This window comes from Puia sp. P3 (assembly GCF_050632245.1).
Lineage (GTDB): Bacteria > Bacteroidota > Bacteroidia > Chitinophagales > Chitinophagaceae > Puia.
Genome location: NZ_CP192583.1, coordinates 6,458,179 through 6,511,319 on the forward strand (window position 1 = coordinate 6,458,179; position 53,141 = coordinate 6,511,319).

Genomic DNA, 53,141 nt, shown 5'->3' on the forward strand with positions numbered 1-53,141 from the left:
CGGGAGACCGGCAGAGAGACGCGGGTTGCGCGGAATTGCGGAGGGATCGGATTTTCGGCGGTCGGGCAGAGGGATGCGGAAGAAAACGATCAAATGCCCGATGCGGCCGGGGTTGACAACCGCGGCATAGTGGTCGGTGACACCCGCAGCCTCCAGCCGCCTCGGGCGTTCGTGTACGGGGGTAGGCGAGAGATTGACCTCTTTGGCCAGCTCCCTGACGGAAAGACGACCGTCTTTCCGGAGAAGATTGAGGATACGGATATCGGCCGCATCCAGATCGAAAGCGGGGGAAGGTGTTTGTTCTTTTTTCATTGCCCTGAGGTTCGTAAAACAGAACAAACGTACTACAAACCGGCAGCTGACGCCCCAAATGTCCCAAAATTATATTTGCACAAAGAACAAACGGCCTTTAACCTAGTTTGCTGGCATGAACCGACTATTCAGCCGCGGACAGGTGATCCTCCTTTGGTTGGCCTGCTCCGCCATATTTTTCGAAGCCTTCGATGTCTCCATCGTGAACCTCTCCCTGCCTCTGATCGCGTCCGACCTGCGGGTCTCGCTGGCTACGGCGCAGTGGGTCCAAACGACCTATCTTCTCAGTTTTGGGGGCTGTCTCCTGCTTGGCGGAAAGCTTTGCGACTTCGCGGGCAGCAAGAAAATCTTTTTGGTCGGCATGGCCCTGTTCGGGGTCGCCTCCCTGATGGCGGCTCTCAGCCACCAATTGCTATTGCTGCTGGGGGCAAGGGTCGGACAGGGTGTCGGCGCCGCGCTCGCGATGCCGGGCGGGATCTCTCTTTGTCGCGGCATTTCACCGGCGAACAGCAGCACAGGGCGGCCTTTGGAATATTCGGCGCTTTTGCCGCCATCGGATTTGCCGGCGGACTCTCGGTGGGTGGTATGGTCGCGGCCACATTCAACTGGCGCTGGATCTTCGGAATGAACCCTCCCATCATCGGGCTCGTTTTGATACCTGGCATAATTTCGATACCTGCCGATCCGCCCTCCGGCCGTCCGTCGCTGCCGGTTGGAACGGCTTGCTGGCTTACCCTAACCCTATTGTTGTTCTCCTTCGCCGTCCACGAATCGGCGGCCCTGGGCTGGATGGTGTTGCCCTGTCTTCTCGCGGCGATCGGCTCGGGGATCTGGCTGCTCCGTTTCGACAGACGACAGGAACAACCTTTCTTCCAGCGCGGGATCTATCCATCGCCGGTAGCGGTCAAAGGCCTGATCGCTTTTTCGTTGCTCGGATTTAGTTTTCTGTCGTTTATAGCTATCGCGACTCTGGCCCTGTATGAAGTAATGGCCTGGAAGGTCCAGTCCGCGGGGCTCCTGCTGTTTCCCTATAGCATCGGGTCGGCGCTGGTTTCGAGATGGGTCCTGCCGCGGCTGTTCAAAAAGATAGGAGTGACGGGCACGGGTCTGGTCGCACTTGTCTGCCTATTGGCGGGAACCGTGCTGCTTGGCGCGGGGATCTATACCCACCGCCTCCCCTGGTATCTGGTGGCACTGCTGCTCGTGAATAGCATCGCCATTGCGATCGGATATCCTGCGCTGACCGTACTGTCACTGACAGGAGTAGCACCCGACAAACAGGGGATAGCGGCGGGCCTGCAATCGTCTATCTACACCATTGGGTCCGGTATAGGACTGTCGGTGATGGGCCTCTGTCTTCAGGCATTCTCCCATCCCGTCGTGGATATTTCATTGTTGTGTGCGTGCGGAATAGTCGCACTGGGTAGCGGACTGGCAGTACAGCAGCTGCTGACTACCAGGCGTACCGGATAGCGAGGCCGAAGCGGGCTGCATTGAAATCCGAGCCGTGTGTGATAACAAAAGCCGGTCTCCAGTCAAATGTCAGATTGATGGGCACGTCCTGGATCTTATAGTCCAGACCCGCGAGCGGACGCAACAGGATGTCGGTTGTTCCATTACCGAAGGCGAAGCCGGGACCAAAACCGAGTACCCATTTAAGGCCTGCCGCGTTCTCGATATCCCCGTGGTACTGGAGCTCGGGTTCGAGCAACGTAAGGTGATCACCAAAAAGCAGCATCAGTTCGCCGGCGAGGTCGTCCGAGAAGAAATGCTTCCCCGAGAGACCCGCCCAGGTGCCATACTTGCTGCCGAATTCAACGCGCATGCCTACCGCGTTGTCATAGGCGGAACCTTTCTGGGCAGAAGCCTGCTGAACGAAAAGAAAACAGAGGGCAATGCATAAGAACAGTGAACATTTTTTCTTCATATCTGGGTGTTTTAAAAATGTGCCGGTGATTCGCCTTCGAGGGCTTCTTAAATTACAAGCAAAGTGAACCAATTTCAAAATGCACGCCAATACCATGAAACCATGAAAAAATTCCTAACGGTTTTCCGGTATTTTTCGTATCTGAAGAAAAAGCTTTCGTGAATACGAGCTCGGATGGGTCGATTAATTTAGTTTTATGAATGCCTTCTCCAAAACCGAGCCTGATCCTGCTGGTTACCGGCCTTCTCACGCTGACCGGTATGGACGCCGGCGCACAGCGTCCAATTGACGACGGCAAAAGGGCCGACAGTCTGGAAAATATTTTGAGGACCAGCGCGATCGATACGGTCCGTATCGACGCTATGCAGAGCCTCTCCAACTACTGGTTGTACAAGGATTCCGCCAAAGCCATGGAATACGCGCTGCGGTCCGGAGAGGCCAGCCGGAAAATCAGGGACAGTTTCCATATCGCCCTCTCCTACTTCTATACCGGCAATGTATACATGGAGCACTACAACCTCCCCAAAGCCGCCCACCAACTGATGACTGCGGAACAATTGCTCCGCAACGACAGCAGTTATCGCGGACTGAAATACAGGGCGCGGATCTGGCACAACTCACGGCGCTATCCGTCAGCGGATGGACGACAGCAAACAGTTCCTCGACATCATGCTGAACAAGGTCGCGCCGTTGCTGGAAAAGGCGGGCGATTCGGTAACGCTTGCCCTGACCTATAAGGATATCGGAATGGTGCTGATGAACTATGGACAATACGACAAAGCGCTCGGTTACTACAACAAGACCATCCGTCAGTTCGGGGAGAATATCCGCTTCGAGGACCTGGCGACCTGCTATTGCTATGCCGCGCAGACGCTGCTCTTCCAGGAAAAATATCCCGAATCGATACCCTATCTCGACAAGGCGCTCTCGATACTCTCACACGATCGCGAAAGTCAGGAGTGGATACTATACTATACGGTAAAAGGAATGTATTTCTATTATACGAAATCGTTTCCGCGGGCGCTGGAGAACTATGACAGGGGTCTGGCCGCGGCTTCCAGGTGGAAGCAGCTGTACCCTTCGCTAAATCTGCTGATGGGAAAATATAAGATCTATTCCGAAGAAAAGGATTATCCCCTCGCCAAGAAGATACTGTACGAGTTGGAGGATAAGACGGCCGGCTTTCCGATCACAGACAACCGCCTATCGATGCTGAAGAATCTGGCGGAAGCGGAAGAGAAAACGGGCAGCTGGCAAAAAGCCTATCACTGGCTGTCGGAATACGCCCGGATCGCGGACAGCCTCAGCGAAGAAAACAATAAGGTCAGGATCAGCGAGCTCGAAACAAAGTTCAGGACGGAAAGGAAAGAAAAGGAGATCATGGCCCTGCAGGGCAGGTCCCGGCAGCAGCAGCTGGTGCTCGAACAAGACCGGCTGGTCAGTGGCTGCTGGGCAGCGGGATGCTGATCCTGCTGCTTGTGGCGTTCTCTTTGCTGCTGCTCTACCGAAATAAGCGCCGGACGGCGCGGCAACAGGAAGAAACGCACCGGCAAAAACTGAAGGAGATCGAACAGGAGCAGCAGCTGACGGTATATAACGCCATGCTGACGGGGCAGGAGCAGGAGAGGAATCGCCTGGCCCGCGACCTCCACGACGGGCTTGGGGGATGCTCGCCGGTGTGAAGATGAAGTTGTCGGCGTTCGCCGATTCCGCTGCAGCTGTAGCGAATGGTGGCGCGGCGGCCGCTGTCCCTGTCACGGACGAACCAAAAAGATCCGATATGGACCTACACAAGATCATCAACCAGCTGGACCAATCCGTTCAGGAGCTGCGGCGCATCGCACGCGATATGATGCCGGAAAGTCTGCTGCAGTTCGGTCTGGAAGCCGCGCTGAAAGAACTATGTTCCGGGCTCCGGGCGCCGGGTCTGCAGGTTGAGTTTCAGAGCTACGGGATCAGCCAGTCGATCATCCCCGCGGAACAGGCGGCGGTCTACCGCATCGTGCAGGAATTGCTGAGCAACGCCATCCGGCATGCCGGCGCGGGCGTCGTCCTCGTACAGTGCAGCCAGAACGAAGATATCTTTTTCATCTCGGTGGAAGACGACGGCCGCGGTTTTCAGCCGGCGGACGTACACGGCAACGGCATCGGTCTGTCCAATGTTCGCAACAGGGTCGATTTTCTGAAAGGGAAAATGGAAATACATTCTACGCCCAACGAGGGCACAACCATAAATATCGAGGTCCATGTACACAAATAGCATGGTGTCTGTCATCATCATCGACGACCATCCGGTAGTGCTGGAGGGGTTCACTTCTTTGCTGCGTCATGTCGAAGGGATCAGTATCGAGGGTTGTTTCACCCACGCTGCGGAGGGGCTCGCCCATCTGGCAAAGCATCCGGTGGATATCCTGCTTCTCGACATCAACCTGCCCGATAGCAACGGGATCGAACTCTGCGGGCAGATCAGGAAGCTGTATCCCGCGACGCGGATCATTATTATCAGCAATCATAACGAACGTGGCATGATCACCCGGCTTCTTCAGGAAGGGGCGGCGGGCTATCTCCTGAAGAATGCCTCGTCGGCGGAGTTGTCGCAGTGTATCCGGGACGCGCTTGCCGGCAAGCTGGTGCTCAGCCAGGACGTGCAGACTATTCTGGCTCGTCTGCCCGACCGGGAGCCGGCGGAGGGAGTTCCCGTGCTGACCCGGAGGGAGAAGGAGATATTGAGGATGATAGCGGCCGGGAATACGACGGCAGGGATAGCGGCCCAGCTGTTTCTCAGCCCGTTTACGGTCGAGACGCACCGGAGGAATCTGATGCAGAAGTTTGGGGTGGGGAATGCTCCTGCCCTGATTCGGATGGCGACGGAGTTGCGGTTGATCTGAGGGACGGGCGGGGTTGGGGACCGAATGCGGGGTTGCCTGGGCCGCGGCGGGGGACCGGAGGCATCCGGATGCGGAGATTGGGGGGCCGCAAACCCGCGGGAACGGAAATCCCATAAATTTCTTACCTTTGCCCCCCGATTTAAAATAATATATCAATATGGCAACAGTAACGAGGGAGAATATTGGGCTCCTGACGGACAAGATAACCGTCAGCATTTCGAAAGGCGACTACCTGCCTTCTTTCGATAAGGCCCTGAAACAATATGGCAAACAGGCGAATATCCCCGGATTCCGGAAAGGAATGGTGCCCGCCGGCCTCATCAAAAAGATGTATGGCAATTCCGTATTCACCGACGAAGTGCTGAGGACCGTGGAAAAAGAGCTCACCTCTTATATGTCCACCGAAAAGCTGGAGATCTTCGCACAGCCGCTGCCCCTCCCTGAGAACGACGCAAAACAGATCGATATCAATAATCCCGCGGACTACTCCTTCGCTTTCGAGATCGGCCTGAAACCGGCCTTTAACCTGGCAGACCTGGGCTCAGCCCGCCTGACCCGGCTGAAAGTGGACGTGACGCCGGAAATGGTGGAAGAAGAAGTCGACCGCCAGCGGACCCGGAATGGCAAAATGACCGAACCCGAGACCGTCAGCAGCGACGAGAACGTGCTCAACCTCCAGTTCACCGAAACCGACGCAGCCGGTCAGCCCGTCGAAGGTGGTATTCAGAAAGACAATTCCCTGCTGGTAAAATATTTTAACGAGGCTACCCGCCCCAGCTGGATGGGTCTGAAAAAAGGCGATTTCGTCGTCGTTCAGCCTTCCCAGTGCCTTTGAAGAGAAGGAAAGGGAATGGGTCCTCAACGACCTCGGACTGGACAAGCACGACGCCGCAGGCGCCGACAAATACTTCAGGGCCGAGATCACCAAGGTTGGGTTCATCGAAAAAGCCGACCTCAACGAAGAGTTTTTCAAGACCGCCGCTCCCGGTAAGAACATCAGCACTGAAGCGGAATACCGCGACAGCGTGAAAGCCGATATCCAGGCTTACTGGGACGGCCAGAGCCGCAACCAGCTGCAGCACTCCCTGTACCATGTCCTGCTCGACCAGACCAGGATAGAGTTCCCCGAAGACTTCCTGAAACGGTGGATGCAGACCGGCGGCGAAAAGCCCAAGTCCCAGGCCGAAGTTGAACAGGAGTTTCCCTCCTTCGTCAACCAGCTGAAATGGACGCTGATTGTCGACAAGGTCAGCAATGAGAACGCTCTGGAAGTAACGCAGGACGATATCCGCGATTTTGCCAAACAGCAGCTGTTCGGCTATATGGGCATGCCCGCAGGAGCCGAAGAACAGCCCTGGGTAGCCGAGTATATCCAGCGCATGATGCAGGACCGCAAATTCGTAGAGGACACCGTACACCGGATCCAGACCGACAAGGTATTCGGCTGGGCCGAAACGAAGATCAACCCGACGGAGAAACCCGTCAGTGTAGCGGAATTCCAGCACGAGATCGAGGCACACCAGCACCATCATCACTAGTCGGGGGTCGGGTAACCACCCGATGATCCGACGTCAGATATTTCCCGGTTCAGGGGCAGGCCACAAGGTCTGCCTCTTTTTTGCCCTTAAGGGGCAGACAAGCTGTCAGTTTTTTGGCAATTTGAAAGTTTGGACGGAGATTTGAAAGGAAGTTTTCTGTTCAGAGAATAGAATCGGCATTAAATCATTTGAAAAATAAAATTATGAATCCAAACGAATTCGAGAAATATGCTGTGAAACATCGTGGCATTTCCAGTAATACGCTCAACGATTACAACAAATACGTCGTTAAGAACATTACTCCCAATGTCATCACGGGTATCAATACCGCGGGTGCGGTGACCAACCTTACCCCGAATATCATCGAAGAAAGGCCTATGAACGTCGCCGTGATGGACGTCTACAGCCGGCTGATGATGGACCGTATCATCTTCCTCGGCTACCCCATCAACGAAGAGGTCGCCAATATCGTGACAGCCCAGCTGCTGTTCCTGGACAGCACCGACCGCCATCGCGACATCCAGATGTATATCAACTGCCCTGGCGGCAGCGTATACTCCGGTCTCGGCGTCTACGACACGATGCAGTATGTAACACCGGACGTCTCCACGATCTGTATCGGTATGGCGGCCTCCATGGGACAGGTTCTGATGTGCGCCGGCACCAAGGGCAAACGCACAGCCCTGAAGCATAGCCGGGTCATGATGCACCAGCCCAGCGGCGCGATCGGCGGACAAACTTCCGATATCGAGATTACCGTCAACGAGATCAAAAAGCTGCGGAAAGAACTCTATGAGATCACCGCCTTCCACACCGGCAAGACGGCCAAGCAGGTAGAAAAGGACAGCGACCGCGACTACTGGCTGACAGCCCAGGAAGCAAAAGACTACGGTCTGGTCGACGAAGTCCTGCTCCTGAACCCCAGAAAAGAAGGGAAAGAGTAGTAGTTTAATGACCCAACAGCCCGGGATCAAAATCACCGAATATTCAATACTAAATACAAAAGAATGAGTTACTCAAAATATTTGCTGAAGCCAACATATATGGACGACGAGCCGGAAGAAAAGCCAAAGGAAGACGACAAGCAGGGTCCGGAATACGGGATGCTCGCCAAAAAGATGGAGAAATACTTCTTCGAGAACCGTAGCGTAGAACTCTGGGGCCCCGTCGACGACAAGTCTGCCAAAGACGTGGTGACCAAGCTGAGACTGCTCGACGCCGACAAGCCCGGTGAAGAGATCAAATTCTTCATCAACAGCCCCGGCGGGGTCGTAACCTCGGGTTTCATCATCTATGACACGATGAAGCTTCTCAAGAGCCCGGTCAGCACCATTTGTATGGGTCTGGCAGCCTCCATGGGTTCCATCCTTCTCAGCGGAGGGACAAAGGGCCGCAGGTTCGTCTATCCCCTTTCCGAGATCATGATCCACCAGCCCAGCCTTGGCGGATATATGCAGGGAGTGAGCATCGACCTCGAGATCACCGCAAGGCAGACGCGCCGGGTAAAGGATATCAGCGCCCGGATCCTCGCCGAGAACTGCGGTAAGAAGTTCGACCAGGTCATGAAAGACTTCGACAGGGACTACTGGATGGACGCCAAAGAGGCCATCGAGTACGGCATCGTGGACGCCATGTACGAGAAGCAATAACGCCCGTACGGGAAATAATCGCGCCGGTACGGGAAATAATGGCCCCGAAAGCCATCAAAATTTGTACAGGTTTTGACGTAAGTTATTAAAAAATAATAACTTATATAATTTTAAATTTTAGCAACAGTCCCGAAAAATCCGGGACTGTTTTTTCCAACATACTGGGAGAATCCAATAAGTTGGGTAACTTTGTGGTTCAACCCTGGATAATTAGCTATAATGGCAAAAAATACATTGCATTGTTCTTTCTGCGGGCGTAATCGGGACGAGGTGAAGATCCTGATCGCCGGCCAGGAGGGGCATATTTGTGAGAACTGCGTTGAGCACGCACAGGAGATCATTCAGCAGGAGCTGATGATCCGCGAGGACAATACGGGTACCAGCAGCTTTAAGCTGACGGTGAAGAAGCCGATCGAGATCAAACGGATCCTGGACGAGTACGTCATCGGACAGGACGACGCGAAGAAAGTCCTCTCCGTAGCCGTCTACAACCACTACAAACGCCTTCAGCAAAAGGTAGTGGAGAACGAAGTGGAGATAGAAAAAAGCAATATCATCATGGTCGGTGAGACCGGTACGGGTAAGACCCTGCTGGCCAAAACGATCGCGCGGCTGCTGAATGTTCCGTTCGCCATCGTGGACGCTACCGTGTTCACCGAGGCTGGTTATGTAGGGGAAGACGTGGAAAGTATTCTTACGCGCCTCCTCCAGGTATGCAACTACGACGTCACGGCGGCTGAAAGAGGTATCGTCTATATCGACGAGATCGACAAGATCGCCCGCAAAGGAGACAATCCTTCCATCACCCGCGACGTCAGCGGTGAGGGTGTTCAGCAGGGCCTGCTCAAATTGCTGGAAGGCACGGATGTGCTCGTTCCACCACAGGGCGGCAGAAAACACCCCGAGCAAAAGCTGATCAAGATCAACACCCAGAATATCCTGTTCATCTGCGGTGGCGCCTTTGACGGCGTAGACAAGATCATCGCCCGCCGGATCAACACGAACGCCATCGGATTCAACGTGAATAAAGAGCAGCAGGAAGCCGCCAAGAAGAACCTCCTGCAGTACGTCAACGCACCCGACCTCAAGTCGTTCGGTCTGATACCCGAACTGCTGGGCCGTCTGCCTGTGGTCACGCATCTCGACCCGCTGGACAAGACGACGCTCCGGTCGATCCTGACGGAACCCAAGAACTCGCTGATCCGCCAGTACAAGAAACTGTTCGAACTGGAAGGCATACAGCTGAGCTTCGACAACGAAGTGCTGGATTTCATGGTCGATAAGGCCGTCGAGTACAAGCTGGGCGCCCGCGGACTCAGAAGCATCTGCGAAAGCATTCTGACGGATGCGATGTTCGAGCTGCCCTCCGCCAAAGAGACCAAGTTCCATCTCGACCTCGAGTATGCGCAGAAGAAATTCGACAAGAGTAAGATGAATCTTTTGAAAGTCGCTTAAATACTGAATCCCGCCTATCGGCGGGGATTTCAATTTAGATACCTAACCATGCAGGAACTTATAGACAGGCTCAAAGCCGAAGGACTCACCGAAGAACAGGCCTTTAAAGCCATCGAGGTTATCAAAAACTTTACGAAAGAAAAGTTCCCCCTCTTTTCCGGAGCTATCGACAAGTTGTTCGATAAATACGGTCCAAAGGGGGACGATGATTTCATGCCTTAGTAATAAAGCCCTTTCTTTTTCAGATACTGCATCAGCAGGGCCGGGTAGTTGGTCTGGACGATATTCGCACCGTTTTTCAGGTCCTCGTCGTAGGCGTCCAGGTCCCCTGTCGCCACTTTCTTGTCGGCGTCATCCAGCGCGTTGATAAAAACGCGGGCGCCGTGTCCCTTGATCTTCGTGGTTACAGCAACAGTATTGTGGTGGTTGTCGATATGGACCGCCTCGGTGCCGGTGACGGTGAACAGTGTATCGACGGCCGACTCGCTCGTAGTGCGTATCAGGGTGCGGAAGCCGGGGCTTTGCTCCTTGATCATCTTGCCGTAGATCGGACGGTATACCAGCGCAAAGACCGTATTCTTTGTCTGCGTCCGGTTGACAACCGCCAGGATCTCGGGGAATTTGGCGACCTTGATATCGAGGTCGACGAGGATCTTTCCCTTCGCCAGCGTCAGCGCCTCTTCCAGGGTGGGCACTTTTTCGTCGGTGGGCTTCCCGTCGAATTTCAAATGCAGTTTTCTTATCTCTTCGAACGTAAGGCTGGCCACTTCGCCGTGTCCGTCCGTCGTACGGTCGACCGTCCTGTCGTGCATGATCACCAGCGAATCGTCCTTTGTAGCGCGGATATCCAGTTCGAAGATATCGATCCCCAGCCCGATCGCCTTCCGGAAAGAAGCGAGGGAATTTTCCGGGAACTCGTTGTGCGCGCCCCTGTGCGCGCAGATCATAACGATTCTTGATTTGGGGTCGAGGAATGCCTTGTTGATCTCCTTAAAACGCGCGGTCTCCTGCGCCTGCGCGGCCAGTGCCGCTGCGGCCGTTACTGCCGCCAAAAAACTCCTTTTAACATGATGCTCTTTTTAATGATGATTGATATTAGTAGTATCCCGGATTTTGAACGTCGGCAACGGGCTGCTGCGGGCTCAGCCGGTCGATAAAGGTTTGGGGTATCGGGCGCAGCGTATGATAGTCCCTGATATTCTGCGCGCCGGGGTTGTATTTCTTCACCCTTTCGACCAGCTTTTCGCAGCGGTCGAGGTCTTCCCAGCGATTGAGTTCGCCGAGCATCTCCCGGCCCCGCTCTTCGAGAATGTAGTTGACAAAATCGCCGCTGATATCGGCGGAGGTGACGGTCATCTGGGCTGCCGTGCTCTTCGACCTGTCGTTGAAATCCCCGCCCTCGAATGTCCACCACTGTGTCGTCTTCGCTTCGCCGTCCTTGTAGGCAGCGCGCTGTCTGATCTGATTGATATAGGATGCCGCTTTGTCGAAGTTGCCCTTGCGGCCGTATGCCTCTGCCAGGAACAGCAGGGTCTCGCCATAGCGCATGACCATCCAGTCGCGCGTGCCATTGGTCTCGTTGGTCGTGGGACGGCTGGGGTCCAGGTATTTCTTCAGACCCGGGAAGAGAAAGTTGTAGGAATAGGGCTGGTAGGTGTTCAGCGGAAGGAAGTACGGATACTGTTTGTTTGCCTGCATCGCGGCGTTGAGGTCGGCCGTCGAATTATAGTAGACCGGAGAGAAATACAGTGCGGTGTCTCCCACCTTTACGTCGACGGAATTGCCGGCGAGGGTCTTGATGCCCGTCGCGGCCAGGTTCGCAAGGTAGCCCCAGACAAAGGACTTGGCAAAGCGGGAATCGTATTTGCGCGTGGCGCCAAACAGTCCGTTATAGACGTAGGGTGTGGGACGGACGCGGCGATAGGGTCGTCCATAGTCGAGGGAGCGCTGCAGGATCTTTGTATTGACGGCGTCGTACTGCGGTACGTGGTACAGGTGCATATTGTTGCCGCCTCCGTTGCTGATGACGTTGGTAGAGAACTGCACGGCGAAGATGACTTCGCTGTTGGTCTGGTTCTTCGGGTCCCACAGCTGGGCGTAGTCGGACACCAGCGAAAATTTCCCCAGTTGCCCGCCTTCGATCTGCGAAGCATAGTAGATCACGCTGTCGATATCGGAAGCCTGTGTGCCGCGGGCGGCCTGCTGCGTTGCCGAAGCTGGCGCTACCCCGCGCGAGATATACTTTCGCCAGCAACTGTGCGGCGGCCGCCCGTGTCGCGCGCCCCTGCTGTGCTGGAGTGACGGGCAACTGGTCGAAGGCCTTTTTGAGGTCGGAAAGGATGCTGGCGTATACGTCCTTCACTGCCGCGCGTTTGTAGTCGGTTGTGACCTTGCTCGTGGAAGCCAGTACCAGCGGGACCTTCCCGTAGTGCTGGACCAGGTCGAAATAGTACCAGCCCCTGAGGAAGCGGGTCTCGGCTTCGATCACTTTTTTGCGGCTGTCGTCCATACCCGTCACTTTCGGCAGGTAGTCGAGGGTCACGTTGCATTGCCCGATGCCCGAGTAGTGATAGTCCCAGAAGCTCGCCGCCCTCGGGTCGAGGGATGAGAGTGTAGCCAAATACTGGTTCCAGGTGGTGCTGCCGTCGCTGCCGTTGGTGAACAGGTCGGTTCCTGCGTCGCTGAAGGTCAGCAGGTTTTCGCCCTCCACGTCCTGTCGCAGGGTATTGTAGGCGGACACCAGCGCTCCTTCGATACCGGCGGGCGTCTCGTACAGCTGATAGCTGACACCTGCTACGACGGTCTCGTTCAGGTATTTTTTGCAGGAGGTGACGGAGGTCATCGCAACAGCCGCCATTATCCAGACGAAGATCTTGTTCATGTTCGGTGGTTTGTAAAAATTTAAAAGATAATATTGGCGCCGATCAGATAGGTCGTGATACTCGGCTCGTTAAATCCGGTGGCGCCTTCGGGGTCAGTACCGGGGAATTTGGTGACGACGAACGGATTCTGCACGCTCGCATAGATCCTGAACCGCTGCAGGCTCGTCTTCTTCAGCATCAGCGGCGGCAGGGAATAGCCGACGGAGATATTCTTCATCCGCATGAACGACCCGCTGTAGTAGTTGAGTTCGCTGATAAAGTTGAGACCGGCCGTACCCAGCAGGGGACGGGGATATTTCTTAGCGGGATTGTTGGGCGTCCAGTAGTCCAGTTTGGGCTGGTTGTAGCGCCCGTCAAAGCGCATATCCAGGTCGTGATAGACCGTCTGACCGACCATGGCATACAGCAGGAAGGACGCGTCAAAGCTCTTATACCGGAAATTGTTGCCCAGACTGGCCGTCCATTTGGGGTCCTGCTGGCCGATGATATACCGGTCCGATGCGTCGATCTTGTAGTCGTGATTCCGGTCGAACGGACGGATATCTCCGGGTTTGAACGTCGACCCGTTGGCATTATATTTGGCGATCTCTCCCTTGTCCGCGTCGGTGTTCTGCCAGATCCCGGCGTTGGTAACGTCGTAGAAGACATTGACCGGTTTGCCGATGAACCATTTGGCGCCAACGTCGTCCACTTTTCCGTTGTACAGCTCGACGATCTTCTGCCTGTTGGTTGCGAAGATCCAGTCCGTGCGCCACTCAAAATTCCTGGTGGTCGTGTTTACCGTGGTGATCGCGGCTTCGATACCTTCGTTGCTCGTCCTGCCTACGTTGCTGAGGATGGATGAGAAACCGCTGACTGTAGGCAGGTTGCGGCTCAGCAGGAGATTGTACGTATTCTGTTGGTAGACGTCCATCGTACCGCTGATGCGACCGTTGAACAGGCCGAAGTCAATACCGGCGTTGAACTGCCCTGTCGTCTCCCATGTTAGTGAAGGGTTGATCATCTCGAGTGGAGAGAAACCCAGCGCTGGGGCGTCTCCGTATACGTACTGGATGATCGAAAGCGCGCCTTCCGTCTTATAGGGCGCAATGGCCGAGTTACCGGTCCTGCCCCACCCGCCCCGAAGTTTGAGGTCGCTGAGTACGCCGACGTTCTTCAGGAAGTCCTCGCTTTTCATTCGCCAGGCCAGCGCTACGGATGGGAACATCACCCATTTGTGGCCTTCCGCGAGGCGCGACGAGCCGTCATAGCGGGCGGAAACGGTGGCCGGTATTTGTCCCTGAATGCATAGTTCACGCGCCCCATAAAGGAGGCCAGGGACCAGTGTGAGTAGTTGCTCCGGATGCCGTTGATCGTAAGCGCGCTTCCCACGTTATAGTATAGCTGCTGGTCATAGGGCAGATTGGAGACATAGATGATGCTGGTGTCTTCCGTCTCGCCCTGTATGGACTGGAGCAGTGTGGCATAAAAACTGTGGTCGTGGTTGAACGTCTTCCTGTAGCTGAGTATGTTCTCGAGCGTATACATCGACCGGTGCAGTCCGGAATTGACCGCGTCCGATGGCGCCTGGCCGCCGGCCGATGCGGTATTGGCGGCGTCGAAATTCAGATTCTGCTGCGACCGGTAGTCGATACCGAGGCTGGTGCGGAAATTAAATCCGTTCAGGAAGGAGACGTCGGCAAAATAGTTGCCTAGGAAGCGATCCTGTTTCACGACACGTTGAGTATGACCGAAGTTCGTGACGGGGTTGGGTGTACGCGTGTTGTTGGTGGGGAAGAGGGCGAGTGTTCCGTCGTCGTTGTAGGGAGACGCGATGGGATTGAAGCTCTTCAGGCCGTATCCGTCAAATACGTCCGACCAGCCTGCGTCCTGCAGCGAGTGGCTATATACGGCGTCGGTGCCCACCCTGAGGAATTTTCCGATGGAGGTCTCCGCGTTCATGCGCACGTTATAGCGGGTATAGTCCTGATCCCGCACCACGCCGACGTTGTTGTAGTAGTCGCCTGACAGCAGGAACCGGGTCTTTTCGCCGCCTGCCCTTACGGTCAGCTGGTGGTCCCTGACGTTGCCGGTGCGGAGGCCAAAACTGAGCCAGTCCGTGCTTTTCAGTTTCGAAGGATCATATGTGCCGCTGGCCCAGGCATTCGTCATGTTCTGGTACATATAGGGTGTGGCGACGAGCTGGTCGTTTTTGAAGTCGTTGTCCTTGTTGGGTTTGGGGTCATAGGTGCCGCCCAGAGAATTGCGCTGCGCCTCGCGGGAATATTCCACGAACTCCGCGGCGTTCATCAGGCGGGGAAGCGGTCTGTTCTTCAGGACGCCTTCATAGCCTGCGTATTCCAGCGTGGTTCTTCCCTGAATGCCTTTCCTGGTGGTGATGATGATCACGCCGTTGGCGCCTCTGTTGCCGTAGATGGCGGTGGCGGACGCGTCCTTGAGGACCTCGACGGATTCGATATCGTTGGGGTTGAGCTGGTCGATGGCGTCTACGGTAGGGATCCCGTCGAGTACGTACAGCGGTTCGTTGCTGGCAGTTATGGACCTGTTCCCGCGAATCCTTACCTGCGAGGTAAAGCCCGGTTTCCAGGACTGGGTCTGGACCACTACGCCCGAGATACGGCCCTGCAGGGCCTGCGTGACGTCGGTGACGGCGATCTCGGCGATCTTATCCGATTTCAGCGAGGCGATGGATCCCGTGACGTCTTTCTTCAGCACGCTGCCGTATCCGATGACGACCACTTCGTTGAGGCCCGCAGCGGTCTGTTTCATGCGGATGATGACGGAGTTGTTGACGCCGGACTTCATCTCGAAATTCTTTAATAAATAAATCTCGTATCCTACGCTGCTGAACGTGAGTTCGTATCTCTCGCCGGTCTTCAGACCAGCGGCGGTGAAGAGTCCCTTTTCGTTGGTTGAGAAGTTCCGCGCTTCTTTTGTGCTGGCGGCGACCATCGAGATCGAGACGTTGCTGAGCGCCTCTCCTTTTTCGGATGTGACGATGCCCGTCAGCTGTGTTTTATCCTGCGCCATTGCCGGAAGTGCTATGGACAATACGATCCCATACAACCACCGGTAGGCGGTTCTAAGCCTGAAGAATGACATAATCCTTTTTTTATTTTGACAATTAGGGGCGTGACCTGGCAACTACAATCGTGTCGTCCGCTTCCGTGAAGGACAGCCTGTTGATGCTTCCCAGCATGGAAAGGACGGATGGTAAAGGATCGGAGGGCATGAACTTGCCGGTCACCAGCATGTTGCTGAAGCCGTGGCCATCCAGCCTGAACGTTACCCTATATTTTTGGCCAATGATGGCCAGAACACGGGGCAGCGGTTCCTGATTGAATTCAAGGATAGAGGTTGCGGAGACGACTCCGGCGGGAGATATTTTTTCTTAGGAATAGCAACGGTTGAGTTGTCCCTGTATTGGGAGACTGCGTACTGGCGCTGCTGGCGGTCGAGCGTGAACTGTTGTCCGGGTTCCAGATAAATCTCGCGGAACACGAAACGTTTGTCCGAAGACCAGACCATTACCTTTCCCTGCAGCAGGCGGACCTGTGTCCTTTCCGGTGCGAGCGTGTTGACGACAAATCTGGTCCCGAGCACCGTCGTGTTGATGTCCCCTGTATACACCGTGAAGGGACGGGCTGGGTCGGACGTTACGTCGAACAAGGCCTTACCGGTAAGGAAAATATTTCTGCGCTGCCCCTCGAAGGAAGGATAATACCGGATGGTGCTTCCGGGAGAGAGCACTACAGACGAACCGTCGGACAATAGGAGACTGGAGTCCTTTTCACTTTCGTTGGTTCGAATGGTCTCGGCCAGGGGTGCGCTCGCCCCGGGCGTTTCGGCCTTCTTGCCAACGGGATAGAATTTTCCTATCAGGAGGATGACGACTGCGGCGGCGGCGGTCCATGCGAGCCAGGTGTTCCTCAGGGTGATGACACGGGTTTTTCTTTCGGCCCGTTCGCCGATCCTGTCGTGGATTTCTGTGAGCAGCCGCGCCGAAGTTGCTTCCGGCAAAAGTTCTTTGCCTGATGCTACTGTTCTTTCGAATTCTTCCTTTAGTCTTTGTCTTTCGGTCTTCGTCCTCATGGTTTGCCATAAATACCCCTGTTGTGAAAAAAGGGGATGCCGATTGATATTACGGAATTGTTAAGTAGATGACGAGCAGCGGGGCCAGGGCAAGGGAAGCCTCGGCGTAGTTGGAGAAGATATAGTCTTTGATGAAGCGGTTGGCCTGTTTAAGATAGTCGCTGACGGAGGAGGGAGAGATATTCATGATGTGTGCAACCTCGTCGAGGGATTTGCCTTCGTAGCGGCAGAGGCGGAAGACCTGTCGCTTTCTTTCGGGGAGGTGGTTGACGGCGTCCTCGATCATAGAGATCCTTAGTTGGTGCCGCAGTTCGCTGACCTGTTCTTCGGGCTGGATCGTGTTGTAGACCGGGCTGTCTTCTGAAAGTGGCACGGCGTTCTCGCGCGACTTTTTTTGAGGTATTTGACGGATTTGTTATAGCTGGTGACGAAGAGCCAGCCTGCGACCTTTGCAGGCTCCAGCCGGCGGCGGTTCTCCCACAGCGCAATAAATACCTCCTGCAGAATATCTTCGGCTACGGCCTCCTGGCGTACGAGCTTGTAAATATTGCTGTACACGGCGTTGTGATACTGGTGGTAGATCTCGTCGAAGGCAGTAAGGTCGAAGGTGCCGACGGCAGGATGGAGGGCATAAGCAGTTGCCATTCAATTGTAGTTTACTGCGGGCAAAACTAGCAATGCACGGAAAAATGGAAGTATTATAAAATTGTTACGACCGGGTTGCCGGGGCCCTACCCCTTCAGTACCTCTCTGGCAATCACGATCTTTTGTATCTCGGAGGTTCCTTCTCCTATCGTACAAAGTTTGCTGTCCCGATAGAATTTCTCGACGGGAAAATCTTTGGTATATCCGTATCCGCCGAAGATCTGGACGGCGTCGTTGGCGGTCCGGACGGCCACCTCGCTGGCGAAGTATTTGGCCATGGCGGCCTGGCGGGTCATGGGCAGGTGTCGGCTTTTCAGGTCTGCAGCCTGGAAGGTCAGCAGTTCGGCCGCGGCGATCTCGGTGGCCATATCGGCCAGTTTGAAAGAGATGCCCTGGAAATTGCTGATCGGCTGGTCGAACTGGTGGCGTTCTTTCGAATACTGAATGGCTGCCTCCATGGCGCCTCTGGCGATGCCGATGGAAAGGGCGGCGATAGAGATACGTCCGCCGTCGAGCACTGCGAGCGCCTGACGAAAGCCGTCGCCGACTTCGCCGAGGCGATTCTCGTCGGGGATGCGGCACTGGTCAAAGATCATTTCCGCGGTTTCGCTGGCGCGCATTCCGAGTTTGTTCTCTTTCTTGCCGCCGCTGAATCCTGGTGTGCCTCTCTCGACGACGAAGGCGGTGGCGTTGTTCCGGGTGCGCGGCTCGCCTGTCCTGGCGACGACTACGGCGATATTGCCGCTGATGCCGTGCGTAATCCAGTTTTTGGTGCCGTTGACGACCCATTCGTTGCCTTCTTTGACGGCGGTGCAGCGCATATTTCCGGCGTCGCTGCCGGTATTGGCTTCGGTGAGGCCCCAGGCGCCGATGGCCTCGCCGGTCGCGAGACGGGGAGGAATTTTTTCTTTTGGGCTTCATTGCCAAAGGCAAGAATATGTCCGGTGCAGAGGGAGTTGTGGGCGGCGAGGCTAAGGCCGATGCTGCCGCAGACCTTGGCAATCTCCTGAATAACAGTGACATATTCGATGTAAGACAGGCCGGAGCCGCCGTATTCTTCGGGGACGACGACGCCCATGAGGCCGAGGCGTCCGAGTCCTTCGAAAACTTCTTTGGGGAAATGCTGGGACTCGTCCCATTCCATGACAAAGGGCTTGATGTATTGGTTGGCAAAATCGCGGGCTGTTTGCCCCACTTGTCTGGTCAGTTCTTCTGTTGCGAATTCCATGTGGAGATAGATTAAAAAGTATTTATCAAATCCGATCTTGCGGCCCTGTTGGCCCCGGCCTTAAAAAACCAGGCAACAACCGGTGAGGCTATTGCCTGGAAACACTGGCAAACAATCGTTATAAATATATCGAATTGCGGGTATACCACAAGTCCTTTATGACCCAAAGTAACAGATTTTTTATAAAACTAACAAACGTTAGTTTGTAAAATCATTGGACACCTGCCCGTTGCAGCGGGTAACTGTCGGCGCGGGGGCGCGCCAGCCGTGCGGGCGCGGGGGCGAGGGGGCCGCGGTGGCCGGGGGTTGAGTGACCCGGGGTGAGGGCCGCGGTGGCCGGGGGAATAAAAAACCCCGCCGACGGCGGGGTGTATATGTAAGGGGTATGGATCAACCCATTTAGTTAGTAATAATATCTGCGGTAGCGGGGGCCGGGGCGGCGGGACTGGTGGTAGCCCGGTTCGGGCAGGATCTGGCCCAGGCCGATGATCAATCCTGCGTTGAGGCTGAACTGGTACATCGAGGAATAGGTGCTGATGCCGCCGCCGGAGCCGTAGTTGCTGAAGAACAGGCTTCCGCCGGCCGCGTCTACGGGAGACAGCATCTGTGCCTTTAGCTGGAGGCCGACGCGGGGAGAGACATAGATGTTGGTACCCAGCTGAAAACCGGCGGCAAATTTGGTGAAGGTGTTGTCGCCTTCGGGGTCCATGATCGCGGCGCCAAGCATCGCCCCGATGAAGGGACGGACTGTGGAGCCGGGGATGGTAAAGGATTCGACGGGTCCGATCATGATATAGTTGATGCCGAGATTGCCGTAGGAATAGGCGCTATGGTCGTCGTAGTAGTATAGACCGGAAGTCGTACTGATATGATTATAAAGTACTTCGATACCGAGATTGCGGTTGACGTTGAATTTCAGCGCGCCGCCGAGGCTCCAGGCGCCGTCGACGTGACCGTACAGATCGGGGAAATCGGTATTGCTTCCAAAGGTATAGCCGCCCTGCGGAATGAATTCTACGGCTGTCTGGCCAAACGAGGTGACTGCAACCAGGAGAAGGGCGGGTAAGGACAGGACTATTTTTCTCATACTCTGCTTTTATGTCTGGATAGACCCTAAAAGGGAGAGAAGGTTTAACAGGAGAAATACACTCACAAATCATTAACAATCCGGGGGGAATGGGGGACGGGAGGGATGATGGCGGGAAATAGGAGGTAGTTAGGCCTCCACGACGAGGCCATCGTAGGCGAGGTGCATTCCTTTGGGGAGGTCGGGTTCGACTTCGGTGTGTTTGCCCAGCTGGTGGCTGACGTGGGTAAACCAGGCCTCCGGCACGCCGAGGGAACGGACTTCGTCGATGGCTTCGCCGAGGAGAAATGGGAAACGTGTTTCTCGTGGCGCAGGGCGTTGAGGACGATCTGTTTGCTGCCTCTTATCTTTTCGCGTTCTTTCTTCGTCGATGCGGTTGGCGTCGGTGATATAGGTAAAGTCGCCGAAGCGGAAACCCAGTACGGGCATTTTCATGTGCCAGACCTGGATCGGCTGAATGGTGATATCCCCGATGAGAAACGGGTCTTTGTCGATATCGTTGAGGCGCAGGTCGGGAATGCCGGGGTATTTCATGTCGGCGAAAGCGTAGGGGAACTCGCGCACGATCGTCTCCTGCGTCATTTCATTGGCGTAGAGGTTCATCGCTTTGCGCTGAAAGAAATTGAAGGCCCGAACGTCGTCGAGGCCGGCGAGATGGTCCTTGTGCGGATGCGTGAAAATGACGGCGTCCAGCTCGCGTATATTCTGCCGCAGCATCTGATAGCGGAAATCCGGCGTGGTATCGACAACGATAGTCGTGGCAGGCGACTGGACGAGTATGCTGCTGCGCAGCCGTTTGTCCCTATTGTCGGTGGATGCGCATACGGCGCAGGGGCAGGCTATCATCGGCACTCCCGTGCTGGTGCCGGTACCCAAAAAAGTGATCTTTAACGGGGGATTATTCATTTCCTTCACCCACCTGATGGGCCATTGCGACTACGTCGTCGTAAATCTTTTTTACTTCGGGACTCAGCATTTCGGGATTGATGCGCAGCTGGGGGACGATATCGATCAGTGTGCTGATGCGACCTTCCAGCTGGAGGAATTTATTCAGCACCACCACCTTTCTCTGCTCCAAAATACAATAGCCGCTCTGAAAATTGCCTCTTTCGTAGCGTACGATGTATTCGGCTTCATCCAATATTCGCTCGACCTTATCGAGAGTAGATTGTGTGAACTTCATCATGGTCTTCAAAATTAACACTTAATAAGGGGGAAGGGGAATCGGCCGGCCCTATTTTATCCACCAGGTGTGGAGAAAAACCACCTACGGAGGGGGTGTACCGGCGGGTGGTCCGGGGGGGCTGCCCGTGGAACGGAGCCGGATCAGGCATTTTTGCTTGCCATCCGGACAACCGGAATGATCATTTCCTCGAGGCTGACGCCGCCGTGCTGGAACGTATTGCGGTAGTAGTTGACGTAGTAGTTGTAGTTATTGGGGTAGCAAAGGAATCCGTCGCCGCGGGCAAAGATGAATGACGAATTGACGGTGGGGACGGGCAGGCCCGCCTCTTTGGGGTCGCGGAATGCCAGTACTTCCTTGGCCTCGTAGTTGAGGTTGCGGCCGTGTTTGTACCGGAGATTGGTAGTGGTCTGCTTGTCGCCGATGACCTTGTAAGGCGTTTTCACCCGCACGCTGCCGTGGTCGGTGGCCAGAATGATATTGATCTTCTTGTCGGCGATCTTCTTCAGTGCCTGGTGCAGGGGAGAATGCTCGAACCAGCTGGTCGTAATGCTGCGGTAGCTGATCTCGTCGCTGGCGAGCTCTTTCAGTACTTCCATCTCGGTGCGCGCGTGGCTGAGCATATCCACAAAATTATAGACGATGATGTTGAGGTCGTTGTTCAGCAGGTTGTGAATGTTATTTACCAGGTCCTGGCCGGCCTGGTAGTTGAGTACCTTTGTATACGAAGATCTAAGGTTGTCCTTCTTCAGCCTCTTCAGCAGGCCGCGGAAAAACTCCTCTTCGAAAAGGTTCTTCCCGCCTTCCTCGTCGTCGTTCTTCCACTGCGACGGATACTGTTTCTCGATATCCAGCGGCATCAGGCCGGAAAAAATCGCGTTGCGGCTGTACTGCGTAGCGGTCGGAAGGATGCTGTAAAAACTATCCTCTTCGAGTATGCGGAAACTTTCCGCGAAGATGGGCTGGATTGCCTTCCACTGGTCGATCCGAAGATTGTCGAGCAGGATAAAAAAGGTCGGCGTGCCCTTCTCCACGTGGGGCAATACCTTGAACTGGATGAGGTTGTGCGACATGATGGGACCCTCGGTCGAGCGGGGGTTCACCCAGCCGGCGTAGTTCTTACTTACGAATTTGAAGAACTCGGTATTCGCTTCCTGTTTTTGGGTCTGCAGGACCTCGCGCATTTCGGGGCTGTCGGATTTCTCCATCTCGAGCTCCCAGTACACGAGCTTTTTATAGATGTCCATCCACTCGTTGTAGTCGGGATTGCTGTTCAGTGCCATAAACAGATTCCTGAACTGCTGCTGATAGGCCGTGGTGGTCTTCTCCGCGACCAGTCTTTTATTGTCGATGATCTTTTTGAGGCTGAGCAGCACCTGATTTGGATTGACGGGTTTGATAAGGTAGTCCGTTATCTGGCTACCGATCGCGTCGTCCATCAGATTCTCCGTCTCGTTCTTGGTGATCAGCACTACCGGGGTATGCTGGTTGGCTTCCTTGATCTTGGCGAGGGTTTCCAGACCCGTAATACCGGGCATCGTCTCGTCCAGCAGAACTACGTCGATGGGATTTTCCTTTACAAAATCGATAGCATCAAAACCGTTGGTCAGGGCCGTAACTTCGTATCCTTTATTTTCCAGAAAGAGGATCTGGGAATGCAAGCTCTCAATTTCGTCGTCGACCCAGAGTATTTTCGCTAGTGCCATATCACACAAACTACAAACTCTCGGCCAATTTTAACTAGATTTGACAATTGTTTTAGCCCGTTTTAACAAAACACAAACAGGAATGGCCCAATTATCGCGCAAGATCATAAATGACCCCGTTTACGGCTTTATTACACTGGATCATCCCCTGCTGCTGAACATCGTGGCCCACCCTTATTACCAGCGACTGCGCCGGATAAATCAGATGGCATTTGCCCACCTGGTCTATCCCGGGGCCGTGCATACCCGTCTGCACCACTCGCTGGGGGCCTATCACCTTATGGGGAATGCGGTCACCGAACTGAGGCGTAAGGGGGTTGCTATCAGCGATGAGGAAGAGCTGGGGGTAAAGATCGCCATCCTGCTGCACGATATTGGCCATGGTCCTTTCTCGCACGCCCTCGAGAATGTGGTCATAAAAGGCGCCCATCACGAAACTCTGTCCCTGCAGATCATGCAGGTGCTGGACAAGGAATTCGGCGGACAGCTGGGCACTGCGATCCGTATTTTCACGAATGACCACCCCAAGCGCTTTCTGCACCAGCTGGTGTCCGGACAGCTGGACATGGACCGGATGGACTATCTGTCCCGCGACAGTTTCTTCACCGGGGTCAGCGAAGGCGTCATCGGCTATGACCGGATCCTGAAAATGCTGGCCGTCTGCGACGGCGAGCTGATGGTGGAGGAAAAAGCCATCTATTCGATAGAAAAATTCCTGCTCGCCCGGCGGCTGATGTACTGGCAGGTCTATCTGCACAAGACGGTGGTGAGCGCCGAAAAAATGCTGGTCAGGATACTGGAAAGGGCGCGCGAGCTGGTGGTCCGCGGAGAGGAAGTCAGCTGCTGTTCTCCGGCCCTGGATTTCTTTTTGCAGGATGCAACGACCCGCGCGTCCGTCGGGTCAAATCTGGACAAATTCTGCCTGCTCGACGACTACGACGTAATGGGGACCATCAAGAACTGGATGTTCCATCCCGACAAGGTGCTGTCCGGCCTTTCGAAGGGGCTGATCGACCGGAGGCTGCTAAAAGTAAGGCTTCAGGCAACTCCCTTCGAAGAGTCCTACGTAGCGGGATTAAAAGAGAACGTGAGCCGGATGCTGGACATTTCGATGGAAGAAGCCGGGTATTTCGTATTCACCGGAGAGGCCGTCAATACGACCTATAATCCCGCCGACGAAAAGATCTGTATCCTCTTCCGGGACGGATCGGTAAAGGATATTTCGAAGGTAGACAACGCGCTTATCCAGCAAACGCTGGCGAGCACGGTGAAAAAATTTTATATTTGCCACTTGAGTACAGGTGTGTAGAGAACTACATCCTGAAAAACCACAAAACTATGCAATTCACTGCTGCCCAGATAGCCATGTTGATCAACGGTAAGACGGAAGGAGACCCGAACGCCGCCGTAAGTAGCTTCGGAAAGATCGAAGAAGCCGTTGCCGGCCAGCTCGCCTTTCTCGCCAATCCCAAATACGAAGAATATCTCTATACCACCGGCGCTTCCGTCATCATCATCAATGAGACGCAGGAGGTGAAACAACCGACCAGCGGCACGCTGATCCGGGTCCCCGACGCTTACACGGCTTTTGCTACCCTACTGACCAAATATCAGGAGATAGAGGCGCAGCAGCTGACGGGCATCCAGGAGCCATCCTACCGGGCAAAAACTGCCAGGATCGGAGACAAGGTCTTTATCGGCGCCTTCGCCTATGTCGGAGAAAATGTCGTTGTTGGCAACAACGTCAAGATCCACCCGCAGGTGTTCCTGGGCAATAATGTGAGCATCGGCGATAACACGGTACTGCATCCGGGCGTGAAGATCTACCACAACTGCGTCGTCGGCGCCAATGTCACCATCCATGCGGGCTCGGTGATCGGCAGCGACGGATTTGGATTCGCTCCCCAGTCGGACGGCACTTTCAAAAAAGTTCCCCAGATCGGGAATGTGGTGATCGAAGACTATGTGGAAATAGGCGCCAATGTCGCCATCGACCGTGCTACCATGGGTTCCACGGTGATCCGCAACGGGGCCAAGCTCGACAACCTTATACAGATCGCCCACAACGTGGATATCGGACACCATACTGTCATCGCGGCGCAGGCGGGTATCAGCGGCAGCACCAAGATCGGCAGCGGCGTAATGATCGGCGGACAGGCTGGCATCGTCGGTCACCTGCAGATCGCCGACGGAGCCCGTATCAATGCGCAGAGCGGGGTTACAAAATCGATCAAGTCGCAGGGCGGCGCCGTAACGGGAACCCCTGCATACGACTATACGAGTGCATTGCGCAGTCAGGCCATCAGCCGCAACCTGCCCGATCTGGAAAAAAGGCTCAAAGAGCTGGAAGAGCAGATCCGCCAGCTGCTATCGGAAAAGGTCTAGACATGTCGTAAGTCCGGGACAGGTCGATACAGCCAGTGTTAAGCCCGGGAAAGGTCCGGGCAACCGGTCATCGACTGGTCATAATTATTTACATTTAGGACGGTTTAATAACATCTACCTATGTCCGCAACCGACAGCTTTCTCCAGTCCGTAAAGGACGGCTACACCTTCAAGGGCGAAACTATTCTGATGGGCGCAGGGATGCTCGACGGTCAGGTCGTGTCCGGCGCCAGCGTATATCTTCCGCTGAAGACCATGAACCGTCACGGCCTTATCGCCGGCGCCACCGGCACCGGGAAGACCAAGACGCTCCAGATGATCAGCGAGGCCCTCAGCGACGCCAGCGTGCCCGTGCTGCTGATGGACATCAAGGGCGACCTCGAGTGGCATTGCCGCAGCCGGGACCGCCAACGACAAGGTGAACGAACGATACAAGCAGATCGGCGCAACCTATACTCCGTCCGCCTACCCCGTGGAATTTCTCACCCTCAGCGGCGAGAAAGGCACCCGCATCCGTGCCACCGTCAGTGAATTCGGACCGGTGCTGCTAGCCAAGATCCTCGGCCTCAACGATACGCAGGAGGGACTGGTGGCCATGATCTTTAAATTCTGCGACGATAACCAACTGCCTCTTCTCGACCTGAAGGACTTTATAAAAGTGCTGCAGTATGTAGGCGCCGAAGGAAAAGCGGAGATCGAAAAGTCCTATGGCAAAGTTGCCACTACGTCCACGGGGACCATCCTGCGGAAGGTCATCGAACTCCAGCAACAGGGCGCGGACGTCTTCTTTGGCGAAAAGAGCTGGAGGTCGCCGATCTGATGCGCATATCCGACGACGGAAGAGGGATGATCAGCGTACTGCGCGTCACCGATCTCCAGAACAGACCAAAGCTATTTTCGACTTTTATGCTGCAGTTGCTGGCGGAACTCTATGCCACCTGCCCGGAAGAAGGCGATCTCGACAAACCCAAACTGGTGTTGTTCATCGACGAGGCGCACCTGGTCTTCCAGGAAGCCAGCGATGCTCTGCTGCAACAGATAGAGACCATCATCAAGCTGATCCGGAGCAAGGGCGTCGGCGTGTTCTTTTGTACGCAGAACCCGTCGGATATTCCCGCTGGAGTGCTTGCGCAGCTGGGTCTGAAAGTGCAGCATGCGCTGCGCGCTTTTACGGCCGCCGACCGGAAGGATATCAGGCAGGCGGCGGAGAACTATCCGACCAGCACTTATTATAAGACGGAGGACCTGCTTACGAAGCTGGGCATCGGCGAGGCCCTCATCACTTCGCTCAACGAAAAAGGAATTCCCACGCCTCTCGTTCACTGTCTGCTGTGCTCGCCGCGCAGCAGGATGGATATCCTCACGCCGGCAGAGCTGGACGGCGCCGTGGCGAAGAGCAGGCTGGCGGCGAAATACAATACGCCGGTCGATTCGGAGAGCGCTTATGAGATCCTTACGGCGAAGCTGGCGGAGGCCGCCGCTAAAAATGGGGATGCAGGCGGCGGTGGTGGACAGGCCGCGCCGAAAAACAGGAAAAGTCTACGCTCGAAAAAATTCTTGACAGCCCTGCCGCGCGGCAGGCAGAAAGAACGGCGGCGGGGATCATCACGCGCAGTCTGCTGGGAGCTCTGGGTCTCGGAGGAAAGAGTAAGAAGAGTTGGTTTTGAGTTATCTCCCCGGCGGCCGCGCAGGCGAGGCCGCCCTGGCCGCGGCCAGGCGGTTGTCGCAAATCCCGCAGTCTCCCGCGTCCTTGTCCCCGAAATAGTGCGCCAGGTAGCGGCTCCGGCATTCTCCCGAGCCAAGCCCGAGATAGCGGATCATCGCGCGGATCCGCGCCGCATATACTTCCTTTTTTCCCTGTAGCTGACCGGATCGATATACAATTCCTCTGTCGCCACGCGGTCGCGGAAGAAGTACAGCTGGGGTGACTCTTTCAGTGGCGTATAGTCGATGATGCGAAGGGCGTTCAGCTGTTCGAGCTGCGCCGCCGAGCTGGGCCGGTGAAATGCGCAGCTGCCAGGCCAGCTGCCGCTCGCGTATCGGGACCGACTGGTCGAAAATTCCTTCATAGCTGCGCAGCAAAGCGTGTATCAGCGGCTCGAATTCGGGATGGTCCCGTTCGAAATCGTAGAGCGTCTCCTTTCCGACGCAGAACTGCGTCCTGGCGGGCAGGAATACCTGCTGCTGCCAGCTGAAGAGCCCTTCCTGCTCCAGGACCTTCAGCACGTTCGTCACTGCGCCGATCTCGAGACCAAACCGGGAGGTAAAGCCCGTCAGGTCGAAATCGAAATAGTTGCCCTCGCCCGAACCCGCGGGCAGCTGGAGGTAGTTCATCAGGTGCTGGTAGACGGGACGGATCTTGTCTATGGAGGGGAAACGCGCGTCGGGCATGGACTCCAGCCGCGCGGACTCGAATTTGGTGGGGGTGGATCGCCTGGGCCACCTGCGAGTTCGGGGGCCTCCGCCAGCAGCACCGCATAGGCTTTCAGGCCGTCGCGGCCAGCGCGGCCGGACTCCTGGTAGTAGTTCTCGACGGACTCAGGGGTGTCGGCGTGGATCACGGCGCGGACGCCGGCTTTGTCAATGCCCATACCAAAGGCGTTGGTACTAACGATGACCCTTACCCGGTCTTTCAGCCAGTCTTCCTGTCGGGTGATCCGCTCGTCGCGCGTAAGTCCGGCGTGATAGGCGACCGCGGGAATGCCCTGGCGCATCAGCCCCTCGCTGATCTCACGCGTCGACCGGCGCGTCTTGCAATAGATGATGGCGCTGCCCGTGACTTTGGACAGGATCTCCGCTATTTTTTGCGGCTTGTTGGCGACGGCGAAAATGCTGTAAGACAGATTAGGCCGCGTAAACGGCAGGCGAAACACGGCCGGCGTCCGCATTTCCAGCCGCGCGGCGATATCTTCCAGGACTGTGGGAGTTGCGGATGCGGTCAGGCCCAGCATGGGCACTTCCGGCAGCGCTTCCCTCAGCGCGGCAATGCGCAGGTAGGGGGCCGGAAATCGTAGCCCCACTGGGAAACGCAGTGCGCCTCGTCGATGGCGATAAGGCTGATGTTCAGCGAATGCAGGTAGTCGGAAAAAAGGCCCGTCTCGAGTCGTTCGGGGGATACATAGAGGAATTTGCAGTTGCTGTTACCCGCCAGCCGGAGGGTCGCTATCACCTCTTTGCGGCTCATCCCGCTGTGGAGGGAAAAGGCGGTGATCCCTTTTTGCGGAGCCCGTCCGTCTGGTCTTTCATGAGCGCGACCAGGGGCTTACTACCAGACAGAGGCCCGGCAGCGCCATCGCCGGCACCTGGAAGCACAGGGACTTTCCTCCTCCTGTCGGCAGGAGGGCAAGGGTGTCCTTACCGGCCAGCACAGACCGGATGATCTCTTCCTGCCTCGGTCTGAAACCCTCATAGTGCCAGTACTGGCGCAGGAGTCCCAGCAGGTCGGGTGTATTGGGATTTGTCATTTTAGAACAGCTTCTTCACATAGAGGCGCAGCGAATTGGCAGCCAGGACCACGTCGCTGAAACCCATCGCTAAGGCCGCCAGCGCCGGCGTCAGCAGCCCTAGTGCGGCTACCGGAATTGCGACGACGTTGTAGGAAAAAGCCCAGAAAAGATTGCCTCTGATCGTCGAAAAGGTATGCCTGCCCAGTCCCAGGGCGGCTGGCAGCTGCTGCAGGCCGTTACCCATCAGCACGACGTCGGCCGTCTGTACGGCCAGCTGCGAGGCGTCGCTCATCGAGATGCCGATGGTGGCGCGGGCCAGTGCAGGTGCGTCGTTGATACCGTCGCCTACCATCGCGGTAGGCATCTCGCCTGTCAGGCGGGTCACCTAGTTCAGCTTGTCCTCCGGACTCTGTTCTGCCAGCACTTCCTGGATGCCCAGGGCCGAGGCGATGTCCCGGCAGGTCTGTTGTCTGTCCCCGCTGAGCAGGACGGTATGGATGCCCTTGCTATGCAGCCAGGAGACGATATTTGCGGCCTCCGGGCGCAGCTGGTCGCGGACGTCTATCCAACCCAGAAGTCGGTCGTTGCGGACGATATAAACGTTATGCGCATCGTCTGAGGTCAATCCCGCCGCGACCTTATACGAACCTGCCCAGTAAATATCCCCTTCTTTCGTAGCACCCCGCATGCCGAGGCCCTTCACCTCTTCGACCTTCTGCCAGCGGAAAACGCTGCCCGGCGAGGCCTTCCATTCGCGGGTGATGCTTCTGGCGATGGGGTGGCCGGAATATTTTTCGAGAGAGTACGCGATGGCCTTCAGCTGTTCGGGGAGATCCCTGCATCCGGGTGGACCTGCCACTGGCTGATGGCAAACTCGCCGGTCGTCAGGGTGCCCGTCTTGTCGAATACCACCTGACGGATACCCGAAAAAGCCTCCAGGTGACGGGCGTTGCGGAACAGGATGCCTTTCCGGGCGCCGCGGCCGAGCCCGACGGAAATGGCTGCGGGGTGGCCAGCCCCATGGCGCAGGGGCAGGCGATGACCAGCACGGCGATGCTGCGCATAAGGGCGGGCGCCACGGTATGGTCATACCAGTAGTTGCCGATAAATGTTATGACGGCCAGCAAGAGCACGGCGGGCACAAAAACGGCACTGATCCGGTCGGCCAGCTGCTGGATGGGCGGCTTCTCGCCCTGCGCCTGGCGGACCATTCTGACGATACCCGCCAGCACCGAATCGTTGGCCCCGGCGGTGACCTGGGCCTTTACTGTCCCCGACACGAGGAGACTGCCGCCGATAAGGCTGTCCTTCCCTTTTTTATCGACTGGCATGCTTTCGCCGGTAAGGACCGACTCGTCGACGCCGGCCTCTCCCCAGAGTATTCTGGCGTCCGCCGGTACTTCCTCCCCCGCGCGTATCAGGATGAGGTCGCCGCTTCTCAGCTGGTCGCCCTCGACGGGGAACAGCACTTCCTGGTGCTGGTCGTCGAATGCGATCATGGTAGCCGTGATCTTCCGGTTGACGGCCAGTCTGTCCAGCGACCGCTGGGTAGCTCTGGACGGAAGCGTCTTCCAGATAGTAGCCAAAGAATACGATGGTGATGATGGAGGCGGCGGTCTCATAGAAAAGATAGTCGTGGCCCAGTCCCATCAGGGTGCCGGTAAGGCTGTAGACAAAGGCGGCGGTCGCACCCAGTGCGATGAGCACGTTCATATTGGGCATGCCGTTCAGCAGGCTTTTGACGGCGCTGCGGCCAAAGAACAACATCCCCGTGACATAAACGGGCAGGCATATGACCAGCTGAACCCATGGGTGCATCAGCCCTTCGACGCCCACCATGTGCAGGACGAGGGCCAGCGTAAAGGGAAGACAAAAAAGAAAACGTTTCAGGTGCTTATTCATCGGCCGGCGCACGGCGGACTGCTGATCGTCGCCGACGACGGTATAGCCCAGGTCGTGGATGCCCTTCTGCAGGGACTGTCTGTCCAGCCCTTCCGGGGCCCCGAAACTGACGTCCCCGCTGGCCAGACTCACCTTTATGTTCTGCAGCCCTTTTTTCGAGATATTTATTGATAGTGAGTGCGCAGCTGGAACAGCTCATCCCCTCTATTTTCCAATTAATAGTTTCCATATATAGTCAAATGCAAAGTTACGAAGCCCACACGGATGTAAGATCACTGATCGGAAAGGGATATATTTGCGCCATGGAACTTCGTTTTCAGCTAAAGGATATAGAGGAGGCCGCCCGATGGTTCTGGCAACAATTTCCTCTTCCGGCTGTTTTTGCCTTTCATGGCGACATGGGGGCCGGAAAAACGACATTTATCCATTCCCTTTGTACGCTGAAAGGCGTCACGGACGCTATTGGCAGCCCCACCTTTTCCATTATCAACGAATACCGGTATAAGGGCGGAAAGATCTACCATATCGACCTTTACCGGCTAAAAGACGAAGAGGAGGCCATCCGTGCCGGTGTGGAGGACGTGCTGTACAGTGGGGAGATCTGTCTGGTTGAATGGCCGGACCGGGCTCCGGGCATCTTTCCGGCTGATACGGTGGATTTCAAACTCGAGGTCATCGATCCCAGCACGCGTAAAATAACCCACCAAAATCAATATTAAATTGTAATTTGACAGACATATTATGTCGCAGCAAAAACCAGTCATCAGTACCTCTTTCAGCTACGAAACACTAGAAGAAACCCTGGACATCAAACCCAAAGGGGTTCCTTTACATATCGGTATCCCCAGGGAAGTCGCCTTCCAGGAGAACCGTATCGCGTTGACGCCGGACGCGGTTGGTGTGCTGGTCAGCAACGGCCACGAGGTCGTGATCGAGCGCAACGCCGGAGAAGCCTCCCACTACAGGGACAGGGACTACAGCGAGGCCGGGGCCAGGATCGTATCTGACAAGTCGGAGGTATTCAAGGCCCCCATACTGGTAAAAAGCGCGCCTGTCATCGAAGAGGATCTGCCCTTCCTGCAGCTGAACCAGATCGTCATCTCTCCCATCCATCTTTCCGCCATGAAGGCGGAGCTGCTGCAAAAGATGATGGACAAACGTATCACCGGCATCTCCTTTGAAAACCTGAAAGACGACAGCGGCACCTATCCAATAGTCCGCAGCATGAGCGAGATCGCCGGCAGCGCCGTAATGCTTGTTGCCGGACAATACCTGAGCTCCGCCAACCACGGAAAGGGTGTTCTCCTCGGCGGGATCTCGGGCATCCCCCCACCAAGGTCATTATTCTGGGAGCGGGCATCGTCGGCGAATTTGCCGCCCGCGCCGCCCTGGCCCTGGGCGCCTCCGTAAAAGTCTTCGACAACAGCGTCTACCGCCTCAAAAGACTGCAGAACAATATCGGCCAGCGGATGTGGACCTCTGTCATGGAACCCCGTATTCTGGCCAAACAGATAAAGACCTGTGAGATCGCCGTCGGGGCTCTTAGTTCACAGAGCGGCCGCACACCGGTGGTCGTCACCGAGGAGATGGTCAGCAATATGCGTCCCGGCAGTGTGATCATTGACGTCAGCATCGATCGCGGAGGCTGCTTCGAGACGTCGGAGATCACGACGCACGAGCACCCGGTCTTCACCAAATACGGCGTCATACACTATTGCGTTCCCAATATTCCTTCCGGCTTTGCGCGTACGGCCAGCCACGCTATCAGCAATGTGCTGATGCCTCTTCTGCTGGAGGCCGGTGAAGAAGGCGGATTTGAAAATCTGGTATGGCATAAGATACATCTGCGCAGCGGCATCTACCTGTTCAAGGGAGCCCTGACCAATTTCCATCTCAGCCAGCGCTTCGACCTGAAGTATACGGACCTGAATCTGCTGATCGCCAGTCAGCGATAGTTGTCAGGCCTTGTTCTTCTGATAGCTGACGATCATTTCCTTTACCTCGTTGTAGACGTGCATCCAGGCGTCGTCGATCGTTTTCCAGGCGGGATTCGCCTCCCAGGAAGCGATATTGGCCCCTTTACGCGGGACCGCCGCTATCTTACCCAGCCATTTAATGTCCTGCCAGCCGCAGGCACCGATGACCACGGGCACGACCAGACATTCTTTCCTTTCGTGTCTCCCGATGGCTATCCTGAGTTCGGTGTCCGCGATGTAGGGGTGTTCAGAAAGTTCACCGAAATCAGTAGGAAAATAACGTCGCTCTTTTGCAGCTCGTCCCTGATCCTGTCATCCCAGTCCTCGCCCGCGATCAGCAGCGTGTCGTCCCAGGTCTGGATCAGTTCGCTGTATTTCGCCAGCGGAGCCAGATGCTTTTTGAACTGACTTAAATAGTCGTATCCGCCCTCTTCCCTGCTTTCACCGTCGAGGCGGGAATAGGAGATAAATGCCTTTAATGGCCTTGCGGATGTAGTTTCACTCCTGGTCGTCTCTTTCAGCGGATTGATCAAACCCACGTTAAACAACAATTCATTGATGGACATGCTCGTGCCGCTCTCGTTGCAAAATACTGTTCCCCTTTTTGACCAGCGGAGCAGCTCTTTATGTTTAAAAAAAATGGGGGTTTCGCTCGTCAGACAAACAGGACAATTGCAAGGGACGCTAAGGTCTGCCTCTACGCCCTTGTAACCGTCGATGATATTGGTCATTTCATTCATTATCAGCATAATAAGACCTCGGGCGTCGGCGCCGGAAGCCGCCACACAGATCTGGCGGTGATAAAAATCCTCGAAGACCTGCGCCCTGGCGGTGCCGTCCCCGTAGGTCAGGGTCACGGCGTTGTTCCAGACGTCGTTGTCCGAAACGATCAGGCGGCTCAGTTCGGCACTCAGCGCTGGTTGACCAGTCCTCTGGGCATGAACACATAGTCGTATTGCAGACGAAGGCTTACGCCGTCCCGGGGCCAGATGGATTCCTTTGGGATCGAGAGTAGGCGGGCTGGGAGAATAAAGGTGTTCTTTTTGGTTTTTTGCGGAAAGATGATCTTGAATACCTGCAGCATTTTCTTCAAAACGTTCTGTCTGCCCTTGTAGAACCCGTCCGACCACAGCCTTTCAAAATCTGCAGGAAGGATCAGTCCATGGCGGTTCTGCAATTCCACGTCGTCGATGATCCTGTACACTGCGTTCATGATCCAGCCCGGCTGCAGCACCACCCATTCCCTCAGTTCCTCGTTATTGGAGTACCACACGATTATGCCGAGGAAATGTAAAAATTACCGATGTCTTCGACCTGCTGGACGTCAGCGAACTTGTCCGCGTTGATCTGCCGGCATATTTCGGTGAACCTGTCGAAGGAGATACAGGCATTCTTTTTAGCTTCATCGGCGATGGCTATGCGTACCGGGATCCACGATCTGGGAACGCCCCTGCCGAAATGGGACAGTTGCGCGATCTGGGCGACGATTGCGCTCCGGATCTCTTTCAAACCGTCGTTGCGGTCGGGGAGATTCAGCTGGAAATAGGGCGTACTTCCCGTGCGGACAATATTGAAATTAGTGTTGGCCAGATAATTTCCGATGTCATTCCAGGTGACCCTGAGGCCGTCGTGGCAGGTCTGGCCAAGGATGATGGGGCTATTGCCGCCAAACTGAAAAATGGTCGGGATCCAGTATTCAAAATTGTGGCTGGCATTTCTGGTAGATGCCAGCAGTATAAAGACGGAATTCTCCGTCAGAAAAAACCGGTGGACGGGATAGTATACGTCCTGGCCGCCAAAATCCCAGATATGGGCGGTCTTTCGTCCGTCACTGTCGTCGAAATGCCAGTCGGATATTTGTATGCCCCGGGTTCTGGTGTCGTCTTTCGGCAGTGCCGCGTTCTCGTTCAGCAGCCGGGCCTGGAGGGAAGTTTTGCCGGTACCGCCTTCCCCCACCAGGGTAATCTTTGCCTCAAAAATATAGTCCAGGCCTTCCTCGCTGATCCTTTCGAAATGCCGCAGCACGGCGTCTCCGCCCAGATCGAGCATTTTGAGCAGCGTACTTTCGATGGGATTTCCCGCCACGCAAAAAGGAATCATAGTCCCAGTCCTTATTGACTACCCTGAGGCCCTTTTTACAAATTTCAACAGGGGCCGGATGTCAGTGATCTGATTGCCCGTGAGGTCCGCCTTTGTAAGATTGTCGAGACCTTCCAGAACACTGAGATCGGAAACCTGATTGTTTGCGATGCAGATCCTTGCCAAATCCTTCCATCCACGCATAAAGCTGATGTCGGAAATCCTGTTGGCATTGAGTTCGACCCCCAACATATTAGTCAGGCTCTCAAGAAAACCGCAGTCGGATAAATTGGTATCGTTGAGATATAAAAAGAGTAAGTTGGTGAACTCAGACAGAAATCCGAAAGAGAGGTTTCGAACGCCGCTGAGTTCGAGCGTAAGCAGGTTGGGCAGGTTGTACAAAAACGAGATGTCCGTTAAATTGGTCCTGCTCAGATATAAAACCGTTAGCTCCCTGAAGTCGGTTAAAAAGTCAAACTTCGTTATATCATTGCCTCCGAGGTCAAGAAGGGCCAGTCTGGTCAATGAAGTCAGGAAACGGTGGTCTGAAAGACGATTGTCGCGCAGTTCCAGGGAGTTGAGACCGGATTTGTCCGACAGATATTTTCCATCTTTTACCTGATTGCCGTTCAGGCTCAGTGATTCGAGGGCGAAGAGATCCTTAACGAAAGAAAGGTCTGCTATCTTATTACCCTCGAGACTTAGTACTTTCAAATTTGTCAAACCGGAAAGAAAACCCGGGTCTTCTATATCATTATGGGACAGACTTAATTCTTCGAGGTTCGTCATCCGGCTTAACCCCGCAAAATTGCAATCCCAGTTGAGGCCGAGGCCCAAATACCTGAGGTCGGGCAGCTTCGCCAAAAAGTCCAGTTTTTTAATATTGGAGTCCCACAGGTTGAGCCCTACGATCTGGTCTTCCCCGTTAAGCAGGAATGAACCTTTGCTTCTGGAACTAAAGATCTCGGACTTTGATTTCACTTCCTGCAATTCCAGACCCAAAAATGCTGCTGAGCATTTGGATATTTTCGCTGGACATAGGTGTAAAAGTTTAGCGGAAAATTCGGATTTCCCCATGTAGATCTCGGATACTACCGGGATCTTCAGCTCCTTCAGGTTTTCATAGAGTGCCTGCCAGTGCTTTGTCCTGAGGCTTGCCGCGCTATAAGCCTTCGACCGGAAATCGCGTGTACGGATACGCAGAGCGACCGATCGGTTGTACGGTTGTTCGATAACGATACCCGCCATGTCCGTCAGCGGATAATATTTTTTGTACCCCGGCCAGACGTGATTTCTTATCTGCAGCTGGTCGCCTTCGAGGCGGAAATAGCAGAGCTGGCTGCTGAGCAGGAAGAGACCGGACCCAACCAACGTCAGGATCACACAGGAAAACAAAAGGTCCAGCCCTCCGCGGGTCGCCACCGGGATGAGCAGTTTTGCGATCCAGATGGTGGAGACGCCTAACAGAATGAGGGATGCGGCACTCAGGGTCAGTAAAAAATTTCCGGAAAAGGTCGATGGGTCGGATACCGCGACCGCGGGTCTGTTTTTGAAGAAGCCGGGCTTCGCGGGTCCGTCATCTGATTGCTGAAGAAAGGTCTTGATCGCCGGCATATTCCAGTAGAGAATATCGTAGAGCACGAATTCCTTATTTTCTGTGGTATGGATGGTCAGCGATTCGTATTTGGTGTTTCCGAAGGTCATGCTCTTTCTGTCGAGCAGGCGGATGTCGCGTATTTCGGATGCTGGCAGTTCCTGATGAATAAAGATGCCCCTGAGCAGTATCGTGTCTCTGTCTATTTTCAGCCAGACGAGTCTACCAACGAGTAACAAAAGTGCGAGGCCCATGCCCAGGATGAGAATGATACCCGGCACCACGGCGCTGTTGGAACCGCCGAGTTTGTTCTTCAGCCTCATTTCGGGATGGAAAGCAAAATAACACCTGAGCCCAAAAAATGCGGCTATAAAAATGCAGGGAAAGATGGCGGTGAAGAAATTGAACCTTGATCTCATTATGGCTTATAATCCATAATATTAATAACTTCTTCGCAGAAATCATACTCCTCGGGGGTCGTTGCTGCTGACGACGACGAGGCGGCTTTTTCCGTACTCGTGGACCAGGCCGCGGTAGAGCGCGATCCCGTCGACGTCCAGGTTCGTACAGGGCTCGTCCAGCAGCAGTAAGGGTGCGTCGGAGAAAATGGCCTGAGCCAGGCGGACGCGCTGTTTCATGCCGGAGGAATAGAAGCGGATCTGTTTGTCCGCGGCCGGCCTCAGGCCGACGCGGCTGATGATCTCTTCGACGGTTATGCCGGTGATAAACGATTTGAAGGAGGCGTGAAAGTGAAGAAATTCGGTGACGGTCATCTCTTCGATGACTTCCAGATAGGGGGCGGCCAGGGACAGCAGGCGGAAGACCTGTTCGGGGGAAATGGCCCTGGCGGTCGCGGTATCTGCAGCGGCGGGCGTTTGGTAGTCGATGCTGCCTTCGCTGAGTGCTATGGCTCCTGCGATGGCCTGTAGCAAAGCTGGATTTGCCCGAGCCGTTGGAGCCGGTGATTGCATAACTATGGCCTGATAAGAATTCGTAACCAAGATGACGAAAGATCCAGTCGCGGTTGAACCGTTTGCCGGCATCAATCAGCGTAATCTTCATCAAAGCTGCTTTTGCTGTAGCGTTTAATAATGCCACGCCCGCTTTCTCTGATAAAAGCAACTATTTCGTCGCGCTCGTCGCTGGCGGGGAATTCTTCCTCCAGATATTCCAGCGCCTGACTGGTATTCATTCCCTTATTGTAGATGACCCGGTAGATATCGAGGATGTGGTTGATCTTGTCGATGGTAAAGCCGCGCCGTTTGAGGCCGACGGAATTGACCCCGGAGTAGCTGAGGGGCATACGGGCTGCCTTGATATAGGGGGGAATGTCCTTACCTACGAGGGAGCCGCCGCCGAGAAATACGTGTGAACCTACCCTTACGAACTGGTGGATCGCGCACATGCCGCCAAGTATGACCCAGTCCCCGAGAACTACGTGGCCGGCAATCTGGGAGTTATTGGAAAGAATACAGTTGTCGCCGATGATACAGTCGTGCGCGATATGGCTGTAGGCCAGGATCATGCAATTCCGACCCACGCGGGTAGTCCAGCGATCGCGGGTGCCGCGGTGGATAGTCACAAACTCACGAATGGTGGTATTGTCCCCGATCTGTACGGTCGTATCTTCTCCATCAAACTTAAGATCCTGAGGATCAGCGGATATTACGGCTCCGGGGAATATTTTACAGTTTTTTCCGATACGGGCGCCTTCCATGATCGTCACGTTGCTGCCAATCCATGTTCCTGCTCCAATCTCAACATTCTTATGAATCATACTGAACGGATCGACCTGAACGTCGGGGGCTAGCCGGGCGTCCGGGTGAATGGAAGTCAAGGAGTGGATCATTCGTCGGTCAATTGGTTGATTTTCAGTTTCTTGGATCATTATAGCGGCTTCCTTATGGATAACTGTTTTCTTCATAAAAAATGCTGAGCGCCTACCCAGCATTTCACAAAAATAAACTTATTTGGCACAAATCGGCTAAATAAACTTCTCTTAACTTCTCTTTACAAGTTGGGCCATCAGGTCCGCTTCGGTGACGATCTTATTCCCCACGTAGACGGTTCCCCTCATTTCGCAGATGCCGCGGCGGATGGGATTCAGCAATTCCATCTTCAGGATCATCGTATCGCCCGGGACTACCTTGTGTTTGAATTTACAGTTATCGATCTTGATGAAATAGGTATCATACTCCCCGGGGGCATGGAATTGATACAGAGGATCCCGCCTGTCTGGGCCGGGGCTTCTATCTGCAGAACGCCGGGCATAACGGGGTTATTGGGAAAATGGCCTACGAAGAAGGGTTCGTTGAAGGTCACGTTCTTGATTCCGACGATCTGACGGTCGGACAGCTCGATGATCTTGTCCACCAGCAGGAAGGGAAAGCGGTGGGGCAGGGTTTTTTCGATCTGTGTGATCGTGTATACCGGCGGCTGGTTCGGGTCGTATACGGGGGTATTCTTGAGGTGCTTGTTCTTTTTGATGTACTGCTTGATCTTTTTGGCAAATTCGACGTTGGACGAATGTCCTGGGCGGTTAGCGATGATATGTCCCTTGATGGGGAAGCCGATAAGGGCCGGTCGCCGATGACGTCCAGCAGTTTGTGCCGGGCGGGTTCGTTGGGGAAGCGGAGCTCGAGGTTGTTGAGATAGCCTCCGCTTTTAACCTCTATCTTATCCCGCTGGAAAGCCTTTGCCAGGCGCTCCATTTCCTCGGGTGTCACGGGCTTGTCGACAATTACGATGGCGTTGTTGATATCGCCGCCTTTCACCAGATTGTGTTCCAGGAGCATTTCCAGCTCGTGCAGAAAACAAAATGTGCGGCAGGGGGCTATTTCGGCTTTGAATTCCCGCATGGACTTCAGACCGGCGTGTTGAGTGCCGAGTACGGGGCTATTGAAGTCGATGAGCGTCGTGACCTTGTATTCCATGGCGGGCATGACGACCATTTCGACCCTCTTTTTCTCGTCGTAGTGGGAAATATTGGTGTCGATGGTGTACCAGACCTTGGCCGCGTCCTGTTCGGCAACTCCGGCGTCCTCGATGATCTCTACGAAGGGCATCGAGCTGCCGTCGATGATGGGGATCTCGGGACCGTTGATCTCGATCAGGCAGTTGTCGATGCCCATGCCCACCAGAGCGGCCAGGATGTGTTCGACGGTGCTGACCTTCGCGCCGTTGTCTTCGAGCGTAGTGCCGCGGGAAGTATCCGTAACCAGATCGCAGTCAGCCTTTATAACGGGCTGGCCGGGCAGGTCGACGCGTTGGAACTGGAGGCCGAACCCGGGGTTTGCCGGTTTGAGGGTCATGTCCACCTTGATGCCGGTGTGGAGGCCGGTGCCGGAAATATTCGTGATCGAACCCAGGGTATGCTGCTTGTCGGGATTGAAATTTGCGTCCATTCGTTAAATTCTATACTATAAGCCCGCAAAGATAGGGGAATCATCGTTTATGGCGAGTTCCGGCAGGGGGCCGGGACCGGGTTTTGGTCCACGGGGGTGGGTTTTGCCGGGCGGGTAGGTGGGTTTTGTCTGGCGGCGCGTGGGTTTTGCCCCGTCAGGAGGCCGACTTTGTGAATATTGCGCCAAAAAATTAATTTTATGGCTGGTTATTAGCGTAATTCGATTTATTTGTACTTAAAATCAGCAACGATGGAAGGAAAAAAACCCAAAATATTATTGTGCGAGGACGATCCTAACTTAGGCATGGTACTAAAGAACTACCTGGAGCTGAGCGATTTTGATGTTACGCTCGAACGGGATGGCCGGCTGGGTCTGGCGGCGTTTCAGCGCGAACGTTTCGACCTTTGCCTGCTGGATATCATGATGCCGCATATGGATGGCTTTACGCTTGCCGAAGAGATCAGGGACGTAGACCCCGATATTCCGTTATTCTTCCTCAGCGCCAAAACGATGAAAGAAGATATCATCCAGGGTTATAAACTTGGCGCCGACGACTATATCACGAAGCCTTTCGACAGCGAGGTCCTGCTGCTGAAGATCAAGGCCATCCTCAAACGCAACGACGACCTCAACAAGGAATCCGACAATAAGGAATTCGATCTGGGTACCTATCATTTCAACCCAAAGCTGAGGGAACTCAGCCATAAGGGACAGACCCAGACCCTGTCACCGAAGGAGAATGAATTGCTGAAGATGCTGGCCGAGCATATGAATGATCTGCTGCCCAGAGAGCAGGCGCTGAAGAAGATATGGGGCAGCGATACTTATTTCAACGGACGGAGCATGGACGTGTATATCGCTAAGCTGCGGAAGTATCTGAAGGACGACAGTCAGATCGAGATCGTGAACATACACGGGAATGGTTTCCGGCTGGTGGTACCTGTGAATGCGTAGACCGTGGGTTGCCGGAGACGTGGGGGCCACGCCGGGGACGCGCACGATATGATATTGATATTGCCGTTAACGCGGCACCCGGGCGACGAGGTTAGAATAGTAATTGTTCTCCCTCCCTGCCCGGTTTTTTTTTGCCCAGGTGTTCGTAGGCTTTGGCGGTTACTTCCCGGCCTCTGGGTGTCCGCATGATAAACCCTTCCTGTATCAGGAACGGCTCGTACACTTCTTCGAGCGTGCCCGTCTCTTCCCCTACGGCGGTCGCGATGGTCGTGATGCCCACGGGGCCCCCTTGAATTTCTCGATTATAGTAGACAGGATCCGGTTGTCCATTTCGTCGAGGCCGTGCTCGTCGACGCTTGAGGGCGCGGAGCGCGTGTTGTGTAATCCCCAGTTCGATGATGCCGTTGCTAAGCACCTGCGCAAAATCCCTGACCCTTCGCAGCAGTCCGTTGGCGATACGGGGGTTCTCGCGGCTGCGTCGGGCTATCTCGGCGGCGGCGTCGGAGGTGACTTTTTGTTTGCAGGATGCTTGCCGACCGGAGTATGATCTTTTGCAGGGTGTCCGAATTGTAGTATTCCAGTCTCGACTTGATGCCGAAACGCGACAGCAGCGGCGCGGTCAATAGTCCGCTTCTGGTGGTGGCGCCGACGAGTGTGAATGGCGAGATATTCAGCTGTATGCTTCTCGCGCTGGGGCCGCTGTCGATCATGATGTCGATGCGGTAGTCCTCCATCGCGGCATAGAGATATTCTTCGACGACTGTGCTCAGCCGGTGGATCTCGTCGATAAAAAGCACGTCATTGGGTTCGAGGTTGGTGAGCAGACCGGCGAGGTCGCCGGGTTTTTCGATGACGGGGCCGGAGGTTTCTTTGATGTGTACGCCGAGTTCGTTGGCGACGATACGGGAGAGGGTAGTTTTACCCAGCCCGGGAGGGCCGTGGAACAGGATATGATCGAGGGCCTCACCCCGCATCTTCGCGGCTTTGATAAAGACGCGAAGGTTTTCGATCAGCTGGGGCTGACCGGAGAACTCGTCAATGACGGCCGGGCGAATATTGTTCTCGAACTCTTTGTCCGATGGACTTAGAGCGCCTTTGTCGGTGTTGAGGTTGCCATTGGACATGGAACAAATATACTAAGGCAAGCGCTGCCACAGTACATCCGCAAACCATTTCTTCGAATCGAGAAAGGTGTGTACCGGCTGAAAGCCCGACTGGGCCGCCAGATTCGCGGTCTCCTCGAGCGAATATTTTTGTGAGATTTCCATATGGACCGCCTCGTTCTCCCTGAAGGACACGGCTTTGCCGGCGACGTGCACGGTCTGGTCGGCGAGGCTGATGAGATAGCTCTTGCAGGCTCCGGTACCCGGATCATAGGTCGGGTAGTGCTCGAAAAGGTCGGTATTGAAATCGGCGTCGAGTTCGCGGTTGATCCGCGTGAGCAGATTGAGATTGAAGGCCCGGGTGATCCCCTGCCGGTCGTTGTAGGCGTCGAGGATGGTGCGGGGGTGTTTCTTCAGGTCGAAGCCGATCAGCAGCAGGTCGCCGGGCTGCATATGGTCGTGCAGCTGTCTGCAGAACTGAATGGCTCTGGGGACGGTCATGTTGCCGATGTTGGCGCCCATGAACAGGACGATCTTGGGATTGGGTGAAAATGATTTTACCTGCTGCATCTTTTCGAGGTATTCTCCGTTGAGACCGTGCAGGCGTATGCCGGGCAGCGTGACGGGCAGTTTTGTCTCCAGCCAGCTGATGACGTTGGTGGAGATATCGATCGGGTAATAGGTGAAGGCGGCGTGTTTTCGCTGGAGTTCGCGCAAGAGAAACCAGGACTTGGTAGCGTCGCCGGGTCCGAGCTCGACCAAATTGAAGGCGGGGCTATGCGCTGTGAACAGGCGGGCCATGTCCTTCGACTGCTCCTGCATGATCTCCATCTCGCAGCGGGTAGGATAGTATTCGGGGCAGTTCATTATCTGCTGAAACAGTCTGTCCCCCGTCTCGTCGTAGAAATATTTGGATGGCAGGTGTTTGCTCTCCGCACGGAGTCCGTCGAGGATATCATGGTAGAATGCGGAATGCCTGTGCGTGGAGCCGACAGCAATGGAGGGAATCATTAGACCTTAATTTTGTTTGTTCGTGACTTTTTGTTTCTTCGGACGACCGGCCTCCCGGCCGGTTTAGCGTGCCAATCTTATGCCAGTAAACTGCCATCTCAGGGATGGATGGAAGAAATTCCGGTAGGTATTCCGGCTATGCCGGGCCGGGGTCGCGACGGAGGCTCCCCTCAGCACCATCTGGCTCACCATGAACTTACCGTTATATTCTCCGATGGCGCCTGCCGCCTTCTTAAAGCCGGGATAGGGCAGGTAGGCGCTCTCGGTCCATTCCCCATCTTTTTCCCCAGCCAAACTTCCCGGATGCCGCCTCCCATTCAAATTCCGTAGGCAGCCGGCATTCTTTCCAGCCGCAAAGGCTACCGCCTCATAATAACTGATATGACACAACAATTGTTGACGGTCCAGCGGTTTCAGTCCTGCCATCGTATAGTGGTGCCAGCGGCCTTCGATCAGGTGCCAGTACAGGGGCGCCCCGATGCTATTGTTCTTTACCCAGTCCCAACCCTCTGCGTGCCAATAGCTAAAGTTTTTGTAGCCTCCGGCTTCGATAAATTCCAGGTATTCTCCGTTGGTGACGGGTTCGGCGGCGATCTGAAAATCCCCGAGATAGACCTTGTGTCTGGCCAGTTCGTTATCGAAACAAAAATCATTCCCCGCATAGCCGATCTCGTAGAGACCGGACGGGATGGGGAGAAAGGGTGGGGTCGCGCCTATGGAGGAGATCTCGGCGGGTGCAACCACGGATGGCTGCATAGGGCAGCCGATGCGGCGGTAACGGCCGCACCGGGTTGGGGGCGATGGTAGCCGCCGCGTCCTCGTCGATGTCGTGGTCGGACCAGGCGGGAAAAAGGGGATTGTGCCCCAGAATATATTTGATATCGGAGAACAATAGCTCCTGGTGCTGCTGTTCGTGGTTGAGTCCCAGAATGATGAGGTCTTCCAGCTCTTTGCCGGGGCGGCCGGCAATGAATTTCTCCATTGCGTCGTCTACGTATTTACGGTAGTCGTATATTTCGTCTACGGAAGGCCGGCTGAGGTTGCCGCGGTCGGTACGGACGACCCGGGCCCCGATGGTCTCGTAGTAGCTGTTGAAGACATAGTTGTAGTCCGGGTTGCAGGGCTTGTAGTCAGGCAGATTAGGGATCAGCACGAACGCCTCCCAGAACCAGGTGGTGTGTCCGAGGTGCCATTTGGGCGGGCTGACGTCGACGATGGGCTGCACCACGTAGTCTTCTTTTGCAGGGGCCGGCAGATGGCTTCGCTGGCCTTGCGGACGCTGCGATATTGTTCGGTCAGGCTCATGGTCTGTCTTTTTTTAGATAGTTAGTGAGGTCCGTTATGGTCTGTATTTTCAATTGCCGTGCCTGTTGCCGCCGCATCATCAGGGCATAGGCGTTGTTAAAGCCGATAGGTGACAGCCAGTTGAGACGATAGTCCCGCTGCATCGCCGCCTTTACGTAGTTGTATACGCTGTCGCGGCTGCCCGTCAGGCGGGCGGTCTCTTCCGCCGGGGGCTGCAGAATGGCCAGCAGCGCGGTTCCTGTATACTCGGGATACATGTCTATCTGGTCGTGCGCAAGCGCTTCGAAACAGATCTTTGTCCCGCCGAGCCCCGTCTTGCTGGATACCTGGAGATCGGTATACCCGCGGACGAGCATGGCGTACATATCCGTGAGGATGTACTGTTCGGGAAAGATCTTCGAGCCGAGTCTCACGATCCCTTTTTACCGTCCCTCGGTTCCCTGTACAGCCCATGCGCCGCCAGGAAATCACGAGCGACCTGCTCGGGCGACTGGTTCAGGTATTCCACCCGGAAATTAAGATCCGTCATGATGGAATCATTGATCTTTCCGGCCAGCATATTCAACACCGGCGCCAGTTCGGGATATTTTTCCATCGTCGCGCTGCGGACCAGCGGAGCGGCATAGTAGGGAGGGAAGATCTTTTTGTCGTCATCGAGGGTGATCAGGTCGTAGGCTTTGAGCCGGCCGTCGGTGCTGTAGCCGCTGATGACGTCGAGCTTCTTATTGAAAATGGCCTTATACATGACGGCGTCGCTGATCACCACCGTGCGTACATTCAGTCCGTAGACGGCCCTCAGCCCGATGTCCCCGTCCCTTCTTCCCATGAACTCCGGCGTAAATCCCGCGAGCAGACGCGAGCTATAGCCGAGCGGCAGCACGTAGAAGGAAGAGAGGCCAAGCAGCACCAGCGGCAGCAGCCCGAGTGTAACCCTTCGTGACCGGTTGCCTGCCCGCTGCAAAAGGGAAAGCAAAAAATCCAGCAGTATCGCCAGCAGCGCCGCGGGGATCGCTCCTGCCAAAATCATATTGGTATTGTTGAGCGCGATCCCGCCAAAAATGAATTCCCCGAGGCCGCCGGCCGCGATATAGGCGGCAAGGGTGCCGACGCCCACGTTGATGACGGTAGCGGTACGGATACCGGCCATGATGACGGGAAAAGCAAGCACGAGGTCGACGCGTATCAGTCGTTGCCACCCGGTCATCCCCATGGCCACCGCAGCCTCTTTCACGCCTGGGTCCACGCCGTTGATCCCCGTATAGGTATTACGGATGACTGGTAGAAGCGCGTAGAGGAAAAGGGCCGTTATTGCCGGTATTGGCCCGATGCCCAGTATGGGTATCAGAAAGCCGAGGAGGGCGATGCTGGGAATGGTCTGCATCACGCCCGCGAATCCCAGGATCAGGCCCGCAGCCCTTTTTTCCGGGTAATATAGATGCCCAGCGGCAGCCCTACGAGCACGGTTATAAACAACGAAATAAAGGTCAGCCCGATATGTTGTATCGTCTGTTGCAGCAGCTTGGCGGATTGCCCGTGCATAAAAGACCAGAGGCTTTCGGTATGGTCCATCAGCGGTGTCTGTTCTTAAATTTATCAAAGGCCCGGATAAGAGCGGGATAATCTCCCGCCGCTATCCGTTGGGCTTCCAGTGGAAAACGCTGTTCTTCGAAAAAAGTTCTTACATATTCTCCGGCGGGCTCAAAAAGCAGCTGGTCGGGAGTTCCTTCCTGGACGACCTTTCCCTTGTCCATGAGGAAGATCCTGTCGGCCAGTTCAAAGGCCTCCTGGACGTCGTGGGTGACCAGGACGATGGTTTTCGACCTCAGCTCGTCCAGCTCTTTAAAATCTTTTTTCACCGCCGCCCTTGTGATGGGATCCAGCGCGCCGAAGGGTTCGTCCATCAGCAGTATGGGAGGATCCGCCGCCAGCGCGCGCGCAATACCCACCCGCTGCTGCTGCCCGCCGCTGAGCTGATTTGGATAGGCCGCGGCGTACTGCGCCGGCGGCAATCTCAGCTTGTCCATCAGCGCGGCGGCTCTCTCCTCCATCCTCTTCTTGTCCCAGCCGAGGAGGCGCGGTACGACCGAAATATTTTCCGAAATGGTATAGTGGGGAAAAAGACCGTTATTCTGAAATACGTATCCAATCTTTCTGCGCAGGTCTTCCGGGCGCTGGTCGTAGACAGAGACTCCATCGATGGCTATCCCGCCGTGGTCCGGCTCCAGCAGACGGTTGATCATCTTGAGCAGGGTCGTCTTGCCGCTGCCGCTGGTGCCGAGAAAGACAACATTCTCTCCCTGTTCTATGGAAAAGGAGATATTGTCGACGGCTGTGTAGGAACCAAAGGTCTTTGTTAGATTTTTTACGGAAATCATTAGGTCAACTCTGCGAATAAATTATTCAGGGACTCGGCAAATGTTGGATGAGCGAAGACCGCGTCTCTGATACGGTCATAGGTAACGCCGCCCATCATGGCCATCTGCAGAATGCTCATCAGCTCGCCCCCGCCGAAACATAGCGCCGCTGCTCCGAGGATCTTTTTGTCATCCATGTTCACTATAGCTTTAAGCATTCCACGGGTCTCGTCGTTTTCCCAGGCGCGGGCGATCCTGCCAGCCGGCAAGGTAGCGACTTTTATGTTCAGTCCCTTTTCTCTTGCCATTTTTTCGGTAAGGCCAATTCTTCCCAGTTCGGGATCGGTAAAAAGGCAATAAACGAGGTCTCTGCCGGCGATGCTCAGATTGGCATTTTCTACCAGGTTGCGATATACAATAAGATGATCGTTGTAGGAAATATGGGTGAATTGGGGACCGCCTTTGACGTCGCCAAGGGCATAGATGCCCTGAACGCTGGTTTCGAGCCGGTCGTTGACGACGATGAAGCCGTGTTTGTCGACGGTGATGCCTGTTGCCGCGACGTTCAGTGCCGCGGTATCCGGAAGACGGCCTGTGGCTACGAGTATGTGGGAAGCCTTGATCACGGAGGGTGTACCGGTTGTGGAGACGGAGGGTGTACCGCCTGTGAGTACAGACAGTTCTGTACGATCTTCTTTTGCTGTGACGCTGGTTACCGAGGTCCCGGTGAGTACCCGTATACCGTCCTCTTCGAGTACCTTACGGATGGCGGAGGCGATATCCTCGTCCTCTTTGGCGAGAAACTGTTCGCTTCCTTCGATGATCGTCACTTCGCTGCCAAGCCTGCGATAGAGCTGGCCAAATTCCAGCGCGATATAGCTGCCGCCGATGATCGCGAGGTGCGAAGGGACGACCAGCAGGTCAAGAATCGTATCTGAAGTAAGAAACTGTACTGCGGCGAGTCCCTTTATGGGCGGGATCACGGGTCGGGTCCCGGTATTGATGAAGATCTTGTCGGCTGTCATCACGGCAATGTCTCCCTCCTGTTTGGTCACGGTGATCTCTTTCGGACCGGAGAACGCCGCATTCCCAAAAACGACGTCGAGGTTGGCCGTTTCGAGGAGCCGTTTGGCAGACGACTCCCGGGCCTGCAGTACGTGCGCGTTCTTGCGCCGGATGACGGATTCGATGTCAACCGAATTCCCTTTCACATTTATGCCGTAGTCGCAGCTTCTTTTGACCAGATAGGACACCCGACCGCTGGCGACGAGCGTTTTTGTCGGTGTGCAGCCGACGTTGATACAGGTGCCACCGATGAATTTCTTTTCGATGAGGGCGGTCTTCCAGCCTGCTGCCGCCAGCTTGTGCGCAAGCGGGTTGGCGGCCTGGCCCGAGCCGATGATGATGGCATCGTATTTAAGCATATATCAAGGGATTGTGCCCAAAATTATGCAATTATTGTACCACTGGCAGGCGCGGGCTGTTATGCTTTTTACCGTTTTTGTTGTACCTCTTGCCCCGCCAGATGAGAAATCCGGTGACGGGCAGGCTGGCGCAGATGAGGCTGGCGATAAAGGCGATGGACTTGCCCGTTAGTCCGCCTATCGCGCCTACGTGGATATCGTAGTTCATCCCGATAAGTTTTTCACCGGCGTTCTTTTCTCTGTCGGGGCGGTGGTGGAGGATCCCGCCGGAGTACTGGTCGAACTGCAGGACGTCGTAGTCATAGTAGACCTCCCTGCCGTTGTAGGCGTAGAGGCTAATCACGCCATCGCGCGTTGTTGGTGGAGATAGCGTGTAGCGGGAAGCCGAGGGGAGGCGGATCTTTGCCTCGTGCAGGCAGCGTTCGAGCGGGTCGGGGCCTGGTCCGGTGGTCCCCGGGCTGTTCCCGCGGGTCTGGGGGATGGTTGTGCCAGTGGGGGCCGTGGTCGTATCCGACCGCGGTGTGGCCGGTTCGGGTGGGGCGGTTGTTCCTGCGGCAACAAAATAAAAACGGCGGCCATCCACCGGAAGGAAAAGACGAGTCCGGTCAGCGCGATCACGAGGGCCGGGAGCAGGGTGTAAAAACCGGGGACGTTGTGGAGGTCGTAGTTGACGCGTCTGAAGGAAGCCTTCCATTTGATCTTAAAACTCCGGTCCCGCGTCGCTTTCGTCCATCGCCTGGGCCACCAGAGGACGAGTCCGGTGACGAGCAGCACAACGAATATGAGCGTGCTCCAGCCCACAATGGGCTGGCCATAGCGGGTGCCCAGCAGCAGGCTCCAGTGGATGTATTTGACGACGCTGAAGAAGTCGGTCTTGTAGTCCCTCAGGCCGGTAACGGCGCCGGTATAGGGGTTGATGTAGACGGACTTAAAGTATTCGATCTCGCCAAAATAGGTCAGAGCCGAAGCGTTCTCTTTGTATGCCATGAACTCCCAGGTTCGGTCGGGCTGGGACCAGGCAGTGATATTGCTGATCGGGTGGCCGAGGGTGGCGGAGGCCTTTTCCTTTAGTGCGTTGAGCGGGAGGGTCGTCAGTACAGCAGGCGGCCGGACAAAAACCATTCCCCGTGCAGCGACTCCGAGATCTCTTTCTGAAAAACAAACAGGCAGCCGGTAATACCGACTATCAGCACCACTAGTCCGGACGCGAGTCCGAGCCAGAGGTGCAGCTGACCGATCCAGTATTTGAATGTTCTGCGTTTGCGCATAGACGGTCTAGAATTTTAAAGAGACGCCGGCCGCCACCGATCGTAGTTTCTGTGGGTTCATCGTAGTATAGCCGGTCCAGTATTTCTTATCGGCCAGGTTGTCCGACTTGATCGTAAAGCGCCAGCGTGCGTATTCGTAGAAGACGGAAGCATTGACGACCGTATACGCCGGAAGAATGAATACGCCCTGACTGACGCTGTTGAGGATCTTGTTGTCGCTGGCGTAGTTCCCGCCAAAGCCGAGGCCCAACCCCGTCAGAGTGCCCGCGGGCAGTCGGTAGCTGATCCACCAGTTGGCGGTATAGGGCGACATCGCGGTGTTCGGGCGTCTTCCTTCCACGTCGGCATCGGCCTTTTCGTACCTGGAGTCGTTGTAGGAGAACCCTGCCACGACATTGAGGCCGTTCAGCGGATTGGCGATGACCTCGGCCTCGACACCCCGGCTTCGCTGTGTCCCGTCCTGGATCTGGGGGAAGGCCGGGAGGCTGGGATCGGGTACCGCGGGAACGTAGGCCCTTACAATATTCCCGACGCGGATATCATATACACTAAGCGTAGCCGTGAGCCGGCTCCGGAAGAGGTCGGCTTTGACACCCGCCTCCGCCTGCCAGGCCTTCTCCGGCCGGAAAGCCCTGCCCAGGTAGTCGGCGCCCGTCTTGTTGGTAAACCCGTTCTGGTAGTTGGCAAACAGCGAAAGATGGTCCTGGACGGGCTGGTAGACGAGCCCGAACTTCGGCGAAAGGGCTGTCTGTTTGTATCCTCCGCTATAGGTCCCCGTGGTGACGTCATAGTTGCCTTTGTTGACGAAATGGTCCACGCGCAGCGCGGCCATCACCATGAGTTGGTCCGTCAGATTCACCAAGTCCGAGCCATAGGCGCTGTAGGTGTTGGTAGTGAGGTCTACCGGATAGTAGAAATCAACGCCTTTTGTGGCGTACAATTTTTGCAGACTGATGCGGTTGAAGTCGCGATAGGTGGGGATATTTCCGTGAGACGCGATCGTGTCGAGCGTGCCGCCGCTGAACAGCTGGTTCGAGACGTGATTAAAATAGTCCAGCCCGGCCACGGCGCGGTTCTTCAGCGAGCCGATATAAAATTCACCGTTGAGGTTCTGCTGGATCTCGATCATCCGGTCGCGGCTGTTGGCCGTGAACTGGTCGTTACGCGAAATCGAATCATGGTTGAGAATATAAAAATAGGGCCCCGGTCCGTCGGAATAGCTGTTGGTCATCGTGACGTTGGTCTGCGTGCTCCATTTGTCGCTGATCGTGTAGCTCAGCTGGCCGTAGTAGTTGGTATTTGCCGACTGCTGTGAAAGGTCGTCGCTGAAGAACGACCGCCGGTAGTCGATCGGCAGCTGGTCCGCCCTCGAAGCTCCGAGGGAGGAGACGGTCAGGCCATAGGGGAAAAAGAAAATCGTTGGGGTGATGTTGCGGCCCCGGTAGAGCTCCGCGTCCAGTTGGAGACTCAGCCGGTCGTTGAGCTTATACAACAGGCTTGGTGAGAATACAAAGCTTTTGCCGAAACCGTTGTCCTGAAAACTACCTTCGTCGGTGTAGGCGGTATTGACGCGAAGCAGCACATTTTTTCCCTCGTCCAGGGGGTATTGACGTCGGCGCTGATACGGCTGAGGCCAAAATTGCCGCCGGCGTAGGCGACTTCGCCTCCAATACCGGCGTAGGGCTTCTTCGTTACCCGATTGATCAGTCCGCCATAAGAAGTGAGCGTGCTGCCGAACAGGGTGGCCGAGGGCCCCTTTAGGACCTCGATCCTTTCGAGGTTCACGGCGTCGATCCTGCTGGTGATATTTCCGGCGATACCGTTGCGCAGCTGGCTCTGGAGAATAAAGCCCCGGGCGTTGTAGTAGCCGCCTCCGTCGCCGCTTCGTCCGATGGCGTCCCACATCTTCTGAAGACCGGGAGCGTTGCGCAACCCGTCGTCCGCGGAAAAGAGCAGCTGATCGGCGAGCAGGTCCCTGGTGATCGTCGTATAGACCTGCGGGTTCTCGATATTTTTCAGCGGCATTTTCGCCGCATAGTCGCTCGACGAACGGGAGAATTTGTTACTGCCGCCGGTGACGACGACTTCCTGCAGCTGTTTCTCCGAGACCTGGAGGCGGATGGTGATCTGTGTCGTTTTCCGCGACTGGACGGTAACGTGCTCTGTCGCGGGCTCAAAGCCCGAAAGGGATACTTCCAGATCGTAGTCGCCGGCGGGCAGATTGCCCAGTACGAACCAGCCGTCCTCTCCTGTAATTGTGGTACGGCGATTGCTCCTGACTACAACGGTAACCGCCGCGGCCGGCTGCCCGTCGGCGGTGAGGACTCTACCTTTGATCGCTCCGTTCAGGTCTTCGCCTGACGGATTCGGGGCTTCGCCTGACGGATTCAGGGCTTCGCCTGATGCATTCGGGTTCTCCCGTGACGGTGACGGATAAGCGCTAAAGAAAAGTATTGATAGAAATAGAAGGGATATAAATTTTTTCATTCCAGTGTCATTTTGTGCCGCAAAAATGCGTCCGCGTGGCCGGACATGGACCCGCAATGAGGAAAAAACGTTTACGCAAAAGGGAAAGACGCGGAATCGGGGGATGAGGGAAAGATTTGACTTCGGCGGGGGAAGGCAATTAGTGGTAACTTTAAAGTATGGACATGAAACTTGAAGAGTTCCGGACAAGTATGAGTAACGATCTGCCGCCTGCGGGAATAACCTTGAGTCTTGCCGCGTTATGGTACGCGGGAAAGGGTGACTGGGAGCAGGCACATAATATTGCGCAGGATATCCCTACCCGTGATGGGTCGTGGGTTCATGCCTGGCTGCATCGCCAGGAGGGAGACGAATGGAATGCCAACTACTGGTATAATCGCGCCGGGCGTTCGAATCCAGGTGGGGCTTTGGAAAAAGAATGGAATGATATTGTTACTGTACTGCTGGGGCAGGCCTGGTCTGGGTTGGCTACCAGGACTTAGTCTTCGTCGGGCGCCTGCAGCAGTTGTAATATAAGGTTGGGATCGGGGCTGTTGCTGAGCCATTGTTCGCGCTCGGAATAGCGGCAGACGCCGGGATAGTCGCCTTTCCAGTGCTCCATGTCCTCTATCACCTGAAAGTGCAGATGGGGAGGCCAGTTACCGTTTTCGAAGCGCATACCGAATTCGGCGACTACTTCGCCTTTTTGGATGCGCTGGCCCTCGGTGAGGTTCTTGATAGAGTTGAGGCTGAGGTGTCCGTATAAGGTGTGAAAGCCGACGCCCTCCAGATTGTGGGAAAGGATGAGAGTGGCGCCATAGTCGCTGTCGTTGTTGTTGAAGGCAAAACTGTGGACGATGCTGTCGAGCGGCGCCATGACCTTGGTGCCGGCGGGCCCCCAGATATCGACGCCCAGGTGCAGGCGGCGCGGCTCGAGGCCGCCGTCGGGTCCGGATGCAAAGCCGCGGTACTCGGTTTCGCCGCCGGCAAATCCTCCTGCCCCGGTCTCGCCTGCGGCCGATACGGGCGCAAAGCGACCGGTCAGGGCATGGTCAAAATGTTTGCTGCGCGAATACAGGGTACGATGTTCCGCATACCCCCCGATACCGTATCTGGCGCCGTGCCGGTCAAGGACCTTGTTAATATAGCCGGCAAAAGCTTCAGTATCAGCAATATTCTCCTGGGACAGCTCCACATTATCCTCCGTAAAATCAAAAGTGTACAGCCTCTCACCGACCGGGTCAAAGGGGACCACCGGGTGGAATTCGGGCTGATGCCTTTTCAAAACGGTTGATAACAGGACTGCTGACATATAAATTATACAACTACGTTGATCATCTTGTTCCTGACATAGACGACTTTCTTCGGAGAATTTCCGTCCAGCCATTTTTGAACCACCTCGTCGGCCAGAACCAGCTCTTCCACCTGCTGCTGGGTTGCGTCGAGGGCGATATTCATCTCGGTCCTGGTCTTGCCGTTGATGGCAATGGGGTAGTTCTTGGTCGATTCGACCAGATATTTCTCCTCGACCTTTGGATAAGATGCGTCAAGAACCGAGCCAGCATTTCCCAGAAGATGCCAGAGTTCTTCGGCCAGATGCGGCGCGTATGGGGTCAGGATAACGACCAGCTTCTCCAGCACCTCTTTTTATGGCATTTCAGGTCGGTCAGTTCATTGACGCCGATCATCAGGGAGCTGACGCCGGTGTTGAAGGAGAAGCGTTCAGTAGCATCTTCGGTCTTTTTTATGGTGCGATAGATGGTTTTCCATTCTGCCTCCGTGGCGGGCTGCTCGTTCCAGATCTTCCCCTTTGTCTCGTCGAAGAAAAGACGCCACAGTTTGCGAACGAATCGGTGGACGCCCTCGATACCCTTTGTA

General features: G+C 55.4%; 71 protein-coding genes and 3 pseudogenes (2 of these 74 only partly in view). 23 read left to right on the forward strand and 51 right to left on the reverse strand.

Going from position 1 to position 53,141, the window contains the following annotated elements; all coding sequences use genetic code 11:
- Window positions 1–312, reverse strand: partial view of an Lrp/AsnC family transcriptional regulator gene (locus ACQ86N_RS40725; protein WP_431212027.1) — the 5' portion only. 6 nt of this gene lie to the left of the window's left edge; the window shows 312 of its 318 coding nt (coding positions 1–312); it begins with the start codon at window positions 310–312; its stop codon lies off the left edge, out of view.
- A 115-nt stretch (window positions 313–427) separates the two neighbouring features.
- On the opposite strand from ACQ86N_RS40725, the gene ACQ86N_RS40730 reads away from it, so the two are divergent.
- Window positions 428–940: an MFS transporter gene (locus ACQ86N_RS40730; protein ID WP_431212028.1), complete on the forward strand. Its 513-nt coding sequence runs from the start codon at window positions 428–430 to the stop codon at window positions 938–940.
- On the forward strand, window positions 844–1,785 hold the full coding sequence (locus ACQ86N_RS40735; RefSeq protein ID WP_431217797.1) for an MFS transporter: 942 nt from the start codon (window positions 844–846) through the stop codon (window positions 1,783–1,785). The genes ACQ86N_RS40730 and ACQ86N_RS40735 overlap by 97 nt, the downstream gene beginning before the upstream one ends.
- Here the strand turns inward: ACQ86N_RS40735 and ACQ86N_RS40740 are convergent.
- Window positions 1,766–2,239, reverse strand: coding sequence for a hypothetical protein (locus ACQ86N_RS40740; protein WP_431212029.1), 474 nt, complete (start codon window positions 2,237–2,239; stop codon window positions 1,766–1,768). The genes ACQ86N_RS40735 and ACQ86N_RS40740 overlap by 20 nt on opposite strands.
- A gap of 200 nt (window positions 2,240–2,439) precedes the next feature.
- On the opposite strand from ACQ86N_RS40740, the gene ACQ86N_RS40745 reads away from it, so the two are divergent.
- The 11 genes from ACQ86N_RS40745 (at window position 2,440) to ACQ86N_RS40795 (ending at window position 9,991) form a co-directional block, all read left to right on the forward strand.
- Window positions 2,440–2,976, forward strand: a complete 537-nt coding sequence (locus ACQ86N_RS40745; protein WP_431212030.1) for a hypothetical protein — start codon at window positions 2,440–2,442, stop codon at window positions 2,974–2,976.
- Complete coding sequence (locus ACQ86N_RS40750; protein WP_431212031.1) at window positions 2,879–3,706, forward strand: tetratricopeptide repeat protein; 828 nt, start codon at window positions 2,879–2,881, stop codon at window positions 3,704–3,706. Before ACQ86N_RS40745 ends, ACQ86N_RS40750 begins: the two co-directional genes overlap by 98 nt.
- A complete protein-coding gene (locus tag ACQ86N_RS40755) occupies window positions 3,700–3,921 on the forward strand; it encodes a hypothetical protein (RefSeq protein WP_431212032.1) in 222 nt (73 codons plus the stop codon). The genes ACQ86N_RS40750 and ACQ86N_RS40755 overlap by 7 nt, the downstream gene beginning before the upstream one ends.
- A gap of 2 nt (window positions 3,922–3,923) precedes the next feature.
- Window positions 3,924–4,499 carry a sensor histidine kinase gene (locus tag ACQ86N_RS40760; protein WP_431217798.1) on the forward strand — a complete coding sequence of 192 codons (576 nt, stop codon included), beginning with the start codon at window positions 3,924–3,926 and terminating at the stop codon, window positions 4,497–4,499.
- Entirely contained in the window at window positions 4,486–5,127 is a 642-nt protein-coding gene (locus ACQ86N_RS40765) for a response regulator transcription factor (RefSeq protein ID WP_431212033.1), read from the forward strand. The genes ACQ86N_RS40760 and ACQ86N_RS40765 overlap by 14 nt, the downstream gene beginning before the upstream one ends.
- A 157-nt stretch (window positions 5,128–5,284) precedes the next feature.
- Window positions 5,285–5,962 (forward strand): trigger factor, encoded by a 678-nt coding sequence (locus ACQ86N_RS40770; RefSeq protein ID WP_431212034.1) that lies wholly within the window; start codon window positions 5,285–5,287, stop codon window positions 5,960–5,962.
- A gap of 190 nt (window positions 5,963–6,152) precedes the next feature.
- The gene (locus ACQ86N_RS40775) at window positions 6,153–6,665 is read left to right on the forward strand and encodes a hypothetical protein (RefSeq protein WP_431212035.1); all 513 of its coding nucleotides are present in this window, start codon (window positions 6,153–6,155) and stop codon (window positions 6,663–6,665) included.
- A 203-nt stretch (window positions 6,666–6,868) separates the two neighbouring features.
- Window positions 6,869–7,609, forward strand: a complete 741-nt coding sequence (locus ACQ86N_RS40780) for a ClpP family protease (protein ID WP_431212036.1) — start codon at window positions 6,869–6,871, stop codon at window positions 7,607–7,609.
- Between the two features lie 63 nt (window positions 7,610–7,672).
- Complete coding sequence (locus ACQ86N_RS40785; protein ID WP_431212037.1) at window positions 7,673–8,314, forward strand: ClpP family protease; 642 nt, start codon at window positions 7,673–7,675, stop codon at window positions 8,312–8,314.
- A gap of 219 nt (window positions 8,315–8,533) precedes the next feature.
- Entirely contained in the window at window positions 8,534–9,769 is a 1,236-nt protein-coding gene (clpX, locus tag ACQ86N_RS40790) for an ATP-dependent Clp protease ATP-binding subunit ClpX (RefSeq protein WP_431212038.1), read from the forward strand.
- A gap of 48 nt (window positions 9,770–9,817) precedes the next feature.
- Entirely contained in the window at window positions 9,818–9,991 is a 174-nt protein-coding gene (locus ACQ86N_RS40795) for a hypothetical protein (protein WP_431212039.1), read from the forward strand.
- Here the strand turns inward: ACQ86N_RS40795 and ACQ86N_RS40800 are convergent.
- The 15 genes from ACQ86N_RS40800 to ACQ86N_RS40870 form a co-directional block, all read right to left on the reverse strand.
- A complete protein-coding gene (locus ACQ86N_RS40800; protein ID WP_431212040.1) occupies window positions 9,988–10,821 on the reverse strand; it encodes a glycerophosphodiester phosphodiesterase family protein in 834 nt (277 codons plus the stop codon). The genes ACQ86N_RS40795 and ACQ86N_RS40800 overlap by 4 nt on opposite strands.
- 43 nt (window positions 10,822–10,864) lie before the next feature.
- On the reverse strand, window positions 10,865–11,770 hold the full coding sequence (locus tag ACQ86N_RS40805; protein ID WP_431217799.1) for a RagB/SusD family nutrient uptake outer membrane protein: 906 nt from the start codon (window positions 11,768–11,770) through the stop codon (window positions 10,865–10,867).
- Window positions 11,658–12,650 carry a RagB/SusD family nutrient uptake outer membrane protein gene (locus tag ACQ86N_RS40810; RefSeq protein ID WP_431212041.1) on the reverse strand — a complete coding sequence of 331 codons (993 nt, stop codon included), beginning with the start codon at window positions 12,648–12,650 and terminating at the stop codon, window positions 11,658–11,660. The genes ACQ86N_RS40805 and ACQ86N_RS40810 overlap by 113 nt, the downstream gene beginning before the upstream one ends.
- Window positions 12,651–12,670: 20 nt before the next feature.
- On the reverse strand, window positions 12,671–13,858 hold the full coding sequence (locus ACQ86N_RS40815; protein ID WP_431212042.1) for a hypothetical protein: 1,188 nt from the start codon (window positions 13,856–13,858) through the stop codon (window positions 12,671–12,673).
- A complete protein-coding gene (locus ACQ86N_RS40820; protein ID WP_431212043.1) occupies window positions 13,858–15,753 on the reverse strand; it encodes a SusC/RagA family TonB-linked outer membrane protein in 1,896 nt (631 codons plus the stop codon). The genes ACQ86N_RS40815 and ACQ86N_RS40820 overlap by 1 nt, the downstream gene beginning before the upstream one ends.
- A gap of 22 nt (window positions 15,754–15,775) precedes the next feature.
- Complete coding sequence (locus tag ACQ86N_RS40825) at window positions 15,776–16,036, reverse strand: DUF4974 domain-containing protein (protein ID WP_431217800.1); 261 nt, start codon at window positions 16,034–16,036, stop codon at window positions 15,776–15,778.
- Window positions 15,937–16,743 carry a FecR family protein gene (locus tag ACQ86N_RS40830; protein ID WP_431212044.1) on the reverse strand — a complete coding sequence of 269 codons (807 nt, stop codon included), beginning with the start codon at window positions 16,741–16,743 and terminating at the stop codon, window positions 15,937–15,939. Before ACQ86N_RS40830 ends, ACQ86N_RS40825 begins: the two co-directional genes overlap by 100 nt.
- 49 nt (window positions 16,744–16,792) lie before the next feature.
- Window positions 16,793–17,116, reverse strand: coding sequence for a sigma-70 family RNA polymerase sigma factor (locus ACQ86N_RS40835; RefSeq protein ID WP_431212045.1), 324 nt, complete (start codon window positions 17,114–17,116; stop codon window positions 16,793–16,795).
- Entirely contained in the window at window positions 17,038–17,388 is a 351-nt protein-coding gene (locus ACQ86N_RS40840; RefSeq protein ID WP_431212046.1) for an RNA polymerase sigma factor, read from the reverse strand. The genes ACQ86N_RS40835 and ACQ86N_RS40840 overlap by 79 nt, the downstream gene beginning before the upstream one ends.
- A gap of 86 nt (window positions 17,389–17,474) precedes the next feature.
- Window positions 17,475–18,209 (reverse strand): acyl-CoA dehydrogenase family protein, encoded by a 735-nt coding sequence (locus ACQ86N_RS40845; protein WP_431212047.1) that lies wholly within the window; start codon window positions 18,207–18,209, stop codon window positions 17,475–17,477.
- Window positions 18,116–18,616: an acyl-CoA dehydrogenase family protein gene (locus tag ACQ86N_RS40850; protein WP_431212048.1), complete on the reverse strand. Its 501-nt coding sequence runs from the start codon at window positions 18,614–18,616 to the stop codon at window positions 18,116–18,118. Before ACQ86N_RS40850 ends, ACQ86N_RS40845 begins: the two co-directional genes overlap by 94 nt.
- Window positions 18,617–19,019: 403 nt before the next feature.
- Window positions 19,020–19,703, reverse strand: coding sequence for a hypothetical protein (locus tag ACQ86N_RS40855; RefSeq protein WP_431212049.1), 684 nt, complete (start codon window positions 19,701–19,703; stop codon window positions 19,020–19,022).
- A 129-nt stretch (window positions 19,704–19,832) separates the two neighbouring features.
- On the reverse strand, window positions 19,833–20,609 hold the full coding sequence (locus tag ACQ86N_RS40860) for an MBL fold metallo-hydrolase (protein ID WP_431212050.1): 777 nt from the start codon (window positions 20,607–20,609) through the stop codon (window positions 19,833–19,835).
- Window positions 20,602–20,889, reverse strand: coding sequence for a hypothetical protein (locus ACQ86N_RS40865; protein ID WP_431212051.1), 288 nt, complete (start codon window positions 20,887–20,889; stop codon window positions 20,602–20,604). Before ACQ86N_RS40865 ends, ACQ86N_RS40860 begins: the two co-directional genes overlap by 8 nt.
- A gap of 140 nt (window positions 20,890–21,029) precedes the next feature.
- Window positions 21,030–22,592, reverse strand: a complete 1,563-nt coding sequence (locus tag ACQ86N_RS40870) for a response regulator (RefSeq protein WP_431212052.1) — start codon at window positions 22,590–22,592, stop codon at window positions 21,030–21,032.
- An 82-nt stretch (window positions 22,593–22,674) separates the two neighbouring features.
- Here ACQ86N_RS40870 and ACQ86N_RS40875 point away from each other — a divergent pair, with 82 nt between their 5' ends.
- The 4 genes and pseudogenes from ACQ86N_RS40875 to ACQ86N_RS40890 form a co-directional block, all read left to right on the forward strand.
- Window positions 22,675–23,901 carry an HD domain-containing protein gene (locus ACQ86N_RS40875; RefSeq protein ID WP_431212053.1) on the forward strand — a complete coding sequence of 409 codons (1,227 nt, stop codon included), beginning with the start codon at window positions 22,675–22,677 and terminating at the stop codon, window positions 23,899–23,901.
- A 29-nt stretch (window positions 23,902–23,930) separates the two neighbouring features.
- Complete coding sequence (gene lpxD, locus ACQ86N_RS40880) at window positions 23,931–24,977, forward strand: UDP-3-O-(3-hydroxymyristoyl)glucosamine N-acyltransferase (RefSeq protein WP_431212054.1); 1,047 nt, start codon at window positions 23,931–23,933, stop codon at window positions 24,975–24,977.
- A 120-nt stretch (window positions 24,978–25,097) separates the two neighbouring features.
- On the forward strand, window positions 25,098–25,508 hold the full coding sequence (locus ACQ86N_RS40885) for a helicase HerA-like domain-containing protein (protein ID WP_431212055.1): 411 nt from the start codon (window positions 25,098–25,100) through the stop codon (window positions 25,506–25,508).
- Window positions 25,396–26,534, forward strand: a pseudogene (locus ACQ86N_RS40890) (helicase HerA-like domain-containing protein); the annotation flags it as partial. The gene ACQ86N_RS40885 and the pseudogene ACQ86N_RS40890, both read left to right, overlap by 113 nt.
- Before the next feature lie 111 nt (window positions 26,535–26,645).
- Here ACQ86N_RS40890 and ACQ86N_RS40895 read toward each other — a convergent pair.
- Genes ACQ86N_RS40895 through ACQ86N_RS40925 form a run of 7 tightly spaced genes read right to left on the reverse strand, consistent with a single transcriptional unit; the run spans window position 26,646 to window position 30,045 of the window.
- Window positions 26,646–27,368, reverse strand: a complete 723-nt coding sequence (locus ACQ86N_RS40895; RefSeq protein ID WP_431212056.1) for a RecQ family zinc-binding domain-containing protein — start codon at window positions 27,366–27,368, stop codon at window positions 26,646–26,648.
- Window positions 27,341–27,997 (reverse strand): helicase-related protein, encoded by a 657-nt coding sequence (locus ACQ86N_RS40900; RefSeq protein ID WP_431212057.1) that lies wholly within the window; start codon window positions 27,995–27,997, stop codon window positions 27,341–27,343. The genes ACQ86N_RS40895 and ACQ86N_RS40900 overlap by 28 nt, the downstream gene beginning before the upstream one ends.
- Complete coding sequence (locus ACQ86N_RS40905) at window positions 27,952–28,161, reverse strand: hypothetical protein (protein WP_431212058.1); 210 nt, start codon at window positions 28,159–28,161, stop codon at window positions 27,952–27,954. The genes ACQ86N_RS40900 and ACQ86N_RS40905 overlap by 46 nt, the downstream gene beginning before the upstream one ends.
- A gap of 58 nt (window positions 28,162–28,219) precedes the next feature.
- Entirely contained in the window at window positions 28,220–28,441 is a 222-nt protein-coding gene (locus tag ACQ86N_RS40910) for a DEAD/DEAH box helicase (protein WP_431212059.1), read from the reverse strand.
- Window position 28,442: 1 nt separating this feature from the next.
- Complete coding sequence (locus tag ACQ86N_RS40915) at window positions 28,443–28,808, reverse strand: HAD-IC family P-type ATPase (protein WP_431212060.1); 366 nt, start codon at window positions 28,806–28,808, stop codon at window positions 28,443–28,445.
- Window positions 28,809–29,282, reverse strand: a complete 474-nt coding sequence (locus ACQ86N_RS40920; RefSeq protein WP_431212061.1) for an HAD family hydrolase — start codon at window positions 29,280–29,282, stop codon at window positions 28,809–28,811.
- 25 nt (window positions 29,283–29,307) lie between these two features.
- A complete protein-coding gene (locus tag ACQ86N_RS40925; protein ID WP_431212062.1) occupies window positions 29,308–30,045 on the reverse strand; it encodes an HAD-IC family P-type ATPase in 738 nt (245 codons plus the stop codon).
- A 13-nt stretch (window positions 30,046–30,058) separates the two neighbouring features.
- Here ACQ86N_RS40925 and ACQ86N_RS40930 point away from each other — a divergent pair, with 13 nt between their 5' ends.
- From ACQ86N_RS40930 to ACQ86N_RS40945, 4 genes are all read left to right on the forward strand, one after another.
- Entirely contained in the window at window positions 30,059–30,496 is a 438-nt protein-coding gene (locus tag ACQ86N_RS40930) for a hypothetical protein (protein WP_431212063.1), read from the forward strand.
- A 68-nt stretch (window positions 30,497–30,564) separates the two neighbouring features.
- Entirely contained in the window at window positions 30,565–31,044 is a 480-nt protein-coding gene (gene tsaE / locus ACQ86N_RS40935; RefSeq protein ID WP_431212064.1) for a tRNA (adenosine(37)-N6)-threonylcarbamoyltransferase complex ATPase subunit type 1 TsaE, read from the forward strand.
- 22 nt (window positions 31,045–31,066) lie between these two features.
- Window positions 31,067–31,735: a hypothetical protein gene (locus ACQ86N_RS40940; protein ID WP_431212065.1), complete on the forward strand. Its 669-nt coding sequence runs from the start codon at window positions 31,067–31,069 to the stop codon at window positions 31,733–31,735.
- The gene (locus tag ACQ86N_RS40945) at window positions 31,684–32,280 is read left to right on the forward strand and encodes an alanine dehydrogenase (protein WP_431217801.1); all 597 of its coding nucleotides are present in this window, start codon (window positions 31,684–31,686) and stop codon (window positions 32,278–32,280) included. Before ACQ86N_RS40940 ends, ACQ86N_RS40945 begins: the two co-directional genes overlap by 52 nt.
- Window positions 32,281–32,283: 3 nt before the next feature.
- On the opposite strand, the gene ACQ86N_RS40950 is transcribed toward ACQ86N_RS40945, so the two are convergent.
- From ACQ86N_RS40950 to lpxC, 10 genes are all read right to left on the reverse strand, one after another.
- Window positions 32,284–32,478 (reverse strand): hypothetical protein, encoded by a 195-nt coding sequence (locus ACQ86N_RS40950; RefSeq protein ID WP_431212066.1) that lies wholly within the window; start codon window positions 32,476–32,478, stop codon window positions 32,284–32,286.
- A gap of 35 nt (window positions 32,479–32,513) precedes the next feature.
- A complete protein-coding gene (locus ACQ86N_RS40955) occupies window positions 32,514–33,158 on the reverse strand; it encodes a hypothetical protein (protein WP_431212067.1) in 645 nt (214 codons plus the stop codon).
- 53 nt (window positions 33,159–33,211) lie between these two features.
- Window positions 33,212–33,574, reverse strand: a complete 363-nt coding sequence (locus ACQ86N_RS40960) for a COR domain-containing protein (protein ID WP_431212068.1) — start codon at window positions 33,572–33,574, stop codon at window positions 33,212–33,214.
- A gap of 2 nt (window positions 33,575–33,576) precedes the next feature.
- Window positions 33,577–34,401 (reverse strand): hypothetical protein, encoded by an 825-nt coding sequence (locus tag ACQ86N_RS40965; RefSeq protein WP_431212069.1) that lies wholly within the window; start codon window positions 34,399–34,401, stop codon window positions 33,577–33,579.
- Window positions 34,402–34,419: 18 nt separating this feature from the next.
- Window positions 34,420–36,393, reverse strand: a complete 1,974-nt coding sequence (locus ACQ86N_RS40970) for a leucine-rich repeat domain-containing protein (RefSeq protein ID WP_431212070.1) — start codon at window positions 36,391–36,393, stop codon at window positions 34,420–34,422.
- A 42-nt stretch (window positions 36,394–36,435) separates the two neighbouring features.
- Entirely contained in the window at window positions 36,436–36,906 is a 471-nt protein-coding gene (locus ACQ86N_RS40975; RefSeq protein WP_431212071.1) for an ABC transporter ATP-binding protein, read from the reverse strand.
- 110 nt (window positions 36,907–37,016) lie between these two features.
- Window positions 37,017–37,823, reverse strand: coding sequence for an acyl-ACP--UDP-N-acetylglucosamine O-acyltransferase (gene lpxA / locus ACQ86N_RS40980; protein ID WP_431212072.1), 807 nt, complete (start codon window positions 37,821–37,823; stop codon window positions 37,017–37,019).
- Window positions 37,824–37,973: 150 nt separating this feature from the next.
- Window positions 37,974–38,102, reverse strand: coding sequence for a hypothetical protein (locus ACQ86N_RS40985; protein ID WP_431212073.1), 129 nt, complete (start codon window positions 38,100–38,102; stop codon window positions 37,974–37,976).
- A 14-nt stretch (window positions 38,103–38,116) separates the two neighbouring features.
- Window positions 38,117–38,347, reverse strand: a complete 231-nt coding sequence (locus tag ACQ86N_RS40990) for a hypothetical protein (RefSeq protein WP_431212074.1) — start codon at window positions 38,345–38,347, stop codon at window positions 38,117–38,119.
- Window positions 38,293–39,378: a UDP-3-O-acyl-N-acetylglucosamine deacetylase gene (lpxC, locus tag ACQ86N_RS40995; RefSeq protein ID WP_431212075.1), complete on the reverse strand. Its 1,086-nt coding sequence runs from the start codon at window positions 39,376–39,378 to the stop codon at window positions 38,293–38,295. The genes ACQ86N_RS40990 and lpxC overlap by 55 nt, the downstream gene beginning before the upstream one ends.
- Before the next feature lie 249 nt (window positions 39,379–39,627).
- Between lpxC and ACQ86N_RS41000 the strand changes: the two genes are divergently transcribed.
- A complete protein-coding gene (locus tag ACQ86N_RS41000; RefSeq protein ID WP_431212076.1) occupies window positions 39,628–40,332 on the forward strand; it encodes a response regulator transcription factor in 705 nt (234 codons plus the stop codon).
- 91 nt (window positions 40,333–40,423) lie between these two features.
- Here ACQ86N_RS41000 and ACQ86N_RS41005 read toward each other — a convergent pair whose 3' ends face one another.
- The 14 genes and pseudogenes from ACQ86N_RS41005 to ACQ86N_RS41070 form a co-directional block, all read right to left on the reverse strand.
- Entirely contained in the window at window positions 40,424–40,819 is a 396-nt protein-coding gene (locus tag ACQ86N_RS41005) for a Holliday junction DNA helicase RuvB C-terminal domain-containing protein (protein ID WP_431217802.1), read from the reverse strand.
- Window positions 40,740–41,456, reverse strand: a complete 717-nt coding sequence (gene ruvB, locus ACQ86N_RS41010) for a Holliday junction branch migration DNA helicase RuvB (RefSeq protein WP_431212077.1) — start codon at window positions 41,454–41,456, stop codon at window positions 40,740–40,742. The genes ACQ86N_RS41005 and ruvB overlap by 80 nt, the downstream gene beginning before the upstream one ends.
- Before the next feature lie 12 nt (window positions 41,457–41,468).
- On the reverse strand, window positions 41,469–42,446 hold the full coding sequence (gene egtD, locus ACQ86N_RS41015) for an L-histidine N(alpha)-methyltransferase (protein WP_431212078.1): 978 nt from the start codon (window positions 42,444–42,446) through the stop codon (window positions 41,469–41,471).
- A 63-nt stretch (window positions 42,447–42,509) separates the two neighbouring features.
- Entirely contained in the window at window positions 42,510–43,202 is a 693-nt protein-coding gene (locus tag ACQ86N_RS41020) for an SUMF1/EgtB/PvdO family nonheme iron enzyme (protein ID WP_431212079.1), read from the reverse strand.
- Window positions 43,096–43,674 carry a DinB family protein gene (locus tag ACQ86N_RS41025; RefSeq protein WP_431212080.1) on the reverse strand — a complete coding sequence of 193 codons (579 nt, stop codon included), beginning with the start codon at window positions 43,672–43,674 and terminating at the stop codon, window positions 43,096–43,098. The genes ACQ86N_RS41020 and ACQ86N_RS41025 overlap by 107 nt, the downstream gene beginning before the upstream one ends.
- A gap of 73 nt (window positions 43,675–43,747) precedes the next feature.
- Window positions 43,748–44,164 carry a glycine betaine ABC transporter substrate-binding protein gene (locus tag ACQ86N_RS41030; RefSeq protein ID WP_431212081.1) on the reverse strand — a complete coding sequence of 139 codons (417 nt, stop codon included), beginning with the start codon at window positions 44,162–44,164 and terminating at the stop codon, window positions 43,748–43,750.
- A complete protein-coding gene (locus ACQ86N_RS41035) occupies window positions 44,161–45,132 on the reverse strand; it encodes a glycine betaine ABC transporter substrate-binding protein (protein ID WP_431212082.1) in 972 nt (323 codons plus the stop codon). The genes ACQ86N_RS41030 and ACQ86N_RS41035 overlap by 4 nt, the downstream gene beginning before the upstream one ends.
- Window positions 45,133–45,152: 20 nt before the next feature.
- Window positions 45,153–45,320 (reverse strand): hypothetical protein, encoded by a 168-nt coding sequence (locus ACQ86N_RS41040; protein WP_431212083.1) that lies wholly within the window; start codon window positions 45,318–45,320, stop codon window positions 45,153–45,155.
- On the reverse strand, window positions 45,320–46,126 hold the full coding sequence (locus ACQ86N_RS41045; protein WP_431212084.1) for an ABC transporter ATP-binding protein: 807 nt from the start codon (window positions 46,124–46,126) through the stop codon (window positions 45,320–45,322). The genes ACQ86N_RS41040 and ACQ86N_RS41045 overlap by 1 nt, the downstream gene beginning before the upstream one ends.
- Complete coding sequence (locus ACQ86N_RS41050) at window positions 46,126–47,529, reverse strand: mercuric reductase (RefSeq protein ID WP_431212085.1); 1,404 nt, start codon at window positions 47,527–47,529, stop codon at window positions 46,126–46,128. The genes ACQ86N_RS41045 and ACQ86N_RS41050 overlap by 1 nt, the downstream gene beginning before the upstream one ends.
- A 31-nt stretch (window positions 47,530–47,560) precedes the next feature.
- Window positions 47,561–48,651 (reverse strand): annotated as a pseudogene (locus ACQ86N_RS41055) (PepSY-associated TM helix domain-containing protein).
- Entirely contained in the window at window positions 48,621–48,797 is a 177-nt protein-coding gene (locus ACQ86N_RS41060; protein WP_431212086.1) for a PepSY domain-containing protein, read from the reverse strand. Before ACQ86N_RS41060 ends, ACQ86N_RS41055 begins: the two are co-directional and overlap by 31 nt.
- Before the next feature lie 7 nt (window positions 48,798–48,804).
- Window positions 48,805–50,379 carry a TonB-dependent siderophore receptor gene (locus tag ACQ86N_RS41065; protein ID WP_431212087.1) on the reverse strand — a complete coding sequence of 525 codons (1,575 nt, stop codon included), beginning with the start codon at window positions 50,377–50,379 and terminating at the stop codon, window positions 48,805–48,807.
- Entirely contained in the window at window positions 50,265–51,284 is a 1,020-nt protein-coding gene (locus ACQ86N_RS41070) for a beta-sandwich domain-containing protein (RefSeq protein ID WP_431212088.1), read from the reverse strand. Before ACQ86N_RS41070 ends, ACQ86N_RS41065 begins: the two co-directional genes overlap by 115 nt.
- 191 nt (window positions 51,285–51,475) lie before the next feature.
- Between ACQ86N_RS41070 and ACQ86N_RS41075 the strand changes: the two genes are divergently transcribed.
- On the forward strand, window positions 51,476–51,766 hold the full coding sequence (locus ACQ86N_RS41075) for a hypothetical protein (RefSeq protein ID WP_431212089.1): 291 nt from the start codon (window positions 51,476–51,478) through the stop codon (window positions 51,764–51,766).
- Here the strand turns inward: ACQ86N_RS41075 and ACQ86N_RS41080 are convergent.
- From ACQ86N_RS41080 to ACQ86N_RS41090, 3 genes and pseudogenes are all read right to left on the reverse strand, one after another.
- Complete coding sequence (locus tag ACQ86N_RS41080) at window positions 51,763–52,518, reverse strand: peptidoglycan DD-metalloendopeptidase family protein (RefSeq protein ID WP_431212090.1); 756 nt, start codon at window positions 52,516–52,518, stop codon at window positions 51,763–51,765. The two genes, ACQ86N_RS41075 and ACQ86N_RS41080, sit on opposite strands and share 4 nt — an antisense overlap.
- A 62-nt stretch (window positions 52,519–52,580) precedes the next feature.
- Window positions 52,581–52,904 carry a class I tRNA ligase family protein gene (locus ACQ86N_RS41085; protein ID WP_431212091.1) on the reverse strand — a complete coding sequence of 108 codons (324 nt, stop codon included), beginning with the start codon at window positions 52,902–52,904 and terminating at the stop codon, window positions 52,581–52,583.
- Window positions 52,877–53,141, reverse strand: a pseudogene (locus ACQ86N_RS41090) (leucine--tRNA ligase) (it continues 2,305 nt past the right edge of the window). The gene ACQ86N_RS41085 and the pseudogene ACQ86N_RS41090 overlap by 28 nt, the downstream one beginning before the upstream one ends.

Bases quoted from the DNA above. Each gene is read 5' to 3' on its own strand.
- ACQ86N_RS41050 (WP_431212085.1), bottom strand. From the start codon at position 47,529: ATGCTTAAATACGATGCCATCATCATCGGCTCGGGCCAGGCCGCCAAC.
- ACQ86N_RS41060 (WP_431212086.1), bottom strand. From the start codon at position 48,797: ATGCGCAAACGCAGAACATTCAAATACTGGATCGGTCAGCTGCACCTC.
- lpxA (WP_431212072.1), bottom strand. From the start codon at position 37,823: ATGATCCACTCCTTGACTTCCATTCACCCGGACGCCCGGCTAGCCCCC.
- ACQ86N_RS40745 (WP_431212030.1), top strand. From the start codon at position 2,440: ATGCCTTCTCCAAAACCGAGCCTGATCCTGCTGGTTACCGGCCTTCTC.
- ACQ86N_RS40840 (WP_431212046.1), bottom strand. From the start codon at position 17,388: ATGGCAACTGCTTATGCCCTCCATCCTGCCGTCGGCACCTTCGACCTT.
- egtD (WP_431212078.1), bottom strand. From the start codon at position 42,446: ATGATTCCCTCCATTGCTGTCGGCTCCACGCACAGGCATTCCGCATTC.
- ACQ86N_RS40750 (WP_431212031.1), top strand. From the start codon at position 2,879: ATGGACGACAGCAAACAGTTCCTCGACATCATGCTGAACAAGGTCGCG.
- ACQ86N_RS40855 (WP_431212049.1), bottom strand. From the start codon at position 19,703: ATGAGAAAAATAGTCCTGTCCTTACCCGCCCTTCTCCTGGTTGCAGTC.
- ACQ86N_RS40910 (WP_431212059.1), bottom strand. From the start codon at position 28,441: ATGACAAATCCCAATACACCCGACCTGCTGGGACTCCTGCGCCAGTAC.
- clpX (WP_431212038.1), top strand. From the start codon at position 8,534: ATGGCAAAAAATACATTGCATTGTTCTTTCTGCGGGCGTAATCGGGAC.
- ACQ86N_RS40940 (WP_431212065.1), top strand. From the start codon at position 31,067: ATGTCGCAGCAAAAACCAGTCATCAGTACCTCTTTCAGCTACGAAACA.
- ACQ86N_RS40905 (WP_431212058.1), bottom strand. From the start codon at position 28,161: ATGAGCCGCAAAGAGGTGATAGCGACCCTCCGGCTGGCGGGTAACAGC.
- ACQ86N_RS40970 (WP_431212070.1), bottom strand. From the start codon at position 36,393: ATGAGATCAAGGTTCAATTTCTTCACCGCCATCTTTCCCTGCATTTTT.
- ACQ86N_RS40815 (WP_431212042.1), bottom strand. From the start codon at position 13,858: ATGTTCCCATCCGTAGCGCTGGCCTGGCGAATGAAAAGCGAGGACTTC.
- ACQ86N_RS40870 (WP_431212052.1), bottom strand. From the start codon at position 22,592: ATGGCACTAGCGAAAATACTCTGGGTCGACGACGAAATTGAGAGCTTG.
- ACQ86N_RS40730 (WP_431212028.1), top strand. From the start codon at position 428: ATGAACCGACTATTCAGCCGCGGACAGGTGATCCTCCTTTGGTTGGCC.
- ACQ86N_RS41070 (WP_431212088.1), bottom strand. From the start codon at position 51,284: ATGAAAAAATTTATATCCCTTCTATTTCTATCAATACTTTTCTTTAGC.
- ACQ86N_RS40985 (WP_431212073.1), bottom strand. From the start codon at position 38,102: ATGATCCTGAAGATGGAATTGCTGAATCCCATCCGCCGCGGCATCTGC.
- ACQ86N_RS40805 (WP_431217799.1), bottom strand. From the start codon at position 11,770: ATGCACCTGTACCACGTACCGCAGTACGACGCCGTCAATACAAAGATC.
- ACQ86N_RS41020 (WP_431212079.1), bottom strand. From the start codon at position 43,202: ATGCAGCCATCCGTGGTTGCACCCGCCGAGATCTCCTCCATAGGCGCG.
- ACQ86N_RS40895 (WP_431212056.1), bottom strand. From the start codon at position 27,368: ATGCCCGACGCGCGTTTCCCCTCCATAGACAAGATCCGTCCCGTCTAC.
- ACQ86N_RS40830 (WP_431212044.1), bottom strand. From the start codon at position 16,743: ATGAGGACGAAGACCGAAAGACAAAGACTAAAGGAAGAATTCGAAAGA.
- ACQ86N_RS40885 (WP_431212055.1), top strand. From the start codon at position 25,098: ATGTCCGCAACCGACAGCTTTCTCCAGTCCGTAAAGGACGGCTACACC.
- ACQ86N_RS41040 (WP_431212083.1), bottom strand. From the start codon at position 45,320: ATGGACCATACCGAAAGCCTCTGGTCTTTTATGCACGGGCAATCCGCC.
- ACQ86N_RS40780 (WP_431212036.1), top strand. From the start codon at position 6,869: ATGAATCCAAACGAATTCGAGAAATATGCTGTGAAACATCGTGGCATT.
- ACQ86N_RS40850 (WP_431212048.1), bottom strand. From the start codon at position 18,616: ATGGAATTCGCAACAGAAGAACTGACCAGACAAGTGGGGCAAACAGCC.
- ACQ86N_RS41045 (WP_431212084.1), bottom strand. From the start codon at position 46,126: ATGATTTCCGTAAAAAATCTAACAAAGACCTTTGGTTCCTACACAGCC.
- ACQ86N_RS40770 (WP_431212034.1), top strand. From the start codon at position 5,285: ATGGCAACAGTAACGAGGGAGAATATTGGGCTCCTGACGGACAAGATA.
- lpxC (WP_431212075.1), bottom strand. From the start codon at position 39,378: ATGGACGCAAATTTCAATCCCGACAAGCAGCATACCCTGGGTTCGATC.
- ACQ86N_RS40820 (WP_431212043.1), bottom strand. From the start codon at position 15,753: ATGTCATTCTTCAGGCTTAGAACCGCCTACCGGTGGTTGTATGGGATC.
- ACQ86N_RS40860 (WP_431212050.1), bottom strand. From the start codon at position 20,609: ATGAATAATCCCCCGTTAAAGATCACTTTTTTGGGTACCGGCACCAGC.
- ACQ86N_RS40925 (WP_431212062.1), bottom strand. From the start codon at position 30,045: ATGAGACCGCCGCCTCCATCATCACCATCGTATTCTTTGGCTACTATC.
- ACQ86N_RS40795 (WP_431212039.1), top strand. From the start codon at position 9,818: ATGCAGGAACTTATAGACAGGCTCAAAGCCGAAGGACTCACCGAAGAA.
- ACQ86N_RS40785 (WP_431212037.1), top strand. From the start codon at position 7,673: ATGAGTTACTCAAAATATTTGCTGAAGCCAACATATATGGACGACGAG.
- ACQ86N_RS40765 (WP_431212033.1), top strand. From the start codon at position 4,486: ATGTACACAAATAGCATGGTGTCTGTCATCATCATCGACGACCATCCG.
- ACQ86N_RS41000 (WP_431212076.1), top strand. From the start codon at position 39,628: ATGGAAGGAAAAAAACCCAAAATATTATTGTGCGAGGACGATCCTAAC.
- ACQ86N_RS40875 (WP_431212053.1), top strand. From the start codon at position 22,675: ATGGCCCAATTATCGCGCAAGATCATAAATGACCCCGTTTACGGCTTT.
- ACQ86N_RS41035 (WP_431212082.1), bottom strand. From the start codon at position 45,132: ATGCAGACCATTCCCAGCATCGCCCTCCTCGGCTTTCTGATACCCATA.
- ACQ86N_RS40865 (WP_431212051.1), bottom strand. From the start codon at position 20,889: ATGATGAAGTTCACACAATCTACTCTCGATAAGGTCGAGCGAATATTG.
- tsaE (WP_431212064.1), top strand. From the start codon at position 30,565: ATGCAAAGTTACGAAGCCCACACGGATGTAAGATCACTGATCGGAAAG.
- ACQ86N_RS40755 (WP_431212032.1), top strand. From the start codon at position 3,700: ATGCTGATCCTGCTGCTTGTGGCGTTCTCTTTGCTGCTGCTCTACCGA.
- ACQ86N_RS40965 (WP_431212069.1), bottom strand. From the start codon at position 34,401: ATGATTCCTTTTTGCGTGGCGGGAAATCCCATCGAAAGTACGCTGCTC.
- ACQ86N_RS40760 (WP_431217798.1), top strand. From the start codon at position 3,924: ATGAAGTTGTCGGCGTTCGCCGATTCCGCTGCAGCTGTAGCGAATGGT.
- ACQ86N_RS40810 (WP_431212041.1), bottom strand. From the start codon at position 12,650: ATGAACAAGATCTTCGTCTGGATAATGGCGGCTGTTGCGATGACCTCC.
- ruvB (WP_431212077.1), bottom strand. From the start codon at position 41,456: ATGTCCAATGGCAACCTCAACACCGACAAAGGCGCTCTAAGTCCATCG.
- ACQ86N_RS40845 (WP_431212047.1), bottom strand. From the start codon at position 18,209: ATGCGCTGCACCGCCGTCAAAGAAGGCAACGAATGGGTCGTCAACGGC.
- ACQ86N_RS40740 (WP_431212029.1), bottom strand. From the start codon at position 2,239: ATGAAGAAAAAATGTTCACTGTTCTTATGCATTGCCCTCTGTTTTCTT.
- ACQ86N_RS41075 (WP_431212089.1), top strand. From the start codon at position 51,476: ATGAGTAACGATCTGCCGCCTGCGGGAATAACCTTGAGTCTTGCCGCG.
- lpxD (WP_431212054.1), top strand. From the start codon at position 23,931: ATGCAATTCACTGCTGCCCAGATAGCCATGTTGATCAACGGTAAGACG.